Annotated in this window: 67 protein-coding genes (1 of these 67 only partly in view); 23 read left to right on the top strand and 44 right to left on the bottom strand. The window is 62.3% G+C overall.

What is annotated here, in order from left to right; all coding sequences use genetic code 11:
• The 4 genes in view from aroQ to aat are tightly spaced (at most 23 nt apart) and all read left to right on the top strand, a layout consistent with a single transcriptional unit that may run on beyond the window.
• Positions 1-311: the 3' portion of a type II 3-dehydroquinate dehydratase gene (gene aroQ, locus RBA95_RS09285; RefSeq protein ID WP_371933601.1), read on the top strand. Its footprint begins 136 nt before the window's first position; the window shows 311 of its 447 coding nt (coding positions 137-447); its start codon lies beyond the left edge, outside the window; it ends in the stop codon at positions 309-311.
• Between the two features lie 23 nt (positions 312-334).
• Positions 335-838, top strand: a complete 504-nt coding sequence (gene accB / locus RBA95_RS09280) for an acetyl-CoA carboxylase biotin carboxyl carrier protein (protein ID WP_306016563.1) — start codon at positions 335-337, stop codon at positions 836-838.
• A gap of 10 nt (positions 839-848) precedes the next feature.
• Entirely contained in the window at positions 849-2,198 is a 1,350-nt protein-coding gene (gene accC / locus RBA95_RS09275; RefSeq protein ID WP_306016562.1) for an acetyl-CoA carboxylase biotin carboxylase subunit, read from the top strand.
• Positions 2,199-2,214: 16 nt separating this feature from the next.
• Positions 2,215-2,865 carry a leucyl/phenylalanyl-tRNA--protein transferase gene (aat, locus tag RBA95_RS09270; RefSeq protein ID WP_306016561.1) on the top strand — a complete coding sequence of 217 codons (651 nt, stop codon included), beginning with the start codon at positions 2,215-2,217 and terminating at the stop codon, positions 2,863-2,865.
• Here aat and RBA95_RS09265 read toward each other — a convergent pair.
• From RBA95_RS09265 to RBA95_RS09255, 3 genes are read right to left on the bottom strand one after another with little or no spacing between them, the layout of a single operon-like run.
• Positions 2,832-3,311 carry a DUF2155 domain-containing protein gene (locus RBA95_RS09265; RefSeq protein ID WP_306016560.1) on the bottom strand — a complete coding sequence of 160 codons (480 nt, stop codon included), beginning with the start codon at positions 3,309-3,311 and terminating at the stop codon, positions 2,832-2,834. The genes aat and RBA95_RS09265 overlap by 34 nt on opposite strands.
• A 48-nt stretch (positions 3,312-3,359) precedes the next feature.
• Positions 3,360-3,833 (bottom strand): outer membrane lipid asymmetry maintenance protein MlaD, encoded by a 474-nt coding sequence (gene mlaD / locus RBA95_RS09260; RefSeq protein WP_306016559.1) that lies wholly within the window; start codon positions 3,831-3,833, stop codon positions 3,360-3,362.
• A gap of 4 nt (positions 3,834-3,837) precedes the next feature.
• Entirely contained in the window at positions 3,838-4,251 is a 414-nt protein-coding gene (locus tag RBA95_RS09255) for an NADH:ubiquinone oxidoreductase subunit NDUFA12 (RefSeq protein WP_306016558.1), read from the bottom strand.
• Positions 4,252-4,494: 243 nt separating this feature from the next.
• Between RBA95_RS09255 and RBA95_RS09250 the strand changes: the two genes are divergently transcribed.
• From RBA95_RS09250 to RBA95_RS09240, 3 genes are all read left to right on the top strand, one after another.
• Positions 4,495-7,098 carry a hypothetical protein gene (locus tag RBA95_RS09250; RefSeq protein WP_306016557.1) on the top strand — a complete coding sequence of 868 codons (2,604 nt, stop codon included), beginning with the start codon at positions 4,495-4,497 and terminating at the stop codon, positions 7,096-7,098.
• 48 nt (positions 7,099-7,146) lie between these two features.
• Positions 7,147-7,638, top strand: coding sequence for a pentapeptide repeat-containing protein (locus RBA95_RS09245; RefSeq protein ID WP_306016556.1), 492 nt, complete (start codon positions 7,147-7,149; stop codon positions 7,636-7,638).
• A gap of 66 nt (positions 7,639-7,704) precedes the next feature.
• On the top strand, positions 7,705-9,183 hold the full coding sequence (locus tag RBA95_RS09240; RefSeq protein WP_306016555.1) for a pentapeptide repeat-containing protein: 1,479 nt from the start codon (positions 7,705-7,707) through the stop codon (positions 9,181-9,183).
• A gap of 62 nt (positions 9,184-9,245) precedes the next feature.
• Here the strand turns inward: RBA95_RS09240 and aspS are convergent, their stop codons facing one another.
• Positions 9,246-11,063 (bottom strand): aspartate--tRNA ligase, encoded by a 1,818-nt coding sequence (aspS, locus tag RBA95_RS09235; RefSeq protein WP_306016554.1) that lies wholly within the window; start codon positions 11,061-11,063, stop codon positions 9,246-9,248.
• A 149-nt stretch (positions 11,064-11,212) separates the two neighbouring features.
• Here aspS and RBA95_RS09230 point away from each other — a divergent pair, with 149 nt between their 5' ends.
• From RBA95_RS09230 to rnd, 5 genes are all read left to right on the top strand, one after another.
• The gene (locus tag RBA95_RS09230; RefSeq protein ID WP_306016553.1) at positions 11,213-11,938 is read left to right on the top strand and encodes a 1-acyl-sn-glycerol-3-phosphate acyltransferase; all 726 of its coding nucleotides are present in this window, start codon (positions 11,213-11,215) and stop codon (positions 11,936-11,938) included.
• Between the two features lie 197 nt (positions 11,939-12,135).
• Positions 12,136-12,750 (top strand): TetR/AcrR family transcriptional regulator, encoded by a 615-nt coding sequence (locus RBA95_RS09225; protein ID WP_306016552.1) that lies wholly within the window; start codon positions 12,136-12,138, stop codon positions 12,748-12,750.
• 38 nt (positions 12,751-12,788) lie between these two features.
• Positions 12,789-13,502, top strand: coding sequence for a 1-acyl-sn-glycerol-3-phosphate acyltransferase (locus RBA95_RS09220; RefSeq protein WP_306016551.1), 714 nt, complete (start codon positions 12,789-12,791; stop codon positions 13,500-13,502).
• The gene (locus tag RBA95_RS09215; RefSeq protein WP_306016550.1) at positions 13,499-14,806 is read left to right on the top strand and encodes an MFS transporter; all 1,308 of its coding nucleotides are present in this window, start codon (positions 13,499-13,501) and stop codon (positions 14,804-14,806) included. The genes RBA95_RS09220 and RBA95_RS09215 overlap by 4 nt, the downstream gene beginning before the upstream one ends.
• A gap of 46 nt (positions 14,807-14,852) precedes the next feature.
• Positions 14,853-16,007 carry a ribonuclease D gene (gene rnd, locus RBA95_RS09210; protein WP_306016549.1) on the top strand — a complete coding sequence of 385 codons (1,155 nt, stop codon included), beginning with the start codon at positions 14,853-14,855 and terminating at the stop codon, positions 16,005-16,007.
• Between the two features lie 640 nt (positions 16,008-16,647).
• On the opposite strand, the gene RBA95_RS09205 is transcribed toward rnd, so the two are convergent.
• The 7 genes from RBA95_RS09205 to RBA95_RS09175 all read right to left on the bottom strand — a co-directional run bounded on the left by RBA95_RS09205 (position 16,648) and on the right by RBA95_RS09175 (position 23,252).
• A complete protein-coding gene (locus tag RBA95_RS09205; protein ID WP_306016548.1) occupies positions 16,648-17,436 on the bottom strand; it encodes a DUF4145 domain-containing protein in 789 nt (262 codons plus the stop codon).
• Positions 17,437-17,445: 9 nt separating this feature from the next.
• A complete protein-coding gene (locus tag RBA95_RS09200; RefSeq protein ID WP_306016547.1) occupies positions 17,446-18,978 on the bottom strand; it encodes an acyl-CoA carboxylase subunit beta in 1,533 nt (510 codons plus the stop codon).
• Positions 18,979-19,071: 93 nt separating this feature from the next.
• The gene (locus tag RBA95_RS09195) at positions 19,072-19,812 is read right to left on the bottom strand and encodes an ATP12 family chaperone protein (RefSeq protein WP_306016546.1); all 741 of its coding nucleotides are present in this window, start codon (positions 19,810-19,812) and stop codon (positions 19,072-19,074) included.
• Complete coding sequence (locus tag RBA95_RS09190; protein ID WP_306016545.1) at positions 19,809-20,498, bottom strand: HAD-IA family hydrolase; 690 nt, start codon at positions 20,496-20,498, stop codon at positions 19,809-19,811. Before RBA95_RS09190 ends, RBA95_RS09195 begins: the two co-directional genes overlap by 4 nt.
• Entirely contained in the window at positions 20,495-21,472 is a 978-nt protein-coding gene (locus RBA95_RS09185; RefSeq protein ID WP_306016544.1) for an RluA family pseudouridine synthase, read from the bottom strand. The genes RBA95_RS09190 and RBA95_RS09185 overlap by 4 nt, the downstream gene beginning before the upstream one ends.
• Positions 21,469-21,855, bottom strand: coding sequence for a fluoride efflux transporter CrcB (gene crcB / locus RBA95_RS09180; protein ID WP_306016543.1), 387 nt, complete (start codon positions 21,853-21,855; stop codon positions 21,469-21,471). Before crcB ends, RBA95_RS09185 begins: the two co-directional genes overlap by 4 nt.
• A gap of 80 nt (positions 21,856-21,935) precedes the next feature.
• Entirely contained in the window at positions 21,936-23,252 is a 1,317-nt protein-coding gene (locus RBA95_RS09175; RefSeq protein ID WP_306016542.1) for a replication-associated recombination protein A, read from the bottom strand.
• A 62-nt stretch (positions 23,253-23,314) separates the two neighbouring features.
• Here RBA95_RS09175 and RBA95_RS09170 point away from each other — a divergent pair, with 62 nt between their 5' ends.
• The gene (locus RBA95_RS09170; RefSeq protein ID WP_306016541.1) at positions 23,315-23,731 is read left to right on the top strand and encodes a VOC family protein; all 417 of its coding nucleotides are present in this window, start codon (positions 23,315-23,317) and stop codon (positions 23,729-23,731) included.
• On the opposite strand, the gene RBA95_RS09165 is transcribed toward RBA95_RS09170, so the two are convergent.
• On the bottom strand, positions 23,732-23,935 hold the full coding sequence (locus RBA95_RS09165; protein WP_306016540.1) for a hypothetical protein: 204 nt from the start codon (positions 23,933-23,935) through the stop codon (positions 23,732-23,734).
• A gap of 104 nt (positions 23,936-24,039) precedes the next feature.
• Here RBA95_RS09165 and RBA95_RS09160 point away from each other — a divergent pair, with 104 nt between their 5' ends.
• A complete protein-coding gene (locus RBA95_RS09160) occupies positions 24,040-24,414 on the top strand; it encodes a 6-carboxytetrahydropterin synthase (RefSeq protein WP_306016539.1) in 375 nt (124 codons plus the stop codon).
• Between the two features lie 337 nt (positions 24,415-24,751).
• Here the strand turns inward: RBA95_RS09160 and RBA95_RS09155 are convergent, their stop codons facing one another.
• Together RBA95_RS09155 and RBA95_RS09150 are read right to left on the bottom strand one after the other, a co-directional pair.
• Positions 24,752-25,513 (bottom strand): SDR family oxidoreductase, encoded by a 762-nt coding sequence (locus RBA95_RS09155; protein ID WP_306016538.1) that lies wholly within the window; start codon positions 25,511-25,513, stop codon positions 24,752-24,754.
• Between the two features lie 14 nt (positions 25,514-25,527).
• Positions 25,528-26,277, bottom strand: a complete 750-nt coding sequence (locus RBA95_RS09150; protein WP_306016537.1) for a hypothetical protein — start codon at positions 26,275-26,277, stop codon at positions 25,528-25,530.
• Positions 26,278-26,362: 85 nt separating this feature from the next.
• Here RBA95_RS09150 and RBA95_RS09145 point away from each other — a divergent pair, with 85 nt between their 5' ends.
• The 5 genes from RBA95_RS09145 to RBA95_RS09125 all read left to right on the top strand — a co-directional run bounded on the left by RBA95_RS09145 (position 26,363) and on the right by RBA95_RS09125 (position 32,205).
• Positions 26,363-26,707: a dihydroneopterin aldolase gene (locus tag RBA95_RS09145; protein WP_306016536.1), complete on the top strand. Its 345-nt coding sequence runs from the start codon at positions 26,363-26,365 to the stop codon at positions 26,705-26,707.
• Between the two features lie 39 nt (positions 26,708-26,746).
• A complete protein-coding gene (gene uvrC, locus RBA95_RS09140; protein ID WP_306016535.1) occupies positions 26,747-28,657 on the top strand; it encodes an excinuclease ABC subunit UvrC in 1,911 nt (636 codons plus the stop codon).
• Positions 28,650-29,231, top strand: a complete 582-nt coding sequence (locus RBA95_RS09135) for a CDP-alcohol phosphatidyltransferase family protein (protein WP_306016534.1) — start codon at positions 28,650-28,652, stop codon at positions 29,229-29,231. Before uvrC ends, RBA95_RS09135 begins: the two co-directional genes overlap by 8 nt.
• Before the next feature lie 103 nt (positions 29,232-29,334).
• Positions 29,335-30,693: a globin-coupled sensor protein gene (locus tag RBA95_RS09130; protein ID WP_306016533.1), complete on the top strand. Its 1,359-nt coding sequence runs from the start codon at positions 29,335-29,337 to the stop codon at positions 30,691-30,693.
• Positions 30,694-30,801: 108 nt separating this feature from the next.
• Positions 30,802-32,205: a globin-coupled sensor protein gene (locus RBA95_RS09125; RefSeq protein WP_306016532.1), complete on the top strand. Its 1,404-nt coding sequence runs from the start codon at positions 30,802-30,804 to the stop codon at positions 32,203-32,205.
• Here the strand turns inward: RBA95_RS09125 and xseA are convergent.
• Positions 32,202-33,659, bottom strand: a complete 1,458-nt coding sequence (gene xseA, locus RBA95_RS09120; RefSeq protein ID WP_306016531.1) for an exodeoxyribonuclease VII large subunit — start codon at positions 33,657-33,659, stop codon at positions 32,202-32,204. The two genes, RBA95_RS09125 and xseA, sit on opposite strands and share 4 nt — an antisense overlap.
• 130 nt (positions 33,660-33,789) lie before the next feature.
• Here xseA and purD point away from each other — a divergent pair, with 130 nt between their 5' ends.
• From purD to RBA95_RS09105, 3 genes are all read left to right on the top strand, one after another.
• On the top strand, positions 33,790-35,082 hold the full coding sequence (gene purD, locus RBA95_RS09115) for a phosphoribosylamine--glycine ligase (protein WP_306016530.1): 1,293 nt from the start codon (positions 33,790-33,792) through the stop codon (positions 35,080-35,082).
• 5 nt (positions 35,083-35,087) lie between these two features.
• The gene (locus RBA95_RS09110) at positions 35,088-35,603 is read left to right on the top strand and encodes a GNAT family N-acetyltransferase (RefSeq protein ID WP_306016529.1); all 516 of its coding nucleotides are present in this window, start codon (positions 35,088-35,090) and stop codon (positions 35,601-35,603) included.
• Positions 35,604-35,672: 69 nt separating this feature from the next.
• The gene (locus RBA95_RS09105; RefSeq protein WP_306016528.1) at positions 35,673-36,068 is read left to right on the top strand and encodes a hypothetical protein; all 396 of its coding nucleotides are present in this window, start codon (positions 35,673-35,675) and stop codon (positions 36,066-36,068) included.
• On the opposite strand, the gene RBA95_RS09100 is transcribed toward RBA95_RS09105, so the two are convergent.
• Positions 36,065-37,453: a DegQ family serine endoprotease gene (locus RBA95_RS09100; protein ID WP_306016527.1), complete on the bottom strand. Its 1,389-nt coding sequence runs from the start codon at positions 37,451-37,453 to the stop codon at positions 36,065-36,067. The two genes, RBA95_RS09105 and RBA95_RS09100, sit on opposite strands and share 4 nt — an antisense overlap.
• 161 nt (positions 37,454-37,614) lie before the next feature.
• On the opposite strand from RBA95_RS09100, the gene RBA95_RS09095 reads away from it, so the two are divergent.
• Entirely contained in the window at positions 37,615-38,145 is a 531-nt protein-coding gene (locus RBA95_RS09095; protein WP_306016526.1) for a YkvA family protein, read from the top strand.
• Between the two features lie 59 nt (positions 38,146-38,204).
• On the opposite strand, the gene rplQ is transcribed toward RBA95_RS09095, so the two are convergent.
• From rplQ to RBA95_RS08955, 28 genes are all read right to left on the bottom strand, one after another.
• The gene (gene rplQ, locus RBA95_RS09090) at positions 38,205-38,624 is read right to left on the bottom strand and encodes a 50S ribosomal protein L17 (protein ID WP_306016525.1); all 420 of its coding nucleotides are present in this window, start codon (positions 38,622-38,624) and stop codon (positions 38,205-38,207) included.
• Between the two features lie 47 nt (positions 38,625-38,671).
• The gene (locus tag RBA95_RS09085; RefSeq protein WP_348764665.1) at positions 38,672-39,691 is read right to left on the bottom strand and encodes a DNA-directed RNA polymerase subunit alpha; all 1,020 of its coding nucleotides are present in this window, start codon (positions 39,689-39,691) and stop codon (positions 38,672-38,674) included.
• A gap of 91 nt (positions 39,692-39,782) precedes the next feature.
• Entirely contained in the window at positions 39,783-40,172 is a 390-nt protein-coding gene (gene rpsK / locus RBA95_RS09080) for a 30S ribosomal protein S11 (RefSeq protein ID WP_009801114.1), read from the bottom strand.
• Between the two features lie 12 nt (positions 40,173-40,184).
• Complete coding sequence (gene rpsM, locus RBA95_RS09075; RefSeq protein WP_009801115.1) at positions 40,185-40,553, bottom strand: 30S ribosomal protein S13; 369 nt, start codon at positions 40,551-40,553, stop codon at positions 40,185-40,187.
• A 192-nt stretch (positions 40,554-40,745) separates the two neighbouring features.
• Entirely contained in the window at positions 40,746-41,309 is a 564-nt protein-coding gene (locus RBA95_RS09070) for an adenylate kinase (RefSeq protein ID WP_306016524.1), read from the bottom strand.
• On the bottom strand, positions 41,306-42,649 hold the full coding sequence (gene secY, locus RBA95_RS09065; RefSeq protein WP_371933600.1) for a preprotein translocase subunit SecY: 1,344 nt from the start codon (positions 42,647-42,649) through the stop codon (positions 41,306-41,308). The genes RBA95_RS09070 and secY overlap by 4 nt, the downstream gene beginning before the upstream one ends.
• Positions 42,650-42,731: 82 nt before the next feature.
• The gene (rplO, locus tag RBA95_RS09060) at positions 42,732-43,214 is read right to left on the bottom strand and encodes a 50S ribosomal protein L15 (RefSeq protein ID WP_306016523.1); all 483 of its coding nucleotides are present in this window, start codon (positions 43,212-43,214) and stop codon (positions 42,732-42,734) included.
• 29 nt (positions 43,215-43,243) lie between these two features.
• Positions 43,244-43,438 carry a 50S ribosomal protein L30 gene (gene rpmD, locus RBA95_RS09055; RefSeq protein WP_306016522.1) on the bottom strand — a complete coding sequence of 65 codons (195 nt, stop codon included), beginning with the start codon at positions 43,436-43,438 and terminating at the stop codon, positions 43,244-43,246.
• 9 nt (positions 43,439-43,447) lie between these two features.
• On the bottom strand, positions 43,448-44,029 hold the full coding sequence (gene rpsE / locus RBA95_RS09050) for a 30S ribosomal protein S5 (protein ID WP_009801120.1): 582 nt from the start codon (positions 44,027-44,029) through the stop codon (positions 43,448-43,450).
• An 11-nt stretch (positions 44,030-44,040) separates the two neighbouring features.
• Positions 44,041-44,394, bottom strand: a complete 354-nt coding sequence (rplR, locus tag RBA95_RS09045) for a 50S ribosomal protein L18 (RefSeq protein ID WP_306016521.1) — start codon at positions 44,392-44,394, stop codon at positions 44,041-44,043.
• Positions 44,395-44,405: 11 nt separating this feature from the next.
• Positions 44,406-44,939: a 50S ribosomal protein L6 gene (gene rplF, locus RBA95_RS09040; protein WP_306016660.1), complete on the bottom strand. Its 534-nt coding sequence runs from the start codon at positions 44,937-44,939 to the stop codon at positions 44,406-44,408.
• A 19-nt stretch (positions 44,940-44,958) separates the two neighbouring features.
• Positions 44,959-45,357 carry a 30S ribosomal protein S8 gene (gene rpsH, locus RBA95_RS09035; protein ID WP_306016520.1) on the bottom strand — a complete coding sequence of 133 codons (399 nt, stop codon included), beginning with the start codon at positions 45,355-45,357 and terminating at the stop codon, positions 44,959-44,961.
• An 11-nt stretch (positions 45,358-45,368) separates the two neighbouring features.
• Entirely contained in the window at positions 45,369-45,674 is a 306-nt protein-coding gene (gene rpsN, locus RBA95_RS09030) for a 30S ribosomal protein S14 (protein ID WP_022699730.1), read from the bottom strand.
• 51 nt (positions 45,675-45,725) lie between these two features.
• The gene (rplE, locus tag RBA95_RS09025; protein ID WP_306016519.1) at positions 45,726-46,286 is read right to left on the bottom strand and encodes a 50S ribosomal protein L5; all 561 of its coding nucleotides are present in this window, start codon (positions 46,284-46,286) and stop codon (positions 45,726-45,728) included.
• Positions 46,279-46,593: a 50S ribosomal protein L24 gene (gene rplX / locus RBA95_RS09020; RefSeq protein WP_306016518.1), complete on the bottom strand. Its 315-nt coding sequence runs from the start codon at positions 46,591-46,593 to the stop codon at positions 46,279-46,281. Before rplX ends, rplE begins: the two co-directional genes overlap by 8 nt.
• Positions 46,594-46,595: 2 nt before the next feature.
• Positions 46,596-46,964, bottom strand: a complete 369-nt coding sequence (gene rplN / locus RBA95_RS09015; RefSeq protein WP_009801127.1) for a 50S ribosomal protein L14 — start codon at positions 46,962-46,964, stop codon at positions 46,596-46,598.
• A 39-nt stretch (positions 46,965-47,003) separates the two neighbouring features.
• A complete protein-coding gene (rpsQ, locus tag RBA95_RS09010; RefSeq protein ID WP_306016517.1) occupies positions 47,004-47,240 on the bottom strand; it encodes a 30S ribosomal protein S17 in 237 nt (78 codons plus the stop codon).
• A 14-nt stretch (positions 47,241-47,254) separates the two neighbouring features.
• On the bottom strand, positions 47,255-47,449 hold the full coding sequence (gene rpmC / locus RBA95_RS09005) for a 50S ribosomal protein L29 (RefSeq protein ID WP_107712992.1): 195 nt from the start codon (positions 47,447-47,449) through the stop codon (positions 47,255-47,257).
• 12 nt (positions 47,450-47,461) lie between these two features.
• Entirely contained in the window at positions 47,462-47,875 is a 414-nt protein-coding gene (gene rplP / locus RBA95_RS09000) for a 50S ribosomal protein L16 (RefSeq protein ID WP_306016516.1), read from the bottom strand.
• A gap of 21 nt (positions 47,876-47,896) precedes the next feature.
• Positions 47,897-48,601 carry a 30S ribosomal protein S3 gene (gene rpsC, locus RBA95_RS08995; RefSeq protein WP_306016515.1) on the bottom strand — a complete coding sequence of 235 codons (705 nt, stop codon included), beginning with the start codon at positions 48,599-48,601 and terminating at the stop codon, positions 47,897-47,899.
• The gene (gene rplV, locus RBA95_RS08990; RefSeq protein ID WP_022699737.1) at positions 48,601-48,981 is read right to left on the bottom strand and encodes a 50S ribosomal protein L22; all 381 of its coding nucleotides are present in this window, start codon (positions 48,979-48,981) and stop codon (positions 48,601-48,603) included. The genes rpsC and rplV overlap by 1 nt, the downstream gene beginning before the upstream one ends.
• Positions 48,982-48,984: 3 nt before the next feature.
• On the bottom strand, positions 48,985-49,263 hold the full coding sequence (rpsS, locus tag RBA95_RS08985) for a 30S ribosomal protein S19 (RefSeq protein ID WP_306016514.1): 279 nt from the start codon (positions 49,261-49,263) through the stop codon (positions 48,985-48,987).
• A gap of 14 nt (positions 49,264-49,277) precedes the next feature.
• Complete coding sequence (gene rplB / locus RBA95_RS08980) at positions 49,278-50,114, bottom strand: 50S ribosomal protein L2 (RefSeq protein ID WP_306016513.1); 837 nt, start codon at positions 50,112-50,114, stop codon at positions 49,278-49,280.
• A 21-nt stretch (positions 50,115-50,135) separates the two neighbouring features.
• A complete protein-coding gene (locus tag RBA95_RS08975; RefSeq protein WP_009801135.1) occupies positions 50,136-50,429 on the bottom strand; it encodes a 50S ribosomal protein L23 in 294 nt (97 codons plus the stop codon).
• 1 nt (position 50,430) lies between these two features.
• Positions 50,431-51,069, bottom strand: coding sequence for a 50S ribosomal protein L4 (rplD, locus tag RBA95_RS08970; protein ID WP_306016512.1), 639 nt, complete (start codon positions 51,067-51,069; stop codon positions 50,431-50,433).
• Positions 51,069-51,809 (bottom strand): 50S ribosomal protein L3, encoded by a 741-nt coding sequence (rplC, locus tag RBA95_RS08965; protein WP_306016659.1) that lies wholly within the window; start codon positions 51,807-51,809, stop codon positions 51,069-51,071. Before rplC ends, rplD begins: the two co-directional genes overlap by 1 nt.
• Positions 51,810-51,831: 22 nt before the next feature.
• Positions 51,832-52,146, bottom strand: a complete 315-nt coding sequence (rpsJ, locus tag RBA95_RS08960) for a 30S ribosomal protein S10 (protein ID WP_009801138.1) — start codon at positions 52,144-52,146, stop codon at positions 51,832-51,834.
• Positions 52,147-52,625: 479 nt separating this feature from the next.
• On the bottom strand, positions 52,626-52,698 hold a 73-nt coding region (locus RBA95_RS08955), incomplete at its 5' end, for a hypothetical protein (protein WP_306016658.1).

Here is a 52,698-nt window from a genome sequence, read left to right as displayed (position 1 = left end):
TCGTCTTCGAGCAGACCAATCATGAGGGCGAGCTGGTCGAGCTCATCCACACCGCCGGCGCCAAGGGCTCGGCGATCGTGATCAATCCCGCCGCCTACACGCACACATCGATTGCGCTGCTTGACGCAATCAAAGGGGTAGACGTGCCTGCAATAGAGGTGCATCTGTCCCAGCCTGTTGCGCGAGAGGCCTTTCGTGCGGTCTCTTATGTGTCACTTGCCGCCGCTGGCACGATCAGCGGTTTAGGCGCGCGCGGCTATGAGCTGGGGATGAGAGCCGCTGTGCAACTGGCGCAGGCGCGTGCTAAATAATGACTAGAAAGGGTAGTAAACCTATGGCGTCCACCACGTCGAACCCGCAGGTCGATTCCAAGCTCGTGCGCGAGCTGGCCGATATTCTCAACGACACCGAACTCACCGAGATCGAGGTCGAAAAGGGCGAACTGCGTATCCGCGTTGCGCGCGAAGTCACCGCTGCGCCCGCCATTTACGCCAGCCAGCCCATGAGCGCGCCGGCTGCTGCGCCCGCACCGGCTCCGGCTCCGGCGCCCGCGTCCGCCCCTGAAACCCCGGCCTCGAGCGGCGCCGCTGACGCCAAGAGCCATCCCGGCGCCGTGACCTCGCCCATGGTCGGCACGGTGTATCTGCGCCCCTCCCCGGAGGCGGAGCAGTTCAAGAAGGTCGGCGACAGCGTGAAGGAAGGCGAGACCATCTTGCTGGTCGAGGCCATGAAGACCTTCAACCCGATCACCGCAACCAAATCGGGCACTCTGACCGAGCTGCTGGTGGATGACGCCCAGCCGGTCGAATACGGCGAAGCCCTGTTCATCATCAGCTAGGCGGTCGCTCATGTTTGATAAAGTCCTTATCGCCAATCGCGGCGAGATCGCCTTGCGGGTCCACCGGGCCTGCAAGGAAATGGGCATCAAGACCGTCGCCGTGCACTCCGAAGCCGACGCCAACGCCATGCATGTGAAGCTGGCCGATGAAAGCGTCTGCATTGGTCCGCCGCCTGCCGGTCGTTCCTATCTCAACGTGCCCGCCATCATGGCCGCCGCCGAAATCACCGGCGCCCAGGCGATCCATCCCGGCTATGGCTTTCTGTCCGAGAACGCCCGCTTCGCCGAAATCGTGGAAGCGCATGGCCTGACCTTCATCGGCCCGACCGCGGACACCATCCGCCTGATGGGCGACAAGATCACCGCCAAGCAGGCCGCCATGGACGCCGGCATTCCGGTCGTGCCCGGCTCGGACGGCGCCATTACCGACATGAACGAGGCCCGCAAGGTCGCGCTCGACATCGGCTTCCCGGTGCTGATCAAGGCCGCCTCCGGCGGCGGCGGTCGCGGCATGAAGGTGGCTGAAAGCGAAGACAAGCTCGAAAGCGCGCTGCAGACGGCCTCATCCGAAGCCCAGGCGGCGTTTGGCGACGGCGCTGTGTATATCGAGAAATATCTCGGTCAGCCGCGCCATATCGAGATCCAGGTGCTCGCTGACCAGCATGGCAATGTCGTCCATCTGGGCGAACGCGATTGCTCGCTGCAGCGTCGCCACCAGAAGGTGCTCGAGGAAGCGCCGTCGGTGGCGCTCGACAGTGAAGCCCGCGCCAAGATCGGCAAGGTCGTGACCGACGCCGTAAAAGCCATCGGCTATCGCGGCGCCGGCACGGTCGAGTTCCTGTATGAGAACGGCGAGTTCTATTTCATCGAAATGAACACCCGTCTCCAGGTGGAGCACCCGGTCACCGAAGCGATCACCCGCATCGACCTGGTGCGCGAGCAGATCCGCGTCGCCGCGGGCCACAAGCTCGACATCACCCAGGACGACATCAAGTTCGAGGGCTGGTCCATCGAATGCCGCATCAATGCGGAGAACCCGGAAACCTTCTCGCCCTCACCGGGCACGGTGACCGAGTTCCATGCGCCTGGCGGCCTGGGCGTCAGGCTCGATAGCGCGCTGTATTCGGGCTATCGCATACCGCCCTATTACGACTCCATGATCGGCAAGCTAATCGTGCATGGCCGGGACCGTGAAGAGGCCCTGCTGCGCCTCAGACGCGCCCTGTCCGAAATGGTCGTGAGCGGGGTGGAGACCACCATTCCGCTGCATCTGGCGCTCCTGGACGAGCCCGCCTTCCTGAGCGGGGACTATCATATCCGCTGGCTGGAAAGCTGGCTGGCCGAGCGTCAGGGCTCATAGTCCGCGGAGACGAGTCATGCGCGGCTTCGGTGTTGAGGAATTGCTGGCATGTTATGCCCGCGGCGTTTTCCCGATGGCGGAGTCGCGCAGTGACACCCGTGTCTATCTGCTGGAACCCGATGAGCGCGGCGTGCTTCCGCTCGACAAGTTCCACATTCCCAAATCCCTGAAGAAGACCATCCGTCGCGACGCCTTCACCTTCACGGTGAACCGGTGCTTCGAGACTGTCGTGCGCAGCTGCGCTGCGCCGGCCCCCGGTCGGGAAGACAGCTGGATCAACGATCAGATCCTGATGCTGTACCTGGACATGCATGCCGAAGGCCATGCTCATTCCATCGAAGCCTGGAAAGAGGGCAAGCTGGCAGGCGGGCTCTATGGCGTTTCGCTGGGCGCGGCCTTTTTCGGGGAAAGCATGTTCTCGCGTGAAACCGACGCCTCCAAGGCGGCGCTGGTGGCCTTGATCGCCCGTTTGAAAACCGGCGGCTATCGCCTGCTCGATACCCAGTTTAACACAGAGCATCTCAAGCGGTTCGGAACCGAGACGATCGCCCAGTCGACCTATCGCAATTATCTGGATGCGGCGCTTGCCGAGCCGTCAGACTTCTTCGCCCTGCCTGAAGGGGTGAGCGGCGATCAGCTTCTGCAATCGATCACCCAGACGTCGTAGACGGGATGCTCCAGCGCGTTGAGCGCGGGGTTGGACGCAAACATCCAGCCCGAGAACATCAACTCGCCTTCAGCCTGAACGCCAAACCCGTCAGTCCGACGATCCTCGATCTCAAGAAACGCATAGACTTCCGGCGGCTCTTCCGGCGGACGCTTGCGGCAATACGGGACGGTGATCGACAGCGCGCCAAAGCGCACCTCTTCGCCCACAGGGGCCTCGAAATCGCGTGTGCGGGCCGTCACCTTGTCCAGACCGCGCAAAACCGCGATCGAGCCCGGCTCTGACGTCAGCTCAGGCGCCTCAGGGTCTTCCACCGGCTGGGGAGACTCTTGTTCAAGCGCCGGATCGTCAGAAGACGGGTCCTGCATGCCCTGGGCGAACAGCGGCGCCGCGCCGAACACAAGAAGGGCAGAGACGGCAGAGGTGAGAAGCAGCAATCGGGTCATGGTCATCACTCTGTCAGGCGTTTGGGGCGAGACCAAGGCGTTTCGGCCTCAAGACCCTTCGCTTTCCGACGATGAAGAGCCGCGATTCATCACCGCCTGACCGATCAGGTCGAACATGTCCACAGCGCCCTGCGTGTATGAGATTTCATCGCCCTCGGACAGCACATCCATATCGCCGCCCGGTTCGATCTCGACAAAAGACCCGCCGAGCAGCCCGGCCGTGGCGATCTTGGCCGTGGAATCGGTAGGAATTTCGATCGCGCCGCTCAATTCAAGCTCGGCTTCGGCGAAATAGGTTTCCTGATCCAGGCGAACCGCCGTGACCGTACCTACGGGCACGCCGGCGACACGGACATCCGCGCCGCGCGTGAGGTCACCGACCGAGGAGAAACGGGCGGTCAGCTTGTAACCGTCGGCGCCCGAGCCATCATCCACCTGCCCCTGGGCATAGAGGAAGAAAGCGCCTGCCGCGAGCAGGACGATCAGGCCGAGAACGGTCTCAAGAATGGCGCCGCCACGCATGGGCTTAATCCCCCGGGGTCCAGGCTTCGTAGTCTGCCGCTGTCGACTGGCGCTGACGGGCCGAACCGGCGGTCAGCGAACCCGTGGGACGATAGGCGTGCAGCGTGCCGGTCATGTTGGGCTGATGCTCCTGCTCCCAGTCCTTGCGGGGCAAGGGGGTGCTGGCCGGCGCTTCATCGAAGGTGTGGTGCATCCAGCCATGCCAGTCAGACGGCACGCGAGAGCCATCGGCATAGCCGTTATAGACGACCCAGCGGCGAACTTTTCCGTCCGCACCGGTGCCGCCCTTGCGTTCCTGGTAGTATTTGTTGCCGAACTCGTCTTCGCCGACGAGCTCTCCCGAGCGCCAGATCGTCCAGACAGCGCCCGCGGATGCGCCATTCCACCAGGTGAAAGCTTTTGACAGCAGGCCAAGCATGGCGTGCTCCTTCGAACTAATACTCGTGACCGCTATATGCCCCTGCGCATGCGTCGGGTCCAGTCATGCACCCTCATTTGGGCGCCAAAACCCTGCTTTCAATCGCGCAGCGTGACCCTATGGTCGCTGTGGACCATCAGTTTTCCACGCTCAGGTTAAGACCATCCTGTTCAGACTTCGACTCCAAGCCCACGCCTCCGGTACCATGAGGGTGATTCGCGCGCCCGATTGGTAGGAGCCGTCATGAGCCACAACCGCCGCCTGTCCCGTAACGGCGTTTCACCGCTGGATGATTTCGCCTTTCTCAGCCGTCAGGCGGACAGCCCTGATCCTGACGCCGTGGCTGGCGAGGCCGAGATCGAGCTCTTGGCCCCGGAAGGCTGGGACGCCCGCAATATCGCCGCGCTTGTGGCCTTGAGCGATGCCCACCCCGGCGACCAGCTCCATGCCGGCCATGTCCTGAGCGAACTGGCTGAATCGCTGTCACAGGACAGTGACATCGAACGCGATGAGCTTCTCGCGAGTCTGCTGCATCGCGAGGCCGGCCCCGTCGCCTCGATCTGGCGTCATGAAGGGCTGACCGCCCCCGACACCCGCCCGCTCATCGGTGCGGAAGGCCTTACAGAGGCGATCAACGCGCTCAATGCCGCTGAAATGGGCCAGGCCGCCGCCAATGTGGGCGCCCGCGTGCTGGCCGAGCGGTTGGAAGCTGTGGCGCTTGCCTGTGTGAACTGCGACGGCGCGGACGATGAATGCTTTGACCCGCGTCGCAACCGGGCGCTGGCGCGCGCCGTGCGGTCGGCCCGCCGGGATGGTGCGCCGGACGCCATGATCGAACGCGCCATTGCGCGCGCCCGGCAGGGCCTGATCACACCCGAACAAGGCTTGTTCTCCACGCCATCCACGCCAGAGCTGCCCGACGTCCAACTCGACCCGGCTTTCTTTGAAGCGGTCGAGACCGATGCCCCGCTGGCCGATGGTCAGAGTGCGCGCGCCGTCATGAACCGCTTGTCCGAAGCGGTCTGGACCCATGGGCGTCCGGCGCTGCACTTCACCGAGCCTCAAGCCCGGACCGCCGTGGCGGTCGTGATCAATCTTGCGCGTTTCGTCAGCGACCGTGCGCTTGATGAAGACGGTCTGGCCCATGCCTCGCGCTTGTGGGGCGATGTGGCGTCCCGCCAGTCCGGCGCATTGGGTCTGTCGGGTCTGGGCGCCGCTCTGACCGCGCTTGCCCTGCCCTATGACAGTGAAGAGGCGCGCGAACGCGCCCAGCACATCGTGCAGATCGTGCGTAACGAATCTCCCGCTCCCGTAAGCCTGGAGCGTCCTGATCCTCTGACGGCGGGTCTGATCGGCGCAGAATCGGTTGGCGTTCATCCTCCCGCTGCGCTTGATGCACCGGGCGGGCGGAGCTTTGCGAGCTGTGTCAGCGCTGCCCTGGGCTCGCTGACCGCGGATGAAGAAGCCATCGCGCGCCGCCATGCCCTGGGCGCTGGCGCATTGGCTGGTCACTCCGCCACCTGGATCACCCAACTGGAAAATGCGGGCGTCGATCAGGCCGGTTTCGCCCGGATCGATGCGGCTCTGAGCGATGGCGTCCCGCTGCGTTTCGCGATCAACCGCTGGAGCCTGGGCCCCGAGGTGGCGCGTCGTTGCGGGCTGAGCCCGGAACACTTTGACGAAGCTGGCCCGCGCCTTCTGGAAAAGCTGGGCGTGGATCCGCTCGAAGTCATCGCCGCCGAACGCTATGTCCATGGCGCAGGCCGGCTGGATGATTGCGAAGTCCTTAGCCCGGAGCTGCGGGCCGTCTTCGCCGATCCCACGCCGGAAGCCCGTCTGGCCATGGCTGAAGCCTGCGAAGACGTTCTGGAAAGCACCGCCAGCCTGGAACTGGCGCTGCCCGGATCAAGCTCGATTGAGGAACTGGGCGCGCTGATTGCCTCCAGCGCACGGCGCGGGCTGACCGGCCTTGCGATCCGGCGTGAAGGCGATGCGCTCTATGACCTTCTCAATACCATTGAATACGAGACGGGCGACTCGGTGCGCCGATCCGTAATCGCCGAAGAACGCGTGGTCGAACGCGTGGTGGAGAAATATGTCGAGCGCGCCACAGAGCGCCGCAAGCTGCCCGACCGCCGCAAGGGCTATATCCAGAAATCCACCGTGGGCGGTCACAAGGTCTATCTGCATACCGGCGAGTTCGAAGATGGCGAGCTGGGCGAGATCTTCATCGACATGCACAAGGAAGGCGCCGCCTTCCGCTCGCTGATGAACAATTTCGCGATCTCCATTTCCATCGGCCTGCAATACGGCGTGCCGCTGGAAGAGTATGTGGACGCCTATCTGTTCACCCGGTTCGAACCGGCGGGCGATGTGGATGGCAATGACTCCATCAAGCACGCCAGTTCGATCCTCGATTACATTTTTCGCGAGCTGGCAGTGAGCTATCTCGGGCGGGAGGATCTCGCCCAGACCGATCCGCACAATTACGATCCGGGCGGATTGGGCAAAGGCGTCGAGCAAGAGAAGCTGGTGCGCGAGGCCGATCCTGCGAGCCTGATTTCAAAGGGCTTCTCGCGCGGCCAGCTGCCCGACAATGTGGTCATGCTGGGGAGCCGTCCCAAGCCGGGAAAGCCTGAGGATGCTGCAGAAGGCAGCGGATTCGAGTTTGACCCCAAACCTCAGTCGAGCGGATCGGGCAGCTCAGGCGGCGCCAATGTGGAGCGTCTGGAAGAGCATGTGGTCAATTACCACGGCGATCCCTGCCCGGAATGCGGCCATTTTACCGTGATCGAGAACGCCGGGCTTCTGGGATGTGACGCCTGCGGCTGGGCGGGCAAGGTCTAAGGCCTGAAACTTGCGCAGTGCAGACCGCTAACAGACAAGGTGTGCACCATGTTGAAACAGGTTTCGGCCCTTCTGGTCCTGGCTCTGATGCTTGGCGGTCCCGCTTTTGCCCAGAACGCCAGCGAGATCGAGCGCGTTCGAGCGGGCCAGTCTTGCCCGGGTTGCAATCTCTTCCAGGCGGATCTGAGCTATCTGGACTTGCCGGACATCGATGTTTCGGGCGCCCGGCTGCGGCAAGCGGATCTCAGCCTCGCCACCATGAACCGGGCGAATTTCACGCGCACCAACCTGTCGATCGCAAACCTGTTCGGCGCCCGCTTCACGTCCGCGAGCTTCGTCCACGCCGATCTGAGCCGCTCTACGGCTGTCGGCGCCTATTTCGGCAGCGCCGATATGACCGGCGCCCGTCTGGAAGGCGCGAATCTGTCCGGCGCCGAGATGGCCACGGCACGGGGGCTCACCCAGTCCCAACTGAATCTCGCTTGCGGCGATGAAAGTACGCAACTGCCTGCCGGGCTGACGATTCCGCGTTGCCGCTAAACGGGTTCACTGCAACTTACTACGATTTAAGTCGCTCATAGCCGACAGGCGGACTACATCTAGGGCATGCCTTATCGTACCGTCATACTGGCTCTGGCGCTGAGCGCAGGTTTGTCCGCCCCCGGACAGGCTGGAGAACCGCATCGCCGTCTGTATATCGGCGGTGATTGCCGGTCTTGCGTCTTCACCGACGGCAATCTCGCAGGCGCCCAGATCGTCGGCGGCGATCTGACAGCCTCGAATTTTTCCGACGCCCAGATGCTCGGCGCCCAATTGGTTGATCTCGACCTGACCGGGGCGAACTTTGAAAGCGCGACACTGACCGAAGCGCGCCTGTCGAATGTGACGCTGGACGGCGCGAACCTTCAGGACGCACTGCTGCAGCGCCTAAGGGCGCACCAGGTGAGCCTGCGCGGTTCAGATCTTGAAGATTCAGATCTGCAGGGCGGCGTGTTTCTGCTGTCAGACTTCACCGGCGCAAACATGCGCGACACCAATCTGCCCGATTCCGTATTCCGCCAAGCCGATTTCAGCCATGCCAATCTGCGTGGCTCCAACCTGCGGAGCGCGCATTTTTATGGCGCGAGGCTGCGCGGCGTGGATGCACGGGGCAGCCTGTTTGAAAACGTGATCTTCGAGAACACCGATCTCAGCTATGCCGACCTGCGCGACACCGAGTTCTCCAATTCCCGCTTTATTGCGGTGAATCTGTCCTCCACGGACCTGCGCGATGCAGACGGGCTGACGGCTGACAATTTCCACCATGTGTGCGGTGACGAGAACACCCGCCTGCCCTTTGACTACACCCTGACCCGGTGCTCGGAAGACGGCGCGCTGGTGTTCACCCTGCGCCGCTCGTCAGAAGCTGTGGCCGCTCTGCCCGCGCCCAGCCTTGAGACGCAACGCGAAGAACTGGAACGCGCCAGTGCTGAGCTCGAAGCAGCCTTGGCTGAAAACGGTATGGCCAGTCGTGTCCGGGAGCGTGAAATGGCCGCCGCCCTGCGCGAAGCGGTCGCCGAGCTGCGCCATGCGGCGCAGGACATCACCGTGCGGATCAATGAATCTGAAAACCAGGACGGCGTGGAGCTGGCGATCGAACAGGCCACAGCTGCAGCCGTGCGCGATTCCCTGCGCGTCGCCGCGCATGCGCTCGCCGAAGCCCATGCGGAAGCCTACGCCGAAGCCCATTCAGAGGCCGGAACCACTGTCGTGCTTGAAGACATGGACTGGGATTTCGACATTCATCCGACGGAGCTGGGCGAGCATATCCGCACAATCCTTCAACAGGCGGCTCCGGCGCCCAAACCTGTCGTAGAAACGCCGTCAGATCCCGTTCCCGCCCCTGCGTTTCCACCCAAGCAGCCTACGCCGCGCATGCAGGCGGAGCTCGAGCAGATCGAGGCCCGGCGGGCTGAACGCGAAGCCGAGCGTGAGCGTCGGCAGCAAGAGGCCGCCCAGCGCGCTGAAGAGCGGCGCCAGCGAGAACAAGAGCGCGATGACACGCGACCGCCTGCGCCGCCGCGGCCGCCTCAAAACGAAGGCTGACACGGAATACAAAAACGGCGGGTCATCGACCCGCCGTTTTCGTGTCTGGCTGAGGCTGCCCCCTAGCCGTCCTTCTTGGCGTCGGGCACTACCGTGCGCAGGTGCAGTTCACGCAGCTGGCGCATCTCGGCGGGAGCCGGCGCGTTCATCATCAAGTCGCGGGCCTGCTGGTCTTTCGGGAACATCACGACTTCGCGCAGGTTCTCCTGATCGGCCAGCATCATGACGATACGGTCCACGCCCGGCGCGATGCCGCCGTGCGGCGGAGCGCCATAGCGGAAGGCGTTCAGCATGCCGCCAAAGGCTTCTTCCACGACCTCCTCGCCATAACCGGCGAATTCGAACGCCTTCAACATCACGTCCGGACGGTGGTTCCGGATGGCGCCCGAGGACAGCTCGATACCGTTGCAGACAATGTCATACTGCCAGGCTTTCAGGCCCAGAAGCGTTTCATGGTCGTCCTTGCTCAGGGCCATGAAATCATCGGGGTCCATTTGCGGCATGGAGAACGGGTTGTGGGAGAACTCCACCTTCTTGTTCTCGTCATCCCATTCGTACATCGGGAAGTCGACGATCCAGCAGAAGCGGAAGACATTCTTCTCGAACAGGTCGAGCTCACGGCCGACCACATCCCGCGCCTTGCCCGCGAAGCTGGCGAAGGCGGACGGTTCACCGGCCGCAAAGAACACCGCGTCGCCAGCTTCGAGACCCAGCTGGGTGCGGATGGCTTCGGTCCGCTCAGGGCCGATATTCTTGGCGATCGGGCCGGCTCCGGCGAGTACGCCCTCTTCTTCACGCCAGAAAATGTAACCCAGGCCCGGCTGCCCCTGTTTCTGCGCCCAGGAGTTCATCCGGTCACAGAAGGCGCGGCTGCCACCCTTGGGAGCCGGGATCGCCCAGACTTCCACTTTCGGGTTCTTCTCGATCATGCCCGCAAAGACCTTGAAGCCGGAGCCAGCGAAGTGCTCGGTCACAGCTTCCATCTCGATCGGGTTGCGCAGGTCAGGCTTGTCCGAGCCGTATTTGCGCATGGCTTCGGCATACGGAATGCGCGGGAAAGCGCCTTCAGGCACTTCACGGCCTTCGGCGAATTCGTTGAACACGCCCGCCAGAACCGGCTCGATCACGCCGAAGACTTCATCCTGGCTGACAAAGCTCATTTCCATATCGAGCTGATAGAACTCGCCCGGCGCGCGGTCGGCGCGCGCATCTTCGTCACGGAAGCACGGCGCGATCTGGAAGTAGCGGTCAAAGCCCGAGACCATGATCAGCTGCTTGAACTGCTGCGGCGCCTGGGGCAGCGCATAGAACTGGCCCGGATGCAGACGGGACGGCACCAGGAAGTCCCGCGCGCCTTCCGGCGAGGACGCCGTCAGGATCGGGGTCTGGTATTCGGTGAAGCCTTCATCGACCATGCGGCGACGCAGGGAGTCGATGATTTTCGAGCGCAGCACGATGCGCTTGTGCAGGCTCTCGCGGCGCAGGTCGATATAGCGGTGCTTCAGACGCACCTCTTCAGACCAGTCCGGCTCGCCGAACACGGGCAGCGGCAATTCCTCGGCGGCGGACTGGACCACGAGATCCTCGACCAGCAGCTCGACCTCACCCGTGGGCAGGTTCTCGTTGATGGTGTCCGCGCTGCGCGCCACGACCTTGCCGGTCACGGTGACGACGCTTTCCGCACGCATGCGCTCAAGCGTCTCGAAATTGGGATTGTCAGGTTCCAGCACGCATTGGGTGAGACCGTAATGGTCGCGCAGGTCCACGAACAGCAGACCGCCATGGTCGCGTTTACGGTGGATCCAGCCGGAAAGACGCGCGGTTTCGCCCACCTGGGCTTTACGCAGCTGTCCGCAGGTATGGGTACGATAGGCGTGCATGGAAAATCGTCCGTTTCAATTGGGCGGTCGAGAAGCGGTTGGAAAAGGAACGTTTGCAGGCTTTCTGTCAAGCCATGCAACAGAGTTAAGCCCGTAATGCTGCACACAGCCTGCTTGTGAGGCGGGCCGAACACAGCAATTTTGCTCGGATGCGCGCCAAGATTTTCCATACCGGCTTCTGGGCGCTGGCGGGAACGCTGGCGATTCTATGCTCCCCGCTCCTGTTATGGCCCGGTCCGGGACCGGCGACGATGTCCATCGGCGCGTTTGCGAAACTCTTTCGTCGCTGGCTGCGCATTTGCGGCGTCCACGTCGAATATCGCGGCCTCGAGCATCTCCCCGCTGATCAGCCCGTCATCCTCGCCGCCAAGCATCAATCCTATGGCGACGGCCTGTGCCATATCGCGCGCGACCCCGCCCTCGCCTATGTCATCGGCGATCATATGCTGCGGTTTCCGCTCGTCGGGCTATATCTCAAACGCGCCCAGGCGGTGGTCGTGGACAATGACGCCGGCCGGCGCGCCAATGGCGCACTGGATGAAGGCGTGGCGCGTCTGGCGCGAGACAGCCGGTCGGCCCTGATCTTTCCCGAGGGTGGTCTGACGCCCGTCGGCGGCGGGCGCCGGTTCCGAAAGGGCGTGCATCGTCTGGCGCAGGTGCTTGATCGCCCCGTCATCCCGGTCGCCACCAATCTGGGCTGTTTCTGGCCTGAGCAGGAGCCTGTTCTCTATCCTGGCAAGGCAGTGGTCGAGTTCCTGCCGCCCATGAGCGCAGACACGGACAGCCGCAGCTTCATGACAGCCCTACAGGTGCGTGTGGAGGGCCGCACGCGGGAGCTGGAGGCGGAAGCCCTGACCTTGCGCAGCACCGACTAAGCGCTTCCAGCCTGACGCTACAAACGCCTCAATCTCCCAACGCCTGAAATGATCCGGCGCCCACATTGTGAGTGAACACTCACTCATCGTTGACACGGTCACATTTGAGAGGCATAGTGGCGGCACAGTGAGTGAACGCTCACTCCTTCGATAGCCGCCGCTCGCAGTTCTGCGGGCTTTGCCTTGGAGAGACCCAAATGGCCCATGACGCACTTCCCGGCGCCCCCGACCCCCGCGGCGTGACGGCCGTTGACGGCACCGCAAAAGCGCGGATCGAACGCGCAGCGCTGGTGCTGTTTTCGCAAAACGGCGTCGACGCCGTGTCGACCCGCGAAATCGCGGGCGCCGCTCAAGTGGCTGAGGGCTCGATCTACCGCCATTTCAAGAGCAAGGAAGTGCTGGCCGAAGCCCTGTTCGAGGCCATCCATTCGCGCCTGTTCGATCTGGTGGAGACCGCACTCGAAGACGCAGACAACTTTGAAGACGCCGTAACGCGCGTCGTGGGCGTCTATTGCGAGGCGGCGGATGAAGACCCGGCGCTGTTTGAATACCACCTCATCCACATGTTCCGCTTTGGCCGCACGGACCGAGAAGGCCGTCCCGACCCGGTCAGCCTGATCGCCCAGGCCATCGCACGCGCCATGGAGAGCGGCGATTGCCCCCAGGGCGATCCCGAGCTGAAGGCGGCCACGGCTCTGGGTGTCGTGCTGCAGCCTGCAGCGCACCGCATGGCGGGGCGCATCCAGGGGCAAATGACGGCCCGGACATCTGAGCTGGCGCGCGCCGCGCTCGCTGCGCTCTTGACGGCCTGAGCCATTCCCTTCTTCTCGACGGCAAAAGGAGGAGTCCCATGATCCGCTCCGCCGCCTATTTCATCGCCTATTGGCTGATCACTGCGGTTTTCGCGCTGGTCTGTTCACTGCTGGCCCTGGCGCCAGGTCGCAAACCCCTCGCCTATGGCATCCAGCTTTATGGCTCGGCCCAGCGGGTGGCGCTGTACTTCATCGCCGGCGTCAGCATCGACGTGCGCGGACGCGACCGTCTGCCACCCCAGCCCAGCGTGATCGCCGCCAAGCACCAAAGCTGGGGCGACGGCTTCGTGATGATCTCCGAACTGGCCAATCTATCCTTCGTGGCGGGCGATCACCTTTATCGCTTCCCGCTGGTGGGCCGCATCCTCAAGAAACTCGGCGTGATCGTGTTGTCCAATGGCGGCGGGGACGAAGCGCGCGCCCGGATGAATGAGAGCCTCGACATGCTGCGCCATGAAGGCCGTGACGTGCTGATCTATCCGGAAGGCCATCTGGCCGCGCCGGGCGAAAAACACCCCTATCGCAAGGGCGTGTGGCACCTCTACGCTGATCTCAACCGCCCCTGCGTCCCGGTCGCCACCAATCTGGGCCTCGCCTGGAACCAGCAAGAGTTCAGGAAGACGCCGGGCCGCGCCATCGTCGAGTTTCTCGACCCGATCGAGCCCGGTCTCGACAAGGACGCGTTCATGGAACGGCTGGAGGCCGTGATCGAAGCGCGCACCGACGCACTGGTGAAAGAGGGGCTGACATGAGCCTGAAGATCGTCTCTGCGCTGATGACCCAGCGCCGCTTCCTGCCGCTCTGGGTCGCCCAGACCCTGGGGGCCTTCAACGACAATCTGTTCCGCTATGCCCTGGTGGCGCTCGCCACCTATCAGGGCTGGACGGTGTTTGGCCTGGACAACCAGATCATGGTGCCGCTGGCGGCCACCGCCTTCACCGTGCCGATCTTCGCCTTCTCCGCCATCGCGGGTCAGGTGGCGGACCGCTACGACCGCACAAAGATCATGCGCATCGCCAAGTTCGCCGAGATCATCCTGATGATCACCGCCGCGATCGGCTTTCTGTTCAAGCTGCCGCTGGCGCTTCTGGTCACCCTGTTCGCCATGGGCATGCAGTCCACCTTCTTCCTGCCCGCGCGCAATTCCGCCCTGCCTTCGCTGATGCAGCCTGCCGAGCTGGTGCCCGCCAACGCCGCACTGTCCGGCGCGATCAATGTGGCCATTCTCATAGGCGCCATTGGCGGCACCTTGCTGATCGGACCCGACTGGGGCGTCACGCTGATCAGCATCCTGCTTGTCCTGATGGCGGTTCTGGGCTGGATCGCCATGCGCCAGCAAACGCCGGCGCCGGGCGGCAACCCGTCCCTGAAGGTTCGCTGGGGCATTCTGGGCATTGTCTGGGAGACCCCGCGCATGCTGGGCTTCGCGATCCGGGCGCCGGACGTGTTGCGCCCGTTGCTGGGCGTGGCCTGGTTCTGGATGCTGGCCGCGGCGGTCATCACCGTATTGCCGCTGTTCACTCGCGACGTTCTGGGCGCAGATGAAGGCGTCGTGGCTGTCTTCCAGCTGATCTTCACCATCGGCGCGGCTCTGGGCGCCGTGATCTGCGGCGCCTTGTCCAAATCGGGCGACGCCCTGCGCTTTTCCCTGATCGGGGCGATCATGCTGGCGATCTTCCCCGCCGACATCGCGCTTTATACGCTGAACCGGGCGCCGGGCGCAGAGCTGGTCACCGCCGGCGCCTTCCTGTCAGACAGCGCCAACTGGCGCATCCTGATCGATCTCGCCCTGTCTGCAGTGGGCGGCGGGCTGTTCCTGGTGCCGCTCCAAGCCATGGCGCAGCGCCGGGCCAAGGAAGAATTGCGCGGGCGCCTTCTGGCCGCCTCCGGCGTTCTGAACGGCCTGGGCGGCACTTTGGGGCCTCTGGTGCTGCTGGTGATCGGAGCCAGCGCTTTGCCCCTGCAGGCGGCCTATGGCTTTGTCGCACTAGGCTCTGTGGGCGCGGCGCTATTCATTGCATCGCGCATGCTGGCGCGACGAAAAAGCGCTCAGTGAGCAGAACGCTCGCCAAAGGGCGAAGTTCGGTATATTCGAGCGGGCCATGGAATGGATCGCCGATACTGAGTCCCTCGCCCAGGCGTGCGCCAAGCTGCGCCAGGCTGAATTCGTCGCCGTAGACACCGAGTTTATGCGCGAAAGCACCTTCTGGCCGCAGCTGTGCCTGATACAGGCCGCAGGCGATGACACAGAGGTGCTGATCGACCCGCTGGCCGAAGGGATTGATCTTCAACCCTTCTACGACCTTCTGACCGATCAGAGCGTCATCAAGGTGTTTCACGCCTGCCGCCAGGATCTGGAGATTTTCTTCCACGAGGGCGGCGGGATCATCCCCAAACCCCTGTTTGACAGCCAGATCGCGGCCATGGCCGTGGGGCTGGGCGACTCCATCTCCTATGACAATTTGGTGCGCGCGCTGGTGAAGGTGAATCTGGACAAGGGCTCGCGCTTCACCGACTGGTCGCGCCGCCCCTTGTCGGACAAGCAGAAAGTCTACGCCCTCGCCGATGTGACCCATCTGCGCGACCTCTTCCCGATCCTGCGCGAGAAACTCGCCAAGGTCGGGCGTGAAGCCTGGCTGGCCGAGGAGATGAAGACCCTCACCGATCCGGCCACCTATGAAATGCATCCCGAGGACGCCTGGAAGCGCCTGAAGCTGCGCAAGACCACCGCGAAATGGCTGGCGGGTCTCAAGGCCGCCGCCTTCTGGCGCGAGACCGAAGCGCAGACCCGCGACATTCCCCGCTCGCGCATCATAAAGGATGATGGCCTGTACGAGCTGGCGCACGCTTCGCCCACCTCGCTGGAGGATCTCAAGGGCCTGCGCGCGGTGCCCAAGGGCTTTGAACGCTCCAAGCCGGCCGAGCGCCTGATCGCATTGATGACCGAAGCGCTCGAAGACCCCAAGGCCTATGCGCCCAAGGTGGAGAAGCCCGAACCGAGCCCGCCCAATCTCGGCCCCATCATCGAAATGCTGAAAGTCTTCCTCAAGGTCGTCTCCGACCAGGAAGGCGTCGCCAGCCGCCTGATCGCCACCATGCCCGATCTTGAGAAACTCGCCGCCGACGACGAGGCCGACATCCCCGCCCTCAAGGGCTGGCGTCGGGACGTCTTCGGCGCCGAAGCCCTGCGCCTCAAGCGCGGCGAACTGGCTTTGGTGCTGGAAAACGGCAAGGTCGAAGCCGTCGAGCTGGAATAGCGGTTTCCGCCCCGTCATCCCAGGGCCTGATCTTGGGATCAGATGGCAAGGACAAGCCTTGCCATGTCGAGGGCCTATAGTTTTCGCTGCTCCCGCCCCTTCATCGTCATCCCGGACCTGATCCGGGATCTGGTGACAGCGTCTCTGTAATCAGAACAAAGCGATTCCAGTAGATCCCGGCTCGCTTCGCGTCCGGGATGACATTGCGCAAACGCAAAGCCCCTCTCCCCCTTGATCAAGGGGGAGAGGTTGGGTGAGGGGGTCCGCCTCAATCCGCTCAACCCGTGAAAACTGAAACGCAGTACACCCCTCACCTGTCCTCTCCCCTCAAAGATGGGAGAGGGACGCGCACCCGCATTAGCGCCATACATCTAAAGTCACGGCATCCACACACGCCAAAACGCCTCACGCCTAAAGGGCTGAGGGGGCGAACGCGGGAAAACCGGCTCGGAGTGTGTGTTAAAAGCAAAGGGTAAGCGCGAACCGGCCTTCCCGACGCTGGCGAAGCCCTGTCACACTCAAGGCGTCACCGACGGCCTGCACCGCCGCTCCCCGTCCAACACCAGCGGTCGCGATCCGCCCTCTCACCGGGGAGAGCTGCAGGATAGCCGTGGTTTGGGTGGGGGAGGATAAGTCGGATTCACTCTCGGTTGTCACGCCTCGCGATAGCCTCTTTCTGACCATCACCTAAACCCTCGAAGAGGCTATCGATCTCAACTGGCTCATTAATGAGCTTTTCAACAATTATATTAACCAACTTAAAGAGCCTGATCGCAGTATCTAAACTATCTTCAGAACTCATAGTACCAGGATGAATGGCATTATTTCCTGTTACTCGAACTACATCTAATGCTTTTTGAATTTTAGAATCTAAGCCAGCTTTTACGAGCTGACCGATACCCTCAAAAACACTCTGGTTTTTGCCATTTATTTCGTTGCATAGGCACTCAATCGCAGAGCGTAGTAATGCACATGCCGCTCGCGGAGAATCTTTATAAATTAGCCTAGCTTCACTATAATTATCTAATACCGTTGTCGGCATGTTAGAGGCGGGAGGTATTTCATATTCAGGGTGTGGCCAATATTGTTTTGCGTTGACCCAAACGACAAACTTATCGCAGCTAAAGCACTGTGAAATATTTAGGTTTTTTACCTCACGGGCGTATAAATTGGCTCCACGATTCCACAATACCACATCACCTTGAGCAGCAAGCTTGGCAAGGCCAAAGCTAGCAAGATCAGCTTCACTCATTTCCCCTTCTTTAATCTCAGAAATGGCCTTCTCCACCTTTTCTAAGTCATAGAAAACAGGAAGCCCCTCTTCTCCTTTAGGACGACTTGCAGCGAAGCAATCAAACCAAGTTTGATGAGCTAGTGCTCCGCAATGGGGGCAAGTAAATGACTGTTTATCAGCGGACGGAACGCTCATTTCATCCCCCTAAAGCGGAATATTGTCGTGCTTCTTCCAGGGATTGGTGAGTTCCTTGTTGCGCAGGGTGCGCAGGGCCTTGATCAGGCGATGGCGGGTGTTGTGGGGCTGGATCACATCATCGAGGAAGCCGCGTGAGGCCGCCACGAACGGGTTCGCAAAGCGGTCTTCATAGGCCTTGGTGTGTTCGGCCATCTTGGCCTCATCGCCCAGATCCTTGCGGTGGATGATTTCCGCGGCGCCCTTGGCGCCCATCACCGCGATCTCCGCGCTCGGCCAGGCATAATTGATATCGCCGCGCAAATGCTTGGACGCCATCACGTCATAGGCGCCGCCATAGGCCTTGCGGGTGATGACGGTGAGCTTGGGCACAGTGGCTTCGGCATAGGCGAACAGCAGTTTCGCGCCATGCTTGATCAGCCCGCCATATTCCTGCTTGGTGCCCGGAAGGAAGCCCGGCACGTCCACAAAGGTGATCAGCGGAATTTCAAAGGCGTCGCAGAAGCGCACGAAACGCGCGGCCTTCTTCGACGCGTCAATGTCGAGCACGCCCGCCAGCGAGAGCGGCTGGTTGGCGACGAAGCCCACGGTCTGGCCTTCCAGCCGGCCAAAGCCCACCACGATATTGGTCGCGTAATCGGGTGCGATTTCATAGAAATCGCCCTCATCGGCCACCTTCTCGATCAATTCCTTGATATCATAGGGCTTGTTCGGGTTCGGCGGGACCAGCGTATCAAGGCTCGGCTCGGCGCGGTCCGGCGCATCGAAGACTTCACGGAGCGGCGGCTTCTCACGGTTGGAGGCTGGCAGGAAGTCGATCAGGCGACGCACCTGGACCAGCGCCTCGATATCGTTCTCGAACGCGCCCTCGGCGACGCCGGACTTCTTGGCGTGGACGGATGCCCCGCCCAGCTCTTCATGGGTGACGACCTCGTTGGTGACGGTTTTCACCACGTCCGGCCCCGTCACATACATGTAGGAGGTGTCCTTCACCATGAAGATGAAGTCGGTGATGGCGGGCGAGTAGACGTCGCCGCCCGCGCACGGGCCCATGATGACGGAGATCTGCGGGATCACGCCCGAAGCCAGCGTGTTGCGCTGGAAGATCTCGGCATAGCCGCCCAGCGCATCCACGCCTTCCTGGATGCGGGCGCCACCGGCGTCAAACAGGCCGATGATCGGCGCGCCGTTCTTCAGGGCCGCATCCTGCACCTTGCAGATCTTGCGGGCATGGGCGGCGGACAGCGATCCGCCGAACACGGTGAAATCCTTGGCGAAGACGTAGACGAGGCGACCATTGATCGTGCCCGAACCGGTCACCACCCCGTCGCCGGGAATCTTCTTGTCGGCCATGCCGAACTCGGTGCAGTCGTGCTCGACGAACATGTCGATTTCTTCAAAGCTGCCCGCGTCCAGCAGCACGTCCAGACGCTCGCGCGCGCTCAGCTTGCCCTTTTCATGCTGGGCCTTGATGCGGGCTTCACCCCCGCCCATGCGGGCCGCTTCACGTTTCGCGTCGAGCTGTTCCAGGACGGCTTTCATCAGCCTTCACTCCCAAGATTTTTGTTCGTTATGAGCTTGCTAGCACCGGTTTGGTGATGGGGGCAAATTGTGGATGAGGCCAGAGCATCCAGCTTACACCCCGGCATCATCCAGCGCCCGCATCACGGTTTCACACGCCTTGAGGTCGCGTTTGCGATTGGCGGCGGCTTCCGCCGCTTCCGCATCCTCACCCCAGCGCTCGGTCTGATAGTCGTCATCCACCCGCGCAGCTTTCCAGACAGCGTCTGCATCCGCCTCGCCTTCAAGCAGCGCAAACGCCAGGATCGCCGAGCCCAGAATGGGCGTCACGCTGACCAGCGCCGTCAGGCGCAGATCATCCTGGGCCAGCGCGCGGGCTTTCAATGCGTCAATAGAGCTTTCAGGCTGTTCCAGCGCCAGCACGGTCGCGGCGGCGTTGAGCGGCGCATCAAGCGCGGTCTTCGCCCAGTCCAGATACGGGTCCCACAGCTCGGCCTGGCGGGCGGCCAGCTGGCTGTCATCCGCGCGATGGCTCAAAAGGTCCGTGCGACCGAAATTCGCCACTTCCTCGGCGGCGCCTTCACGCACCGCTTCCATCCGGTCGAGCGCCACATGCAGAATGCGGGTGATCGGCATGGTGAACGGATCAATCACCGTCTCCTGCGCCGCCCATTCAGCGGCCAGCGCGGTCGCCAGGGTTTCAGACGGCACCTGCAGGGCCCGCTTGGCCGGGGTCTTCACCGGTCGGCCATCGAGCAGCACGGACCAGCCGCCCTCGCCTGGCTGCAGGCTCACCTCTTTGTAGAAGCGTTTGGGCAGTTCACGGTTTTCGGCTTTCGCCTTGGACATGCTCATGCGGCGCTCACTCCGTTTTCGCCAAAGGCGTCGAGCGCCGTATTCAGGCAGTCAAATTCATCGTGGATGGAATGGGCCCCGCCCTCGGCGATTTCCTCAGGCGTATGGAAGCCCCAGCTCACCCCCAGCGCATGGGTGTTGGCCGCCCGCGCCATCAGCATGTCCCAGCTGGTGTCGCCGATCATGACGGTGCGATGGGCGTCCACGCCGGTCTCCTTCATGGCGTCGAGCACCATGCGCGGATCGGGCTTGCCCGCCCCGCCATCCACGGTCTGGAAGGTCTGGAAGTATTTGTGCAGATCATGATGCTCGAACACGATGTCGAGCCCGCGCCGCGCCTTGCCGGTCGCCACGCCCAGAAGCCAGCCTTCATCGGCCAGCCGCTCCACGGTTTCGCGCGCGCCATCATAAAGCGGCTCGGAGAACCCGTCCTGGGCGCGCATCTCCACAAAGGCCTGCTTGTAGAAATTGGCCAGCTCGGGGATCCGCTCGGCCGGATAGTCCGGCGGCGCCAGACGCAGAACGGCCTCGGTCAGCTCCAGCCCGACAATCATGCGCACCTTGTCATAGGCGATCTCGCCCAGACCGGCGCGATCAAAGGCGCGGGTCATGGCGCGGTGGATCACCTCGCGGCTATCGACCAGCGTGCCGTCCACATCAAAGACGGCGAGCTTGAGTTCGCTCATTCCAGCGCCTCCTCGACCAGCATCAGATTGTCGGAGGGGTTGAATCCCAGCGCGTCAAAACTGTCGGCCATGTGCTTGGGCAGGTCCGCCTCGATCACCAGGGGCTTCTGGCCCTCGCGCGGGATCTCGATCTTGCGCGCATGCAGGTGCAGCTTGCGCGACAGGCCCTCGGGGTCGGGATAGTCGCAGGTGTATTTGCCGTCGCCATAGATGGAATGCCCCATGGCCTGCATGTGCACGCGCAGCTGGTGGGTACGTCCGGTCTCGGGCCGCAGCACGACCCAGCTCGCCCGCGCGCCGGCATTGTCGGCCACGGCATAGCGGGTCAGCGCGTGCTGGGCGCCGTCCTCGCCATGGCGGGCGCCGACCATCAGCTCGCGATCGCCTTCCATGGCCTTTTTCATGAAGCCCTTGATCTCGCCCGCCCGCGGCGCCGGCAGACCCAGGCAGATCGCCCAATAGGTCTTCTTCACATCGCGGGTCTGGAACAGGCGTGACAACTTCTTCGCACTCTGCGCCGTCTTGGCCACCACCAGAACACCGGAGGTGTCCTTGTCGAGCCGGTGCACCAGCTTGGGTTTCTGATCGCCCTTGCCGAACGCCTGCAGCAAATGATCAAGGTGCATCGTCACCTTCGAGCCGCCCTGCACCGCCAGTCCCGGCGGCTTGTTCAGCGCGATCATCTGCTTGTCTTCATAGATCACCAGCGAGCGCACGAACTGCGCATCCTGACGCGAGATCGAGCCCTCATCGGGCTTGTCGCTGGCGTCAGGCATGGGCGGCACGCGCACGGCCTGGCCTGCGCTCAGGCGCTGATTGCCCTTGGCCCGGCCGCCATCCACGCGGATCTGGCCCTTGCGCAGCAATTTCTCGATCATGCCATGGCTGACATGGGGGAAATGCTTCTTGAACCAGCGATCGACGCGCATCTCGTCTTCATCGCGGGTGACTTCCTTGGTCTGAACTCCGCTCATGCGGCAAACACCTTTCGCGCCAGGATCAGACCGGCCAGCACGGCGGCCATGGAGGCCATCAGCGTGCCGCCGGCATAGATCGCGGCCATCACATAAGTCTTGCGCTCCACCATCACCATGACGTCGAGGGAAAAGGCGCTCATGGTCGTGAACGCGCCCAGAAACCCGACGCCCAGCGCATAGCGCAGCTCGGTAGCATCAGGCCGGCCCGCACTGGCCAGCCAGCCCACCAGAAGCCCCATCATCAGACAGCCCAGCACATTCACCGTGAACGTGCCGTACGGCCATTCGGGCCCGATGAGCCTGAGGCCCGCCTGATTGACGAAATGCCGGGACACCGCGCCCAGCGCGCCGCCCAGCGCTATGAGAAGCACATGTTGCATCGGCTGCAGGGTTAGGCGCGCAAGCGCGAAGGCGCAAGAGGATCAGGCGGTGGGGATGGCTTGCGAGGGTGAGAAAAGCGTCAATCCCCGCGCTTGGCCCGATCCGCCCTCACCGCGCGAAATCGTTCCAGCCGTTCCAAGAGCGCCGCTTCGCGGCCCTGGGTTTTGGGCTCGTAGAAAGTCGGCGGCTTGCCCATCTCGGTAGGGAAATAGTTCTGGCCCGAGACACCGCCTTCCACATCGTGGTCATACTCATATCCCTTGCCATAGCCCACCTCTTTCATGAGCTTGGTGGGGGCGTTGAGGATATGGGCGGGCGGCATCAAGGAGCCTGTGCCCTTGGCGGTGCGCAGGGCGGCTTTCCAGGCGGTGTAGACCGCGTTGGATTTGGGTGCGCAAGCGATGTGGACCACGGCCTGGGCCAGCGCCAGATCGCCTTCCGGACTGCCCAGAAACTCATAGACATCCTTGGCCGCCAGCGCGGCATGCACGGCGCCGGGATCAGCCAGGCCGATCTCCTCATTCGCCATGCGCACGATGCGGCGCGCCAGATAGAGCGGGTCCTCGCCCGCGCTCAGCATGCGCGCCAGCCAGTAAAGCGCCGCATCCGGATCCGAACCGCGCACCGATTTATGCAATGCGGAGATGAGGTTGTAATGCTCCTCGCGGTCCTTGTCGTAGACCGGGGCGCGCTTTTGCAACACCGAGGAGAGGTCCTTGAGGTCGAGCGGCGTCTCGGGCTTCAGCGCAATCAGCTCTTCAGCCAGATTGAGCATATAGCGGCCATCGCCATCGGCCATGGCGATCAGGCCTTCGCGCGCCTCTTCGGTGAGCGGCAGTGACGCGCCCTCCTCGGCCTCGGCGCGCTTGAGGAGTTTCTCCAACGCCTCGGCGTCGAGCCGTTTGAGCACCATCACCTGACAGCGCGACAGCAAAGCGGCGTTCAGCTCGAAACTGGGGTTTTCCGTGGTGGCGCCCACAAGGGTGATGATCCCCTCCTCCGCGACCGGCAAAAAGCCATCCTGCTGGGCGCGGTTGAAGCGGTGGATCTCGTCCACGAACAACAGCGTGCCTCGTCCCGCCTGACGCCGGGCGCGGGCGCGATCAAACGCCTTCTTGAGATCGGCGACGCCGGAGAACACCGCCGAGATGGCGTCAAACTCGAGCCCCGCCTTTTCAGCCAGGAGGCGCGCAATGGTGGTCTTGCCCACCCCCGGCGGCCCCCACAGGATCAGGGACGACAGACGCCCCTGCGCGAGCATGCGCCCCAGCGGTCCCTCCGGGCCCAGCACATGGTCCTGGCCCACCACCTCTTCGAGGGCTTGCGGACGCAAACGGTCGGCCAGCGGGCGCGGCGCTTCGGTCTCAAGACCGGCGGAAGAAAACAGATCGCTCATGGCCGGGACTATGGGCTAAGCTGGCCGGTGTTCGCAAATGTTCACCCCAGCGGAGCGCAGACATGAGTGAGACGCCCAAACCCAGCCCGGTCGTGCCCTATCTGAGCGTGCGCAACGGCATCGAGGCCATCACCTTTTACGAACAGGCTTTCGGCGCGGAAGAGGCTGAACGCTATGAGTTCGAGGGCAAGCTGGGCCATGCGGCTCTGCGCATCAATGGCGGGGTGATCTTCATGGCGGACGAGTTTCCTGAACACGAAGCCATGACCGGCAATGTGGCGCCGCCCACGCTGGGCGATCGCACGACCTTCACGATCAGCCTGCAGGTGGACGACGCGGACGCCTGGCATGCCCGCGCGGTCGAGGCCGGCTGCACCTCGATCCGTGATGTCACCGAAGAGTTCTTCGGCCGGCACGGCAAGGTGCGCGACCCCTATGGCCATGTCTGGTCGCTGGTGACGATGAAGGCCCAGGCCTGATCAGGCGTCCGGCCCGACATTGTAATGATTGCCTATGAGCATGACGGTCATAAGACCGCCTGCAATAATGCTGGCATAGCCGAACCAGGGCTCCCAATGGAGCGCAAGGCTGAGGATCAGCACAAGCACGCCCGCAAGCACTGGCAAGGCCCAGAGCAGAAGGGTGAGTTTGGTGAGCGGCGGGCGAGCGGCGGGTTCGGTCATCGGGCTTCTCTCTGGTCCGGACTGCGACAAACAGCCGGGAACGGTTCTCTTTTGGACGCTTTGCCTGTATATGGCGCGCCTTGCCTGAGCATGAAACCCTGACCATGACCGATCTGCACCTGGAAATCTCGAAGGACTTCACCTTCGACGCGGCTCACCATTTCGAGCACAAGGACGCCAATCATCCGTTCTCGCGGATGCACGGGCACTCCTTTGCCGGCACGGTGACGCTGACCGGTCCGCGTGCGGCCGAGAGCGGCATGGTCAAGGATTTCTGGGAAATCGAGGCCGAGATCAACAAGATCCGCGAGCAACTCGATCACCGCCTTCTCAATGATGTGGAAGGGCTGGAACACCCCTCGCTCGAAGCCATCGCCTATTGGGTGTTTGAACGGCTCGAGAAGACATTGCCTGGCCTGACCGCGGTGGAAATCCGCCGCCCGAGCTGTGGCGAGAAGGCCGTGGTGCGTCGGGGCTAGCCCGTTCACCTCCTCACATATCTCGTCCTCCCTGACTTGATCCGGGCCCAATAGGAGCCCCGTCATCCCCTGGTCCTGACTTTCGTCAGGATGACGGTCACTTAGCTTTCTCGCTGTCATCGGACGGCTTGTCCGGCCGATCCATGCCGGTTGCTCCGATGTCAGGTCACGGTATGGGTTCGCCGGATAAACCGGCGAATGACATGTGTTCCTTACCTAAAAGCCCAGCCCAGGGCCAAGCTCTCCCGAGAATTCATGTTGGAGAGACCGAACCCACAGGGTTCGCAAGGCCAAAGGCCGCCCGCAGCTTTAAAACCCTGAACGGGCGTGACCTAAGTTAAAGCGCCTCGAACACGTCCTGGCTGAGCCGGGGGTCGAAATGTTGGCCGCCATCCACGCACACGATCTGACCTGAAACCGAAGGCGTGTTCACGAAGAAGCGCAGCGCCGCCACGAGGTCTTCCGGGTTCGCGCCGCGCTTGAGCGGATTGTCGTCATGGATCCGCTCGAACTCTGCTTCAGAGTGATGCGCGCTGGGCAAGGTCAGGCCGGGGGCGATGGCGTTGACCCGCACGTTCGGCGCGAGTGACTTCGCCAGCATCTCCGTCATCGTTTTCAAAGCGGCTTTGCTGAGCGTGTAGGAGAAATAATCGGCATTGAGATTGAAGAGCTTGTAGTCGAGCACATTGACCACGCAGGCGCGCTCCAGCCCCTGCCCGGCCAGCGCCTTGGTCAGAAGCGCCGGCGCGAGGGTGTTCGCCGTCATGTGACGATGAAAACTATCCTCGCCCACACTCTCAAGCTGGTCCTGTTCAAACACCGAGGCGGAATTGACCAGCACCCCCACCGACCCCAGCGCTTGGTTGGCGCGCTTGATCAAGCCCGCGGCTTCTTCGGGCTTGCTGAGATCAGCGCCCAGCGCGATGGCGCGCACGCCTTTGAGCTCTTTCGCCAGCGCCTCGGCTTCATTGGAAGAGCGATTGTAATGGATGATCACATCGCGCCCGTCTGCGGCCAGCGCCTCGATAAAGGCGCGACCCAGTCGCTTGGCGCCGCCGGTGACCAGCGCTGCGCCTTGGGGGGAAGTGTGATCGGTCATGGCAGCTTCCAGACTTATAACGGGCGCGGATCAAACGGCAGGGACAGATCAATGACGTCCGACCGACGCAAGGCTGTACGCAGAAAGGATTGCGTCATCATGGCGACATCCTGCGCCCAGAACAGCTTGCGCTTGGGATCGACGATCATGTCGTCATCGGCGCTGACGGTGGTCCAGATAGACACGAAGCGTTCGCCCTCAACCTCGCTCTGCTCGTAATAGATGTCATAGCCCAGAGATTCAGCGCCGCCGAAGGTGAACCGGAACACATCCTTGATCGCCTCGATATCGGCGGGGTCATCGCCGCGGGACTTTACGAAATAGATGGCGAAGATGCGGCTGACATTCAGGCCGACCCAGATCTTCAGGCTGACATCGTCATTGAAGTCCAAGGTGACCACGCGCCCGAACAGATCCCGGTCGGCCTCCTTGTCGCGTACCACGCATTGGGCCTTCTCGCCGGTCTCAAGGGAAATGCGTTCGAGAAAGCGCGGAACGTATTCGCGCACGAACTGGTCCGCCTTCTTGTCGAGCGTGTCGAGCGAGGCGTCCTTCTCCGAAAACAATACGACGAAGAGCACCACCAGGGCCGTTAGGGACACCTGGGAGACCGACATGGCCATCAGGATCCAGTCCGCGCGATCAGGCTCACCGACAAATCGAAGTGCGACGAAAAGCGAGACCGCCAGCCCGGCCATCAAGGTGCCCAGCGCCAGAAATCTGGCCCATGGCGGCAAATAGACCAATCGCTCGGAATCAATCATTTGACAGACTCACCTTTCTGCTTGGAAGCCTGAAGGGCCTCCTGTAAGCGATGTGGATTATTGATGAACTTGGATGGGGCGCAGCGTGCCTAAAATAGAGATCGAGCTTGCCGGTGTCCATCAGATGGTCTCGTTGGGGATCTATGACGAGGAACGTGCCCGCAAGCAACAAGTGCGCATGGACATCACCATCGCCTTGCGCAGCTTGCCCCAGGATGACGACATCAGCGCGACAGCGAATTATGACGAAGTCGCCGCAGCCGCCCGCGAGGTGGCGACCTCCAAGCATTTCGATCTGATCGAACGCATGGCGATCGAGGTAGCCGAACGCCTCAAGACCCTGACGCATGTGAACACCGTCAAGGTGCGCATCCGCAAGATCCCCTCCGTGCTGGAGTGCGATGAACTCTATGCATCTGTAGAGATGTAGGCGGCTGACGACTCGTCTGATCAGACCTATCTTGGGCTCATGGTCAAAGCCAATCGCCCCGACGCGCCCCCGCTCGACAAAGCTTCAGACGCTGGTCCCAAGCCGGCGCCCAAGGAGTATCGCACCGGGCCGGAGATCATCGCCGATTATGTGAAGAACCTGTCCCAGGGGCCGGGCGTCTACCGCATGTATGGCGAAGATGGCGAAGTCCTGTATGTGGGCAAGGCCAAGAAGCTCAAGAACCGGGTGTCGAACTACGCCAAATCCGGCGGGCACACCAACCGCATCGCCCTGATGATCTCGTTGACGCGGTCGATGGAGTTTGTGCTCACCCGCACCGAGACCGAAGCGCTGCTGCTGGAAGCCAATCTCATCAAGCGCCTGAAGCCCCGCTTCAACATCCTGCTGCGTGATGACAAGAGCTTTCCCTACATCCTGATCCGGCGCGATCATGAGAGCGCGCAGCTGACCAAGCATCGCGGCGCCCGCAAGGCCAAGGGTGATTATTTCGGTCCCTTCGCCAGCCCCAGCGCGGTCAACAACACCCTGAACACGCTGCAAAAGGCGTTCGGCATAAGAACCTGCACCGACAGCGTGTATGAAGGCCGGACCCGTCCGTGCATGCTCTATCAGATCAAGCGCTGCGCCGGCCCGTGCGTCGATCTCGTCAGCCCGTCCGACTATGACGAGCTGGTGCGCGAGGCGAAGGATTTCCTGTCGGGGCGTTCGAACAGCCTGCGTCAGCGGCTTCAGGACGAGATGGCCGCGGCATCGGAGGAGCTCGACTTCGAGACCGCCGCCAAGCTGCGCGATCGCATCCGGGCCATCGCCGCCGTCACGAGCCAACAGGACGTCAATCCCGATGGCGTGGAGGACGCGGACGTCATCGCCCTGCACCAGGAAGGGGGGAAGACCTGCGTGCAGATCTTCTTCTTCCGCGCCGGTCAGAACTGGGGCAATCGCGCGCTTTATCCCAAGCATGAGCAGGACGCGGCGCCGGATGAAATTCTCTCCGCCTTCATCGCCCAGTTCTATGATGACAAGCCCGCGCCGCGCCTGATCCTCACAAGCTCCGATCCCGAACAGGCCGACCTGCTGGCGGAAGCGCTGAGCTTGCGCGCGGGCCACCCGGTCGAGATCAAGACTCCCAAGCGCGGCTCCAAGAAAGCGCTGGTCGAAGCCGCCGAACGCAATGCCAAGGAAGCTTTGGGCCGGACGCTTGCGGAAAGCCGTTCACAGGCGCAACTGCTGGATGGCGTCGCGCGGGTGTTTGACCTTGAGGAGCGCCCCTCCCGCATCGAGGTCTATGACAACTCGCACATCCAGGGCACGAACGCGCTGGGCGCCATGATCGTCGCGGGGCCGGAGGGCTTTGAGAAGCAGAGTTATCGCCGTTTCAACATGAAGGGCGATGACGCCGCCACCAATGACGATTTCGCCATGATGCAGGCCATGCTGCGCCGCCGGTTCACCCGGCTGCAAAAAGAGCGCGAGGATGGCGCGCCGGTTCCGGACCTCATCCTGATTGACGGCGGCAAGGGCCAGCTTTCCTCGGTGATGGAGGTCATGGAGGAATTGGGCGTGGATGACGTGGCGGTCGCCGCGGTTGCCAAGGGCCCTGACCGGGATGCGGGCCGAGAAGTCTTCTACATGCCCGGCAAGCCGCCTATCCGGATGCCCATGAACGACCCCGTGCTGTATTACCTGCAACGTATCCGGGACGAAGCGCACCGCTTCGCCATTACCGGCCACCGGGCCAAGCGCGCCAAACAGATGCGGGACAACCCACTCGATGAGATTGCTGGTGTCGGCGCCTCGCGCAAGAGCGCCCTGTTGAAGCATTTCGGTTCGGCCAAGGCGGTGTCACGCGCCAATCTTGCCGACCTTGAAGCGGTTGAGGGCGTCTCCAAGGCGCTGGCCCGCAAGATCTATGAGCATTTTCATGAATAGCCTTTTGCGCCAGTTGCCCAACGCCTTGACCGTCGGCCGTGCGCTGGCCGGCCCCATTGGCGGCTGGCTCCTGGTCCAGAGCTCGCTCGCGCTGGTGGAATCGGACGCGGTCCGGTTGGGACTGATCTCGGGGCTGGTTTTCGTGGTCGCCGCTCTGACCGACTGGCTGGATGGCTGGGCGGCGCGCACGATGGGCGCGGAAAGCGCACTGGGCGCCCTTCTCGACCCCATCGCCGACAAGTTCCTGGTTGGCGGTTATCTGGTGGCGTACTGCTTCATCAGCGGCTTTGACATCTATCTCGTTCTGCCGGTTCTGGTCATCCTGGGCCGGGATATCGCCATCACAGCCTTGCGTTTCATCCGGCCGTCCAAGGGCGCACTGACGGTCACGCCAGCGGCCAAGATGAAAACGGCGCTGCAAATGATCATCACCGCCGCGCCCTTCGTGCTCGTCATTATCGGTCTGACCGACCCTGCGCTCTGGTATCACTACTGGATCGGGGCGGTCTGGTTCCTGGCTCTGCTGACGATCTGGTCCGCCGGGCCTTATGTGCAAGCCGCATTCAGGCGTTGAGGCCGGGATCGCCGCATAAGAGAAATGTGCTGTTAACCAGCCCGGATCGAGTGTGTGGGCGCACGCAACTTCGCTGCGATTCACTCTCATCTCGCAGGTTACCATGACGTTCTCGATTGATTACCAAACGCGCATCGCTTTCATGAAAATCAAGGAGCAGGAACGCGAACTGCTTCGAGAACTCAAACCCGTGATCGCCCGGGAATTTCCGGCAACGCTGGATGATTTTTACGAGCATCTGAAGGGCTGGCCGGACATTTACGGCATGTTCGGTGGCGATGCCGGCGTCAAGCACGCGCGCGACCGTCAGCTCGAGCACTGGATGAAGATCGCTGACGCCAAGTTTGACGATGATTATACCCGGTCCGTCACCGCCATTGGCGATGCGCACGCCCGGCTGAAACTCCAGCCGCAATGGTATTTCGGCGCCTATAACTTCCTGATGATGGGCCTGATCGAAGCCGTGCTGAACGATCAGCGCAAGAAAGGCTCTCCGATCAACTGGAAGCGGCATTCGGAATCCGCGCGCAAACGCGTCTCGGTGCTTGTCAAAGCCGTCATGCTCGACATGGAACTGGTGCTCACGGTGATCTACGAACGCCAGAACCAGGAGCGCCTAGCTATCTTTGATGAGCTGGCCACTGAAATGGAAGGCCAGATCGGCGCCATCTCAGACACCCTCGCCAAGACCTCGACGACCCTTGCGGAAAGCGCCCGCACCATGGCGCGCGACGCTGAAATGTCATCCCAGCAAGCCTCCACCGTCGCCGCCGCAGCCGAGGAAGCCACGGCGACGGCGCAGAGTGTGGCCGGCGCCTCCTCTGAGCTGACCAAGGCCATTCAGGAAATCTCCGCCAGCGCCGGGGAAGCCGCGTCCGGGTCCTCCCAGGCGGCGCAACAGGCCGAACGCACCCGCGAAACCATGAATGTGCTGGATGAAGCGGCCCAGAAGATCGGTGAAATCATCACCCTGATCGAAGGGGTGGCCGAACAGACCAATCTGTTGGCGCTCAACGCCACCATCGAGGCCGCCCGCGCCGGCGATGCCGGCAAGGGCTTTGCGGTCGTGGCCAGCGAAGTGAAATCCCTGGCCGGTCAAACCGCCAAGGCGACCGATGAAATTTCACAGCAGATCAATAACATACAGACGGTTGTGAAAAGCGCGGTGGAAGCGATCGAAGACGTGGCCCGCTCGGTCGAGCGCGTCAATGGCGTCTCCACCTCCATCTCCGCCGCTGTCGAAGAACAGAACGCCGCCACCGCCGAGATCAGCCGGAACACCGAACAGACCGCCCAAAGCTCAGGCTCGGTGTCCCAGACCATTTCCGGCGTCCTGAACAGCGTTCAAAGCACGGCGAATTCGGCCAAGGGACTTGTCCAGTCTTCTGATGAACTCGGCCAGCAAGCGTCGAAACTGCGCAAGGATGTGGCGGAGTTCCTAGAGCGTTTAAGAGCCGCTTAAGCCCGCCCGCGTATGAAGAACGCCAATGAGAAACCATTGCTATATTGTTGTTTTTTATAACAATATTTCTGGTTTTTCGCGGCGCAACTGGTATCGGGTACTTCATATATGAATACGGCGGCAGACTCCTTTTCAGCAGATATCATCACAGCATCCGACCGCATCCGCTCGGAGTTGGCCTCCCGGCTGGACTTTCTGGACCTGACCCAGGCTGACAGGGACGCGCTACAGCGGCTGAAGCCCTTCATCGAAACAGTTCTGCCCGGCGTTCTGGACCAGTTCTACACCGATGTCCTGAAAACGCCCGCCACAGCCGCCTTCTTCCCCACCGACGCCATCCGCCAGCACGCCCAGGCCAAGCAGTTCGAGCACTGGATGCAGATTTGCAGCGCCCAGTTCGGGGATGACTACATCACCTCTGTCGCCCGTATCGGCATGACCCATGCCCGTCTGGAGCTTGAGCAACGTTGGTACTTCGCCGCGTATCAGAAGGTGATCAGCGGCGTGATCTGCGCTCTCAACCGTCTGCGCCTGAAGGAAGCGGGCCTGATGAAGCGCAAGCTCATCACCCAGCTTGACCAGGACATCGAGGCACTGACCAAGGCGGCGTTTCTGGACATGGATCTGTGCCTGAGCACGATTGAAGCGGATATGCGCCACCGCCGGACCATCGAACGCCGCCGTCTGGCGGAGGATTTCGAGCGTTCAGTCTCCACCATCGTGCAAACCGTGTCGGCTGCAGCATCAGAGCTTTCACAAACCGCACGCTCCATGTCCCAGACGGCGCACTCGGCTTCCTCCCGTTCCGAAACCGTCGCAGCTGCCGCCGAAGAAGCGAACGTCACCGCCCAGATGGTCGCCCAGTCGGCCGCCGAGCTGGATGGCGCCATCCGGATGATCGCCCAGAATGTGGCCCTGTCCTCTGAAACCGCCAGCGGCGCCCATGTCGAAGCGGAGCAGACCAGCGAGACCATGTCCCAGCTGAGCGCCGCCGCCGACACCATCGGCGAGATCATCTCCCTGATCGAAACGGTGGCGGACCAGACCAATCTGCTGGCGCTCAACGCCACCATCGAAGCCGCTCGCGCAGGTGAAGCCGGCAAGGGCTTTGCGGTCGTGGCCAGCGAGGTCAAGGCGCTCGCCAGTCAGACCGCCAAGGCGACTGAGCAGATCTCGCAGCAGATCTCACATATTCAAAGCGTCGTGGCGAAAGCGGTCACCGCCATCCAGTCGGTGACCCGATCCATTCACCAGGTCAACACGGTCAGCGTCACCATCTCGAGCGCTGTGGAAGAGCAAAGCGCCGCCACCGCAGAGATCAGCCGCACCACAGGCCAGACCGCCAAAAGCGCCGGCTCGGTGTCCGAGGAAATCCTGCTGGTCCAGTCCGGTGCGGAGGAAACCAGCACCGCGGCCCACACGGTGGTGCAGGCGTCGGATTCTCTGGGCCAGCTGGCGCATCAGCTCCAGGCTGACATGACGCAATTTCTAGACAAGCTGAACGCGGCCTAGAACAGGCTGCCCTGATCCGGATTAGAAGGACGCTTCTTCGCCTTCGGGGCCGACTTGGGCCGCGCGACGGGCTGAGCAGGCGCAGGTGGCGGCGTCCCCGCGTCTACGCCATCGATCACGGCCTGGCGCGTTGCATCATCAAAGACCAGGCTGACCGACTGTCCTGCCTGCAAGGCTGCGCCCTGACGCACCAGGGCGCCCGTGTCATCCTTCACCAGGGCAAAGCCCCGCTTGAGGACGGATTTGTGCGAGAGCGCTTCCAGGCGCGCGCCCAGCGAGGTCAGGGCCCGAGACTGGTCATTGAGCTCGCGCCGGAACGCCTGGTCCAGACGATTGCGCGATTGCTCGAAGCGATCGGTCTTGATCGCCAGATCCCGCCTGAGCGCTGTCGGCCGCATCTGAAGCGCAGCAGCCTGCAAACGGGTCTGCTTGCGTTCAAGCCCGGCCTGGGCGGCGCCATTGAGGCGACTGGCGATGAAATCGAGCTTCTGACCGTTCTCATTGAGCATGGCCCGGGGCGTCGGCAATCCGCGGGACGCGGATTTGAGATCCGCCGCCTTGCGATCGAGCCCGCGCACCAGCGCGCTCATCAAACGAGCCGACGTTGTGGAAATGCGCTCCACCAGCTCGCGGCGGACGGGCACCGCGATTTCCGCGGCGCCGGTCGGCGTGGGCGCGCGGCGGTCCGAAGCGTAATCGATCAGCGTCGTGTCGGTTTCATGCCCGACGGCCGAAATGAGCGGGATACGCGAAGCGGCGGCGGCGCGGACAACGCGCTCCTCATTGAAGCACCATAAATCCTCGATGGACCCGCCGCCGCGCGCCACGATCAACACATCGGGAACAGGCACGGCGCCGCCGGGCTCGAGAGCGTTGAAGCCTTCAATCGCATGCGCGACCTGGTCAGCCGCCTTGTCGCCCTGCACCAGCACCGGCCAAAGCAGCACATGGGTCGGGAAGCGGTCATCCAGCCGATGCAGAATATCCCGGATCACCGCGCCGGTCGGAGACGTCACCACCCCGATCACGCGGGGCAGGAACGGCAAGGCGCGCTTGCGATCGGGGGAGAACAGGCCTTCGGCGGCGAGCGCTTTCTTGCGTGCTTCCAGAAGCGCCATTAGGGCGCCCTCGCCAGCCGGCTCCATCCGCTCGATGATCATCTGATATTTCGACCGCCCGGGGAATGTCGACAGACGCCCCTCCGCGATCACCTCAAGCCCCTCTTCGGGCCGGAAATTGAGATGCGCCGCGACGCCCTTCCACATCACCCCGTCGATGACGGCCTTGTCGTCCTTCATGTCGAGATAGACATGGCCGGACTTGGCCACGGTCACCCGCCCCAGCTCGCCGCGGACGCGGACATGGTCATAGGCCTGCTCGACCGTGCGCTTGAGCGCATTGGAGAGCTCGGAAACCGTATATTCGGGGGTGTTGGAGGCGGTCGCATCAGTCATGATCTCACCCTAACCGCGGATTCGGATCGCGTGTACCGCTCTGGCGCCGTTGACCTGCGCGCCGGTCGGGGCCATTCACCTGCTGAAGACCACCAACACCCCACTCACCAGCAAGACGGCAAGGGCGGACATGAACATTCTCATCATCGGATCGGGCGGCCGCGAGCATGCCCTCGCCTGGAAGATCGCCCAGAGCCCGCTCGTGGACACCATCTGGTCCGCCCCCGGCAGCCCGGCGCTGGACCAGCTGGGTCCGTGTTTTGACGTTCTACCCGATGACATCGAGAAGATGGAGCAGCTGGTGCTTCAGATCGAGCCGGACCTGATCGTCATCGGTCCGGAAGTCCCGCTGGCGCTTGGCGCGGCGGACCGTCTGCGCGCGCGCGGGTTTGACGTGTTCGGCCCCAACAAGGAACCGGCCCAGCTTGAGGCCTCCAAGGGGTTCTCCAAGGATCTGATGGCCAAGCTCGGCGTGCCCACGGCCCGGTATGGACGCTTCACCGAAGCGGAGAGCGCCAAGGCGTTTCTGGATACCCTGCAGGCGCCCTTCGTGCTCAAGGCGGATGGCCTGGCGGCTGGCAAGGGGGTTGTCATCGCGCCCACGCTCGATGACGCCAAGGCGGAAGCTGAAGAAATGCTGTCGGGCAAGTTCGGCGACGCTTCGGCCGAGCTTGTCATTGAAGAGTTCATGCATGGCGAGGAAGCCAGCGTCTTCGTGCTCAGTGATGGTGTGAACCGGATCACCCTGCCCGCCTGTCAGGATCACAAGCGGCTGCTGGACAATGACGAAGGCCCCAATACGGGCGGCATGGGCGCCTATTGCCCGGCTCCGGTGATGACGCCCGAGTTGATGGCCGAAGTGGATGAGAAGATCGCCGCGCCCATGATCGACGGGCTGAACGAGGCCGGCCATCCTTACCAGGGCGTCCTGTATATCGGCCTGATGATCACCGCCGAGGGGCCCAAGGTCGTTGAATTCAATGTCCGGTTCGGCGATCCCGAATGCCAGGTGCTGATGGCGTCCATGCTGGACGACATCGTGCCGGCGCTGCTGGCCTGCGCCACGGGCGGCATGCCTGAACGGGACTTCCAGCAATTGCTGCCCACGATCGACCAGGCGCGCCCGGCGGCGACGGTCGTTCTGGCCACCGAAGGCTATCCCGGCGCCTACAAGAAGGGCTCGGTCATCAAGAATGTGAAGGCCGCCGGTGAGATCGACGGCGTCACCATCTTCCACGCCGGCACCGGAACGAATGAGGCCGGCGACCTGGTCGCCAATGGCGGCCGGGTGCTGAATGTGACGGCGGTGGGCGATGACCTCAAACAGGCCGTCGAGCGCTGCTACAAGGCCGTGGACGCGATTGACTGGCCTGAGGGCGTCCATCGTCGCGACATCGGCTGGCGCGCCCTCTCGCGCGATTAGAGCGCATGGCGGATCTTCAGATCACGGCCAGCCTGCCTGATGAGCACGAAGCGCTGGTCGCTCTGTATCCGGAGGCCTTTCCCGAAGAGGACCTCACCGCCCTCGTCCGCGCGCTTTTGGCCCATGGGGATGTCATGTCCCTGACGGCGCGCCTGGCCGGTCAGGTGGTCGGTCATGCGCTGTTGAGCCTGTGCGGGGTGTCCGGATCGGATCATCCCGTGGCTTTGCTCGGCCCGCTGTGCGTGGCGCCCCAGGCCCAGCATCAGGGTGTCGGGCGCCAACTGATAGAGACGGGCGCCGACCGGCTGGCTGAAGCGGAGATCCGCGCCATTCTGGTTCTGGGCGATCCTGAGTATTATGGCCGAATGGGTTTTGACGCCGTCAGCCCAGTCGAAGCGCCTTACCCGCTCAAACCTGAATGGGCCGAGGCCTGGCGAATGCGCACATTGCAGGTGCAGGGTCCGGCCGCAGGCGTGCTTGAGCCGCCCGCCCCCTGGCGACAGGCCGAGCTCTGGCGCTAGCGGAGCGCCCTTGCCCCGAGCGCCGGACGGTCTAACTTTAAGTTATACGCATATAACTTACGGATGATCATGCGTATAACCGAGTATGGCCATGGCAGAGTCCGGCTGGATCTGGACGAGGCGTTCACATCCCAGGATGCGCGCGCTTTCCTGAGGTTCCTGCACGCTTGCCCCTGTACTGATGATATTCGCTTGCTCGTTATCCCGGGAGCCTCCACATCCCGGCTCAGCGAGGCCGAGGCCATTGAATACGGTCGCACCCTGTCCGCCATCCTCAGCGGAGGCAGCGGCCGCATCGCTGTGGTCTATGATCCCGGTTCAGAGCGTCAGGAACTGGAATACACCCTGATCGACACTACGATCAGCCTGCACCATCGCCTGATCGCTCAATTCAGAGATGAGGACGAGGCCCGGTCCTGGCTGGACTGGGACCTCGTCATCGCAAATCGCTCTGGGTCGGACTAGAGCGACAGGTTGCGGGAGAACCGCTCGCCGCGACGCTCGATCTCCACAGGCCAGTCATTCGCCCCATCCTTCTCGCGCAGGATCCGGTTCAGATCGACCAGATTGTCCACGCGCTCATCCTGGACCGAGAGGATGCGATCGCCCGGCTGAAAGCCGAAATAGGCGGCGGCGGACCGTCGGGCGACCGACGACACCAGGACCCCGTCCATGAAGGGATCGATCCCGTTTTCTTCATTGAAGGCCGGACTCAGCTGGACCAGTTCCGCACCGTGCAGCGGATTTTCACCCGTGATCTCCATCCGCGCGCCCTCGATCGCGCCCGGCGCTGGCTCGGCATCCACACGCAACACCTGCTCTCGGCCATCTCGCAGCACGGTCAGCTCGGCGCTGTCGCCGATCATGCGTGTCGCGAACCGGAAGCGCGCGCCCACCTCGTCATTGACCTCGACGCCATCCACTGCGATCACGACATCGCCTTGCTCAAGCCCGGCGCGGTCTGCGGCGCCGCCTTCCCAGATATCGGCAACGATGGCGCCGCGCGGGCGCTCCAGCCCCAATGAGCTCGCCAGATCCTGAGTGACCGGCTGCAAGCGCGCGCCCAGCCAGGGTCGGATGATTTCACCATCCTCCAGAGCCGCATCCACGACCGTGCGCACCATTTCAGACGGAATCGCGAAGCCGATGCCGTTCGACCCGCCAGAGCGCGAGAAGATCGCCGTATTCACCCCGATCAGCTGGCCCTCCATATCCACGAGGGCGCCGCCGGAATTGCCGGGGTTCACTGCCGCATCGGTCTGAATGAAGAAGGCATAGTCGGAAATGCCGACATCCGTGCGCGCCAGCGCCGAGACGATCCCGCTGGTCACCGTCTGGCCCACGCCGAACGGATTGCCGATCGCGAGAACCAGATCGCCCACTTCGCTGTCGCCGATCTCATCAAATGGCAGAACCGGCAGCGGCTCCTCGGTATTGATCTTCAGAACCGCCAGATCGGTGCGCTCATCCGCCAGCAGCAATTCCGCCTCATATTCCCGGCGGTCAGACAGGACGACCCGCAAATCCTGAGCGCCCTGGACCACATGGTTGTTGGTGACGATCACACCGGTGGGATCCACGATGACGCCAGACCCCAGCGAGTTCACCTCACGCTCACGCACTTGCGGTCCGAAAAAGCGTTCAAAGAAGGGATCGCCTGCGAACGGCGTGCGTTGCGCAATGACACGGCGGGAATACACGTTCACCACGGCCGGCGCCGCCTGGCGCACCACCGGAGCGAAAGAGAGCTGAACCTGAGCCTGCGTATCGGGAACCACGCGCTCCTGAGCCGCTGCGGGGGCGACAAGGGCTGCACTGGTCAGCAGCGCGAGCGACAGGGATCGAAACATGGAGCCATCTCCTCAGGGTAAGCCTGCAAGTCTGTAAGCAATTGATAGGCCGATTTAGGATCACACAAGCGGCCTGAACAGAGGCTGAGCAATTACGGTTTCGCAAGATCGTCGCAGCGCTTGGTTTCAAACAGGGTATACTGCCCCAAGGGGGATGCATCATGCGCAACCGGATCGAGACTTTCATCTTCAGACGCGGCAAGGGTGACAAGGCCCTTGAGAATATCCAGTCGCGCGCCGAAAAGGCGTATGCGCCGCTCTACAAGGAGGGCCGCACCAAGGCGCTTGACCGGGCGGAAGAGCTGGCCAGGCAGCGGGTCGAGGAAGCGTCCACACGGACAGAGGCCGAATTCGAGCGCGATGAAGCCAAGGTGGAAGCCAATTTCTGGCCCAAAGTCCAGCGCGTCGCGCGTCAGATCCCCTTTCTGGAAGACCTCGTCGCCGCCTATTACGCCATGCGTGACCCGAACGCGCCTCTGAAGGTCCGGGCCGCCCTCGCCCTGGGATTGCTGTACTTCCTGTGGATCTTCGACATCATTCCCGACTTCCTCGGGCTGATCGGCTATGCCGATGACGGCACGGTGCTCACCACGATCATCCTGCAAGTTGGGGGCGCGATCACCGATGACCATCGGAGCAAGGCGCGCCAGGCGCTGGGACTGCCGCCCCTGCCCCCAGAGCAGCCGGACTGAGATACAAAAAAGCCCCGCTCAGATGAGCGGGGCTTTTCATGTTCGATGAGGTGAAGACCTTAGTCTTCAGCGCCCTCGACAGCCTCTTCACGCGCACGGTCGGCGGCGCCTTTGGCTTCGGGATCGCGGTCAACCAGCTCGATCACAGCCATCGGGGCGTTGTCGCCATGACGGAAGCCGGCTTTGAGAACGCGGGTGTAGCCACCCTGGCGGTCTTCATAGCGCGGGCCGAGGGTTTCAAACAGCTTGGCCACCTGATCCTTGTTGCGGATCTTGGAGATCGCCTGACGGCGAGCATGCAGATCACCGCGTTTGGCCAGGGTGATGAGCTTGTCCATGATCGGCTTGAGCTCTTTGGCCTTCGGCAGGGTGGTGACGATTTGTTCGTGCTCGATCAGCGATGCGGCCATGTTGGCGAACATGGCGCGACGGTGAGTCGAGGTGCGGTTAAGCTTGCGGTGGGCGACGCCATGACGCATCGGTTTTCTCCTTCAATCCCGGTTAGGGACGCCTCGCGGCGCGCCTCCTAGATTTGATCCTCATATTTCTTGGCGAGATCTTCGATGTTCTCCGGCGGCCAGTTCGGCGCGTCCATGCCCAGATGCAGACCCATCTGTGCGAGAACTTCCTTGATCTCGTTGAGCGATTTGCGACCGAAGTTCGGGGTGCGGAGCATTTCCGCCTCGGACTTCTGAATGAGGTCGCCGATATAGACGATGTTGTCGTTCTTCAGGCAGTTCGCCGAACGCACAGACAGTTCCAGCTCGTCGACTTTTTTGAGCAGGGCCGGGTTGAAGTCCAGCTCCGGCTTGTCGTCCTCGGCCGCACGGGCTTCGGAGGGCTCTTCGAAGTTCACGAAGATCTGGAACTGGTCCTGCAGGATGCGAGCCGCATAGGCCACTGCGTCCTCTGGGGTCACAGCACCGTTGGTTTCGACTTCCAGGATCAGCTTGTCATAGTCCAGCACCTGGCCTTCACGGGTGTTTTCCACGCGATAGGCGACGCGCTTGACCGGGCTGTAGAGCGCGTCCACGCCGATGAGGCCGATCGGGGCGTCTTCTGGGCGGTTGCGGTCAGCCGGGACATAGCCCTTGCCGGTGTTCACGGTCAGGACCATGCGCACATCCGCATCCTCGTCGAGGGTGCAGATGACGTGATCCTTGTTGATGATCTCGACGTCAGCGGTCTCTTCGATGTCGCCGGCGGTCACTTCGCCCGGGCCCTGCTTTTTCAAGGTCAGGCGCTTGGGACCTTCGCCGTGCATGCGCAGAGCGACCTGCTTGAGGTTCAGGATGATGTCGGTGACATCTTCCCGCACGCCCTTGATGGACGAAAACTCGTGCAGAACGGAATCAATCTGCACCGCCGTGATCGACGCGCCCTGCAGAGAGGACAGCAGAATGCGGCGCAGCGCATTGCCCAGCGTCATGCCGAAGCCGCGCTCGAGCGGCTCAGCAATGATCTTGGCTTGGCGCACCGGATCAAAGCCAGGTTGGATTTCCGGCTTCATCGGGCGGATCAGTTCCTGCCAGTTCTTTTCAATCACGGACATCACCCCTTCAGGCGTGCGGCGCGACAGCCAGAAGGCTGCGCGCCGGACCAAAGTCGTCAATCAGCGCCTCAAACGCTGAAAGAATTTAGACGCGGCGGCGCTTCGGCGGGCGGCAGCCATTGTGCGGAATCGAGGTCACGTCGTGGATCGTCGTGATGGTGAAACCGACAGACTGCAGCGCACGAAGTGCGGACTCACGCCCCGAACCCGGGCCGGAGACCTTGACTTCAAGCGTCTTGACGCCGTGCTCTTGCGCCTTGCGGCCTGCATCTTCAGCAGCCACCTGCGCAGCATACGGCGTGGATTTACGCGAGCCCTTGAACCCCATGGCGCCAGCCGACGACCAGGAAATCGCGTTCCCCTGGGCATCGGTGATGGTGATCATGGTGTTGTTGAAGCTGGCGTTCACGTGCGCGACGCCAGCCGTGATATTCTTGCGCTCGCGGCGGCGGACGCGGGACGGTTCTTTTGCCATTACCCTCGTTCCTTACTTCTTCTTGCCGGCGATCGGCTTGGCCGGGCCTTTACGGGTGCGCGCATTGGTGTGCGTGCGCTGACCGCGGACCGGAAGGCCGCGACGGTGACGCAGACCACGATAGCAGCCCAGATCCATCAGACGCTTCACGTTCACCGCGACTTCACGGCGAAGATCGCCTTCCACGGTGTAACCCGCGTCGATAGCTTCACGGATCTGCAGAATTTCAGCGTCGGTGAGCTGGCTCACACGCTTCTCGGCGGGAATACCCACCTTTTCACAAATTTCCGCCGCCATAGCCGGGCCGATGCCGTGGATATAGCGCAGCGCGATCGTGACGCGCTTGTTAGTCGGAATGTTGACGCCGGCGATACGTGCCACGACGCTCTCCTTGTCTCATCAGCCTTCGCAGCAGAAGACGCTGAAAGAGCGCAACCGATTTGGCGGCGCTTATCTCAACGTCTGCCCCTGCGAGCGAAGGGCGCTTATTATAGGCGCTCACCTGTCGCGTCAACCGCGATGGGAAGCCACCCGTCCTGTTTTTCCAGACCAGACTGATCTGGAAGCTGCTCTTTATTGGTCGAGTGCAGCTGCAATGCGTGCAGCAACCTCGTCCATCTCACCCATGCCGTCCACGTCAAACAGTTTGCCCTGCCCCTCGTAATAGGGAATCAGCGGCGCGGTCTGGGCGTTGTAATTCTCGAGCCGAACCTTGAACGCCTCGACGGTGTCATCGGCGCGGCCTTCCTGGGCGGCGCGCTTTTCCATACGCGTCACCAGCTCGTCCTGGTCAACCACGAGCCGCACGACCTTGTCGATCTGCGAGCCGCGTGAGGCCAGAAGTTCGTCCAGCGCTTGGGCCTGGGCCACGGTGCGCGGGAAACCGTCGAATATGGCGCCGCCGGCGATTTCAGCCTCCGGCAGGCGTTCCTCGATCAGGGCGATGACGATCTCGTCGGAAACCAGATCGCCACGGTCCATGATGTCCTTGACCTTGCGGCCGAGTTCATTGCCGGCCGCAATCGCGGCGCGGAGCATGTCGCCAGTGGACAGCTGAAGCCATCCATAGTCCGCAACAAGACGCTTGGCTTGGGTGCCCTTCCCCGCCCCCGGCGGGCCGAACATGACCAGGTTCATCGCTTGCGCCCCTTCAGTTTGGTCTTCTTGATCAGGCCTTCATACTGGTGGGCCAGCAGATGGGACTGGATCTGACCAACCGTATCGAGCGTCACCGACACCACGATCAGCAGCGAGGTGCCGCCAATGTAGAACGGGATGCCCGAAACTTGCGCCTTCAGGAACTCGGGGAGAACACAGACCAAAGTCAGATACGCAGCGCCGATAACGGTCAGTCGCGTGAGCACATAGTCCAGGTACTCGGCCGTACGCTTGCCAGGACGGATGCCCGGCAGGAAACCGCCATACTTCTTCAGATTGTCCGCGGTTTCTTCCGGATTGAAGACAAGGGACGTGTAGAAGAAGGTGAAGAAGATGATCATGGCCGCGTAGAAGGCCAGAAACAGCGGCTGCCCCGGGCCAAGCATGGCCACGATATTGCCCAGCCACTCGGGCCCTGCCTGAGAGAAGCCCTGAATGGTGGCCGGCAGCAGCAGCAGTGACGAGGCGAAGATCGCCGGGATCACGCCCGCCGTGTTCAGCTTGAGCGGTAGGAAGCTTGATTCACCGCCCATCATGCGGTTGCCCACCTGACGCTTGGGATACTGGATCAGCAGACGACGCTGGCTGCGTTCCATGAAGACCACGAAGGCCAGCACGACGATGATCCCGACCAGCATGGCGATGATCACGGGACCGGCAATGCTGCCCGAGGCGCCCGCCTGCAGCGCATTGACGAGCGCGCGCGGAAGCTCGGCCACAATGCCGGCAAAGATGATCAGGGATACGCCATTGCCCACGCCGCGGGCGGTGATCTGCTCACCCAGCCACAGCAGAAACATGGTGCCGCCCACAAGCGTGGTGACAGTCGTGATCAGGAAGAACGGTCCCGGATTGATGGCGATGGATGCCCCGTCAGTAACCGTCTGCATGCCGATGGCGATGGCGAACGCCTGGGCGCCGGCCAGAACCACGGTCAGATACCGGGTGTACTGGTTGATCTGTTTGCGACCTTGCTCGCCGCCATCTTTCTTCAGGCGCTCAAGAGACGGGATCGTCGCCGCCATGAGCTGCATGATGATGGAAGCCGAGATGTAGGGCATCACATTCAGCGCGAAGATCGCCATACGCTCAACGGCGCCGCCGGACATCATATTGAACATGCCCAGCACGCCCTGGCTTTGCTGCTCGAAGGCAAGCGCAAATTGCGAAGGGTCGATGCCCGGCACAGGCACGAAGGTGCCAATACGATAAATGACCAGGACCAGGAGCGTGAACAGAATGCGCTTCTGCAGCTCCTTCGCTTGGGCGAACGCCCCGAAATTCATGTTCTGGGCGAGCTGTTCAGCGGCTGACGCCATATCGGTCGGATGCTCCCTGAGAAAGCCCTCAAAGCGCGGAGGGACCGCTTCCAGTTAGGAAGCGGTCCATCTCAACGCTAGCTTATTCGGACTGATCGTTGGTGGATTTGGCGAGGACGGTGACTTTACCGCCTGCTTTTTCCACTGCTTCGATCGCCGGCTTGGAGCCGCCGGCCACCGTCAGCTCAAGTTTCGCTTTCAGCTCACCGCCGCCAATCACGCGCACGCCGTCCTTGGCGCGGCGTATGACGCCAGCCTTGATGAGGGCGTCAGCATCGACCGGCGCTTTCGCGTCGAGCTTGCCAGCGTCCACAGCGGCTTGCAGTCGGGCCAGGGTCACTTCAGCGAAAGCCAGGCGGTTCGGCTTGTTAAAGCCGCGCTTGGGCAGACGTTGATAGAGCGGCATTTGACCGCCCTCAAAGCCCTTGATGGCGACACCCGAGCGAGACTTCTGGCCTTTAACGCCGCGTCCGCCGGTTTTGCCCTTGCCAGAGCCGATGCCACGGCCGACACGCATACGCGACTTCGTCGCGCCGTCGTTATCGCGCAGTTCATTCAAGCGCATCGTTTGTCTCCTTGGTGAGAGGACGCGGATTAACCGCGCTCCTCCACGATCTCAACCATGTGGGCGACCTTGCGGATCATGCCCCGCACGGACGGGGTGTCCTCAAGCTCGCGCTCGCGGCCGATACGGCCGAGGCCCAGACCCTTCAGGGTTGCGCCTTGGTCCTTCGGACGACGGATGGGGCTACCGGTTTGGCGCACCACCAGGGTTTTCATGTCAGCCATGCGTCCCTCCTAGGATTCGATGGCTTCCGGCGAGCTGGCGCCATCTTGGCGACGCTCGACCAGATCCGCGACCTTGATGCCACGCTTGGCGGCCACGGTGCGCGGGCTGTTCTGGGCCTTCAGAGCCTCGAACGTGGCGCGAACCATGTTGTACGGGTTGGACGAACCGGTCGATTTCGCGACCACGTCCTGAACGCCGAGCGATTCCAGCACCGCACGCATCGGACCGCCGGCGATAACACCGGTGCCCGGAGGTGCGGAACGCAGGATCACCTTGCCGGCGCCCCAACGGCCTTTTGCATCATGGTGCAGGGTGCGGCCTTCACGCAGCGGCACGCGCACCATCATCTTCTTGGCTTCTTCGGTCGCCTTGCGGATGGCTTCCGGCACTTCACGCGCCTTGCCCTGTCCGAAGCCGACACGGCCCTTCTGATCGCCGACCACCGCGAGTGCGGCGAACTGGAAGTTCCGGCCGCCTTTCACGGTTTTGGCGACACGGTTGATCTGGACCAGCTTGTCGACCAGTTCCGGTTCGGCGTTGTCGTCGTCCCGGCGGCGGCGATCGCGGCCGCGATTGTCTTCTCGTGCCATGCGTTCGCTCCTTAGAAGTTCAGACCGCCCTCGCGAGCGGCGTCAGCGAGCGCTTTCACACGCCCGTGGAAGATGTAACCGCCGCGGTCGAACACCACTTCGGTCAAACCTTTTTCCTTCGCCCGTTCGGCGACGCGCTTGCCAACCTCGGCAGCGGCCTCGACGCCGCTGGTCGTGATCTTGTTGTCTTTCTCCATGGTGGAGGCCGACACCAGGGTCACGCCGTTCGCATCGTCGATGATCTGGGCGTAGATGTTCTTGGACGAACGGAAGACCGACAGTCGCGGACGGCCGTTGCCCATTTTGCGGAGCCGGGTGCGCGTGCGCTGAGCGCGGCGCCGCATGGTTTCTGCAGCATTTTTCATCGCCTGGCCCCTTACTTCTTCTTGCCTTCCTTACGGCGGACATATTCGTTCGAATACTTCACGCCTTTGCCTTTGTAAGGCTCCGGCGGACGGAATTCACGAATTTCCGCCGCGGTCTGACCCACGGTCTGAGCATCGGGACCTTCAATGGAGATCTCGGTCGGCTTCGGCGTTGCGATCTTCACGCCCGCACGCGGGGTGTAGACAACGTCATGGGAGAAACCGAGCGACAGCTTGAGGTCCGTGCCCTGCATTTGTGCGCGATAACCGACACCGATCAGCTCGAGGTCTTTCTTGAAGCCCTCGGTCACGCCGTGCACCATGTTTTTGATGCGGGCGCGTGCGGTGCCATACATGGCTTTCGCAAATTTGGAATTTTCAGCCATTTCGACCGAGATGGCGTTGTCCTCTTGCTTGAGGCGCACGCATGCGGGCGCTTCGAAGCTGAGTTCGCCTTTCGGACCTTTGACCGACACCTGTGTCCCGGTGACGTTGGCCGTCACACCGTTGGGGATTTCGACAGGCAGTTTGCCTAGACGCGACATAGTTCTGGCCTCCCTGTCTCTAGCTGACGTGGCAAAGGATTTCGCCGCCGACATTGTTGGAGCGCGCGGCTGCGTCGCTCATAACGCCTTGCGGGGTCGAAATGATGGCGATGCCCAGGCCGTTCATGACGAGCGGCAGATCGCGCACCTTGCGGTATTCGCGACGGCCCGGCTTGGACACGCGTTTGATGTCGGAGATCACCGGCTGGCCTTCATGGTACTTCAGTTCGATCTCGAACTGCTTGAAGCCCTTGGCGTCGGTGGTCTCGGTGTAACCGCGGATGAAGCCCTCTTCCAGAAGCACTTCGAGCACGCGGCCGCGAAGCTTGGAGGACGGGGTCACCACGTTGTTCCGCTTGCGCATCAGCGCGTTGCGGATACGGGTCAGCATATCGCCGAGAGGATCGTTCACGGACATCTAAATCCCTCCTACCAGCTCGACTTGACCATGCCCGGGATCAACCCGTGGCTGGCCAGCTGACGCAGCGCAATACGCGACATCTTCAGCTTGCGGTAATACGCGCGCGGGCGACCGGTCACCTGGCATCGGTTACGGATGCGGGTCGGCGCCGAGTTGCGCGGCAGCGAGGCCAGTTTCAGTTGCGCAGCAAAGCGCTCTTCAACCGGCTTGTCCGTGTCGCGTGCGATCGCTTTCAATGCTTCACGCTTGGCGGCGAAACGCTGAGCCAGGCGTTGGCGCTTGAGATTGCGTTCGACTGCACTCTTCTTAGCCATTCAGTTTTCTCCTCGCGTGCGAGACCCTCACGGTCCCGCTCTCCTGCTGCGTTAGTTCGAGAACGGAAAGTCGAACTCGGCCAGCAGGGCCTTCGCTTCTTCGTTGGTGCGGGCCGTGGTGCAGACGACGATGTCCATACCGCGGATCTTCTCAACCTTGTCGTAGTCGATCTCGGGGAACACGATGTGCTCTTTAAGGCCCATCGCATAGTTGCCCCGGCCATCGAAGCTCTTGCCGTTCAGACCGCGGAAGTCGCGGACGCGCGGCAGAGCAATGGTCACCAGGCGATCAAGGAATTCGAACATACGATCCTTGCGCAGGGTCACCTTGGCGCCGATCACCTGTTCCTCGCGCAGCTTGAAGCCGGCGATGGATTTCTTGGCGACAGTGCCAACCGGCTTCTGGCCGGAGATGGCTTCCAGATCAGCAAGCGCGCCGCGGATTTTCTTGGAATCCTGAGCCGCTTCGCCAACGCCCATGTTGATCACGACCTTGTCCAGGCGCGGGATCATCATCTCGTTCGCATAACCGAACTTTTCCTTCAGACGCGCGCGGATTTCCTCGCGGTATTTCGTCTTCAGGCGCGGTTCGTATTCAGCAACGTCAGCCATCGATCACCTCACCGGATTTCTTGGCCACGCGCACTTTCTTGCCGTCTTCGACCTTGAAGCCCACACGGGTGGCTTCGCCGGTTTTCGGATCGGCCAGAGCCACGTTGGAGACGTGGATGGACGCGTTTTTCTCAACAATACCGCCCGGGGTCGTCTGGGACGGACGCTGGTGGCGCTTGACCACGTTCACGCCCGAAACCACCACGCGATCTTCCTTGGGAAGAACCTGGGTGACCTCGCCGGTCTTACCTTTGTCGCGACCGGTCAGAACGATGACCTTGTCGCCCTTTTTGATCTTCGCAGCCATGGTTACAGGACCTCCGGCGCGAGCGAGACGATCTTCATGTGGTTCTTGGCGCGCAGTTCACGGGGAACCGGGCCAAAGATCCGGGTGCCGACCGGCTCGTTGTTGTTGTTCAGGATAACAGCCGCGTTGCCGTCGAAACGGATGACGCTGCCGTCGCGACGCTTGATGTCGCGAGCGGTGCGCACGACGACGGCCTTACGAACGTCGCCCTTCTTAACGCGGCCTTTGGGCGTGGCTTCCTTGACCGAGACGACAATGATGTCGCCGACGCCGGCGTAGCGGCGCTTGGCGCCGCCCAGCACTTTGATGCACTGCACGCGGCGGGCCCCGGAATTGTCGGCCACGTCCAGATTGGTTTGCATCTGGATCATCGCGATCCTCCGTTATCAGTGGATCATCCACGAACCGGCTTACGCCTGCTCGGAGACGACCTCCCACCGCTTCAGCTTCGATTTCGGAGAGCATTCCTGGATTTGGACACGCTCGCCAACTTTGATCGCGCCCGACTCGTCGTGGGCGTGATATTTCTTCGTACGGCGCACAGTTTTGCGCAGCAGGGGGTGCAGGAAGGTGCGCTCAACACGCACGATCACGGTTTTAGCCTGCTTGTCGCTCACCACGACGCCTTGAAGGATGCGCTTCGGCATGGACCCAAGCCCCCTTAATTTTCAAGCGCGCGGCGGCGCTGATCCGTTTTGACCCGGGCGATGTCCCGGCGGATCTGCTTAAAGCGCGCAGTGTTTTCCAGCTGGCCGGTGGCCTGTTGGAAACGCAGGTTGAACTGTTCTTTTTTCAGCTTGAGGAGTTCGTCCTGAAGCTGATCGTCGCTGAATGCGCGGACGTCTTCGGCTTTCATTCTTCCCTCCTCTTACTCACCCGGACGGGTGACGACCTTGGTTTTGATCGGCAGCTTGGCGGCGCCCAGGCGCAGCGCTTCGCGTGCCACATCATCCGGAACACCGTCGATCTCGAAGATGATCCGGCCCGGCTTGACTTTGGCCACCCAGTATTCCGGCGAGCCCTTACCTTTACCCATCCGGACTTCGGTCGGCTTCTTGGACACCGGCAGATCCGGGAACACCCGGATCCACACGCGACCGGCCCGTTTCATGTGACGGGTAATCGCACGACGGGTCGCCTCGATCTGGCGGGCGGTGATCCGCTCAGGCTCGACCGCTTTCAGGCCATAGGAGCCAAAGTTCAGCGTAAAGCCGCCTTTGGCCTGACCGTGGATGCGGCCTTTGTGCGCCTTGCGGAATTTGGTGCGCTTCGGCTGAAGCATGATGCTACTCCCTCGTTCCGCTTACGCTGCCTGACGGCCAGAGCGGGTGCGCTGCTCGCCAGAGTCGAGCATGCGACGCTCTTGCGCCATCGGGTCATGTTCCAGGATCTCGCCTTTGTAGATCCAGACCTTGATGCCAATGATGCCCATCGCGGTCTTGGCTTCAGCGAAACCATAGTCGATGTCCGCACGCAGGGTGTGCAGCGGAACCGAACCTTCCGAATACTTCTCGACGCGTGCGATCTCTGCGCCGCCCAGACGGCCGCCGCACATGATCTTGCAGCCCAGGGCGCCCATGCGCATGGCGGTCTGCAGCGAGCGCTTCATGGCGCGGCGGAACGCCACGCGACGCTCGAGCTGCTGAGCCACGCTCTCGGCGACCAGGGTCGCGTCGACTTCCGGCTTGCGCACTTCGACGAGGTTCAGGAACACTTCGCCCTCAACCATCTTCGAGACCTTGCGGCGCAGCTTTTCGATGTCCGCACCCTTCTTGCCGATCACGACACCCGGACGCGCCGTGTGAATGGTGATGCGGCATTTCTTGTGCGGGCGCTCGATGATGATGCGCGACACGGACGCGTTCTTGAGTTCCTTTTTCAGGTACTCGCGAATGCGCAGGTCTTCGTGCAGCAGGTCGGCGTACTCTTCGCCCTTGGCGAACCAACGCGATTCCCAGGTGCGGTTGATGCCGACGCGCAGGCCGATCGGATTAACCTTCTGACCCATTAGGCGGCCTCCTCAACTTCACGCACGACGATCGTCAGCTCAGAAAACGGCTTCAGGATCTTGGCGCCGCGACCACGCGCACGGGCGCGGAAGCGTTTCATGACCAGGTTTTTGCCCACATAGGCCTCGGAAACGACCAGGGAGTCGATGTCCAGACCGTGGTTGTTTTCCGCGTTGGCGATGGCGCTCTCGAGCACCTTCTTGACGTCGGCGGAATGGCGCTTGCGCGAGAATTCCAGGTCAGCCAGAGCACGCTCGACCTTTTTGCCCCGGATAAGCTGGGCAATGAGGTTGAGCTTCTGCGGGCTGATACGGAGCATCCGCAGCTTTGCGCGCGCTTCGTTATCCGCGACGCGGCGGGGATTTGCAGCCTTGCCCATCGCTTACTTCCTCTTGGCTTTCTTGTCCGCCGCGTGGCCGTAATAGGTCCGGGTCGGAGCGAATTCGCCCAACTTGTGACCGACCATCTCTTCGGAGACGAGAACCGGAATGAACTTGTTGCCGTTGTGGACCTGGAAGGTCAGACCCACAAACTGCGGCATGATCGTCGAGCGGCGCGACCAGGTTTTGATCGCATGCTTGCGGCCGCCGTCATGAGCAGCTTCGGCTTTCTTCAGGAGGTATCCGTCGACAAACGGACCTTTCCAGACAGAACGAGGCATGGCGCAGCCGTCCCTTAGCGTTTCTTGCGCTCGTGGCGCGAGCGAATGATGAATTTGTCAGTGGCTTTGTTCGACCGGGTCTTGCGGCCCTTGGTCGGCTTGCCCCACGGGGTGACCGGGTGACGACCGCCCGAGGTGCGGCCTTCACCACCACCATGCGGGTGATCCACCGGGTTCATGGCCACGCCGCGAACCGCCGGGCGCTTGCCCATGTGACGCTTGCGACCAGCTTTACCCAGGTTCGTGTTCAGGTGGTCTGCGTTGGAAACCGCGCCAACGGTCGCCATGCAGTCCTGGTGCACCATACGCAGCTCGCCAGACATCAGGCGAACCTGAGCGTAACCGGCGTCGCGGCCCACCAGCTGAGCGTAAGCGCCGGCGGAACGGGCGATCTGCCCACCCTTGAGCGGCTTGAGCTCAACATTATGGATGATGGTGCCGACCGGCATCGCCTTGAGCGGCATGGCGTTGCCCGGCTTAACGTCCACGCGCTCACCTGCGACGACGGTGTCGCCAGCAGACAGACGCTGCGGAGCCAGGATATAGGCCAGCTCGCCGTCTTCGTACTTAACAAGTGCGATGAAAGCGGTGCGGTTCGGGTCGTATTCCAGACGCTCAACAGTCGCCGGCACGTCAAACTTGCGACGTTTGAAGTCGATGACGCGGTACAGCTTCTTGGCGCCGCCGCCGCGACGACGAGACGTCACGCGGCCGGTATTGTTGCGACCGCCGGATTTGGTCAGACCTTCAACGAGGGTCTTTTCCGGACGACCGGAGTGCAGCTCGGACTTGTCCACCAGCACGAGAGCGCGGCGGCCAGGCGAGGTCGGCTTGAAAGTCTTCAGAGCCATGGGTCTCTCTCCTCTGCGCGCTTACAGGCCGGTGCTGACGTCGATGGAGTGGCCCTCTTCCAGGGTCACAACCGCCTTTTTGACGTCATCACGTTTGCCCGCAATGCCGCGGAAACGTTTGGTTTTGCCTTTTTGAACGATGGTGTTCACGGCCTTCACTTTGACCTTGAACAGCTCTTCGATCGCTTCGGCGATGTCTTTCTTGTTCGCAGACAGCGGCACGCGGAAGACGACCTTGTTCTCTTCAGAGAGAATGGTCGCCTTCTCGGTGATCACCGGCGACAGAATGGTGTCGTAATGGCGAGCAGCGGGCATGTTACGCAGCCTCCTGCGGCGCAAGCCGCTCGTTGATCTTCTCGACAGCCGCCTTGGTCAGGACCAGCACGTCACGACGCAGCACGTCGTAAACGTTCAGGCCTTGCGCCGGCAGAACGTCGATCAGCGGGATGTTGCGGGCGGCGCGGGCGAAGTTCTCGTCCAGCGTATCGCCATCAATGATCAGCGCGTTCGACCAGCCCAGCTTGGAGAACTTCTCGGTCAGGGCCTTGGTCTTGGCTTCATCAAGACGCGCCTCGTCCAGGATCACCAGCTGCTTGGCGCCGGCTTTGGTGGACAGGGCGTGCTTGAGCGCCAGGGCGCGCACTTTCTTCGGCAGCTCGGTCGCGTGGGAGCGAACGCGCGGGCCATGGGCCACGCCGCCGCCCACGAAGATCGGGGCGTTGCGCGAACCGTGACGGGCGCCACCGCCGCCTTTCTGGCGACCAAACTTTTTCTTGGTGCGGGCAATCTCACCGCGCTCTTTCGTCCGGTGGGTGCCGGCCTGACGGCGCGACAGCTGCCACTTGACGGCGCGCTGGAGGATGTCCGCGCGGACCTCTTCAATGCCGAACACGGCATCGGAGAGATCAATCGAGCCGGCCTTGCCGGCGTCGAGCGTCACAACATCGAGTTTCATCAGTTAGCCCCTTCGTCCTGGGCTTCTTGAGCCTCAGCCGGAGCCTCGGCCGGAGCCGGTTCGGCTTTTTCGATCAGCTTGGCCGGGTACGGCAGGTCCGAAGCGCCAACGCCCTTGACGGCGTCGCGGATCTCGACCCAGCCCTCATTGGAGCCCGGCACGGCGCCCTTTACGAGCACAAGGCCGCGCTCGGCGTCGACGCGCACGATCTCAAGGCTCTGAACGGTGACCCGCTCGGCGCCCAGATGACCGGCCATCTTCTTGCCCTTGAAGACCTTGCCCGGGTCCTGACACTGACCGGTCGAACCGTGGGAACGGTGAGAGATCGACACGCCGTGCGAGGCGCGCAGACCACCAAAGTTCCAACGCTTCATGCCGCCAGCAAAACCCTTACCGATCGAGGTGCCGGACACGTCCACTTTCTGACCGACCACAAAGTGCTCGGCGGAAAGCTCAGCGCCCGCTTCGATCAGTGCGTCTTCCGGCACGCGGAATTCAACCAGCTTGCGCTTGGGCTCCACAGAAGCCTTTGCGAAGTGGCCGCGCAGCGCCTTGGAGGTGCGCTTGGCCTTGGCCTTGCCCGCGCCCAGCTGGACCGCGGTGTAGCCATCGGTTTCGGAGGTGCGCTGTGCGACCACCTGGAGCCCGTCCAGGGACAGCACGGTCACCGGCACATGATCGCCATCTTCGGTGAAGATGCGGGTCATGCCCAGCTTCTTGGCCAGAAGGCCCGTGCGCATGGATGCAGCCTGCTTCATGGCCTTACGCTCCCAGCTTGATCTCGACGTCCACGCCAGCAGACAGGTCGAGCTTCATGAGCGCGTCCACGGTCTGAGGAGTGGGGTCTACGATGTCCAGCATCCGCTTGTGCGTGCGGATTTCGAACTGCTCGCGCGACTTTTTGTCGACGTGCGGACCGCGCAGAACAGTGAATTTCTCCAGCCGCGTCGGCAGCGGAATCGGTCCACGCACGTTCGCGCCGGTGCGCTTTGCGGTAGAAACGATCTCACGCGCCGAAGTGTCGAGCACGCGGTGGTCGAACGCCTTCAGGCGGATTCTGATGTTTTGTTGCGCCATCGGTCCGGTCCCAACATGCACAAGAGCCGCGCAAAGGGAACGATCGCCCCGGCAGCTCTTGCAATCCAAATTTTTTCGCTTCGAAGAACTGCGTTTGCCTGTCGGCACTGCCAGCTCATCAGAGGGACCGTGCAATACGCGCTCCGCCCCTCCCCGTCAACACCCTGCCACAAGATTCACCACCACTTCGGCAGTTTAAACTCTTCGCCAGGTGCGCATCGCGCATAGACGGGGAATTGATCGCCCTGTCGGGCTGTCAAAGAGCTTAAACGACGCCTCGGCGTCTGGCGCGACGAGTGACTCGGCGCTGACAAGGTCTGTGTACCTGTTCGCCCGCGGTTAAACAACAGATCTCAGCAGATCAATCTGCGTCTCGGGGAACGCTCACCCGCAAGCCAACAGAATCACCGCGCACGAAAAAGCCCCGGAGCGAGGCTCCGGGGCTAATTCTGGCGATTGCCGTCGAGTGAAGCGAACGCTTACTCGGTGATCTTGGACACAACGCCCGCGCCGACGGTCCGGCCGCCTTCACGGATGGCGAAGCGCAGCTTC

The organism is Oceanicaulis sp. MMSF_3324, from assembly GCF_030733545.1.
Taxonomy (GTDB): Bacteria; Pseudomonadota; Alphaproteobacteria; order Caulobacterales; family Maricaulaceae; genus Oceanicaulis.
This window is presented reverse-complemented; position numbering and strand designations above follow the sequence as displayed.

What these genes read in the sequence shown, in the direction of transcription:
- RBA95_RS09240 (WP_306016555.1), top strand. Translation starts at nt 7,705, where the DNA reads ATGCCTTATCGTACCGTCATACTGGCTCTGGCGCTGAGCGCAGGTTTG.
- rplB (WP_306016513.1), bottom strand. Translation starts at nt 50,114, where the DNA reads ATGGCTCTGAAGACTTTCAAGCCGACCTCGCCTGGCCGCCGCGCTCTC.
- rpsE (WP_009801120.1), bottom strand. Translation starts at nt 44,029, where the DNA reads ATGGCACGAGAAGACAATCGCGGCCGCGATCGCCGCCGCCGGGACGAC.
- rplQ (WP_306016525.1), bottom strand. Translation starts at nt 38,624, where the DNA reads ATGCGTCATGGCGTCGCCCACCGCAAGCTTAACCGCACCTCGACTCAC.
- RBA95_RS09155 (WP_306016538.1), bottom strand. Translation starts at nt 25,513, where the DNA reads ATGACCGATCACACTTCCCCCCAAGGCGCAGCGCTGGTCACCGGCGGC.
- rplX (WP_306016518.1), bottom strand. Translation starts at nt 46,593, where the DNA reads ATGGCTGCGAAGATCAAAAAGGGCGACAAGGTCATCGTTCTGACCGGT.
- RBA95_RS09125 (WP_306016532.1), top strand. Translation starts at nt 30,802, where the DNA reads ATGAATACGGCGGCAGACTCCTTTTCAGCAGATATCATCACAGCATCC.
- rpsK (WP_009801114.1), bottom strand. Translation starts at nt 40,172, where the DNA reads ATGGCAAAAGAACCGTCCCGCGTCCGCCGCCGCGAGCGCAAGAATATC.
- rplV (WP_022699737.1), bottom strand. Translation starts at nt 48,981, where the DNA reads ATGGGCAAGGCTGCAAATCCCCGCCGCGTCGCGGATAACGAAGCGCGC.
- rpsH (WP_306016520.1), bottom strand. Translation starts at nt 45,357, where the DNA reads ATGTCCGTGAACGATCCTCTCGGCGATATGCTGACCCGTATCCGCAAC.
- RBA95_RS09105 (WP_306016528.1), top strand. Translation starts at nt 35,673, where the DNA reads ATGCGTATAACCGAGTATGGCCATGGCAGAGTCCGGCTGGATCTGGAC.
- RBA95_RS09225 (WP_306016552.1), top strand. Translation starts at nt 12,136, where the DNA reads ATGGCCCATGACGCACTTCCCGGCGCCCCCGACCCCCGCGGCGTGACG.
- RBA95_RS09220 (WP_306016551.1), top strand. Translation starts at nt 12,789, where the DNA reads ATGATCCGCTCCGCCGCCTATTTCATCGCCTATTGGCTGATCACTGCG.
- rplE (WP_306016519.1), bottom strand. Translation starts at nt 46,286, where the DNA reads ATGGCTGACGTTGCTGAATACGAACCGCGCCTGAAGACGAAATACCGC.
- rplO (WP_306016523.1), bottom strand. Translation starts at nt 43,214, where the DNA reads ATGCGCTTGAATGAACTGCGCGATAACGACGGCGCGACGAAGTCGCGT.
- rplN (WP_009801127.1), bottom strand. Translation starts at nt 46,964, where the DNA reads ATGATCCAGATGCAAACCAATCTGGACGTGGCCGACAATTCCGGGGCC.
- RBA95_RS09255 (WP_306016558.1), bottom strand. Translation starts at nt 4,251, where the DNA reads ATGCTTGGCCTGCTGTCAAAAGCTTTCACCTGGTGGAATGGCGCATCC.
- RBA95_RS09230 (WP_306016553.1), top strand. Translation starts at nt 11,213, where the DNA reads ATGCGCGCCAAGATTTTCCATACCGGCTTCTGGGCGCTGGCGGGAACG.
- RBA95_RS09160 (WP_306016539.1), top strand. Translation starts at nt 24,040, where the DNA reads ATGACCGATCTGCACCTGGAAATCTCGAAGGACTTCACCTTCGACGCG.
- RBA95_RS09135 (WP_306016534.1), top strand. Translation starts at nt 28,650, where the DNA reads ATGAATAGCCTTTTGCGCCAGTTGCCCAACGCCTTGACCGTCGGCCGT.
- crcB (WP_306016543.1), bottom strand. Translation starts at nt 21,855, where the DNA reads ATGCAACATGTGCTTCTCATAGCGCTGGGCGGCGCGCTGGGCGCGGTG.
- rplP (WP_306016516.1), bottom strand. Translation starts at nt 47,875, where the DNA reads ATGCTTCAGCCGAAGCGCACCAAATTCCGCAAGGCGCACAAAGGCCGC.
- RBA95_RS08975 (WP_009801135.1), bottom strand. Translation starts at nt 50,429, where the DNA reads ATGCCCGCTGCTCGCCATTACGACACCATTCTGTCGCCGGTGATCACC.
- RBA95_RS09165 (WP_306016540.1), bottom strand. Translation starts at nt 23,935, where the DNA reads ATGACCGAACCCGCCGCTCGCCCGCCGCTCACCAAACTCACCCTTCTG.
- RBA95_RS09200 (WP_306016547.1), bottom strand. Translation starts at nt 18,978, where the DNA reads ATGAAAGCCGTCCTGGAACAGCTCGACGCGAAACGTGAAGCGGCCCGC.
- secY (WP_371933600.1), bottom strand. Translation starts at nt 42,649, where the DNA reads ATGGCGTCAGCCGCTGAACAGCTCGCCCAGAACATGAATTTCGGGGCG.
- rplR (WP_306016521.1), bottom strand. Translation starts at nt 44,394, where the DNA reads ATGAAAAATGCTGCAGAAACCATGCGGCGCCGCGCTCAGCGCACGCGC.
- rplD (WP_306016512.1), bottom strand. Translation starts at nt 51,069, where the DNA reads ATGAAACTCGATGTTGTGACGCTCGACGCCGGCAAGGCCGGCTCGATT.
- accB (WP_306016563.1), top strand. Translation starts at nt 335, where the DNA reads ATGGCGTCCACCACGTCGAACCCGCAGGTCGATTCCAAGCTCGTGCGC.
- RBA95_RS09175 (WP_306016542.1), bottom strand. Translation starts at nt 23,252, where the DNA reads ATGAGCGATCTGTTTTCTTCCGCCGGTCTTGAGACCGAAGCGCCGCGC.
- mlaD (WP_306016559.1), bottom strand. Translation starts at nt 3,833, where the DNA reads ATGCGTGGCGGCGCCATTCTTGAGACCGTTCTCGGCCTGATCGTCCTG.
- rpsC (WP_306016515.1), bottom strand. Translation starts at nt 48,601, where the DNA reads ATGGGTCAGAAGGTTAATCCGATCGGCCTGCGCGTCGGCATCAACCGC.
- uvrC (WP_306016535.1), top strand. Translation starts at nt 26,747, where the DNA reads ATGGTCAAAGCCAATCGCCCCGACGCGCCCCCGCTCGACAAAGCTTCA.
- rpmD (WP_306016522.1), bottom strand. Translation starts at nt 43,438, where the DNA reads ATGGCTGACATGAAAACCCTGGTGGTGCGCCAAACCGGTAGCCCCATC.
- rpmC (WP_107712992.1), bottom strand. Translation starts at nt 47,449, where the DNA reads ATGAAAGCCGAAGACGTCCGCGCATTCAGCGACGATCAGCTTCAGGAC.
- RBA95_RS09245 (WP_306016556.1), top strand. Translation starts at nt 7,147, where the DNA reads ATGTTGAAACAGGTTTCGGCCCTTCTGGTCCTGGCTCTGATGCTTGGC.
- rpsS (WP_306016514.1), bottom strand. Translation starts at nt 49,263, where the DNA reads ATGCCTCGTTCTGTCTGGAAAGGTCCGTTTGTCGACGGATACCTCCTG.
- RBA95_RS09250 (WP_306016557.1), top strand. Translation starts at nt 4,495, where the DNA reads ATGAGCCACAACCGCCGCCTGTCCCGTAACGGCGTTTCACCGCTGGAT.
- RBA95_RS09195 (WP_306016546.1), bottom strand. Translation starts at nt 19,812, where the DNA reads ATGAGCATGTCCAAGGCGAAAGCCGAAAACCGTGAACTGCCCAAACGC.
- rplC (WP_306016659.1), bottom strand. Translation starts at nt 51,809, where the DNA reads ATGCGCACGGGCCTTCTGGCCAAGAAGCTGGGCATGACCCGCATCTTC.
- accC (WP_306016562.1), top strand. Translation starts at nt 849, where the DNA reads ATGTTTGATAAAGTCCTTATCGCCAATCGCGGCGAGATCGCCTTGCGG.
- rplF (WP_306016660.1), bottom strand. Translation starts at nt 44,939, where the DNA reads ATGTCGCGTCTAGGCAAACTGCCTGTCGAAATCCCCAACGGTGTGACG.
- xseA (WP_306016531.1), bottom strand. Translation starts at nt 33,659, where the DNA reads ATGACTGATGCGACCGCCTCCAACACCCCCGAATATACGGTTTCCGAG.
- RBA95_RS09170 (WP_306016541.1), top strand. Translation starts at nt 23,315, where the DNA reads ATGAGTGAGACGCCCAAACCCAGCCCGGTCGTGCCCTATCTGAGCGTG.
- rpsQ (WP_306016517.1), bottom strand. Translation starts at nt 47,240, where the DNA reads ATGCCGAAGCGCATCCTTCAAGGCGTCGTGGTGAGCGACAAGCAGGCT.
- RBA95_RS09110 (WP_306016529.1), top strand. Translation starts at nt 35,088, where the DNA reads ATGGCGGATCTTCAGATCACGGCCAGCCTGCCTGATGAGCACGAAGCG.
- aat (WP_306016561.1), top strand. Translation starts at nt 2,215, where the DNA reads ATGCGCGGCTTCGGTGTTGAGGAATTGCTGGCATGTTATGCCCGCGGC.
- RBA95_RS09095 (WP_306016526.1), top strand. Translation starts at nt 37,615, where the DNA reads ATGCGCAACCGGATCGAGACTTTCATCTTCAGACGCGGCAAGGGTGAC.
- RBA95_RS09130 (WP_306016533.1), top strand. Translation starts at nt 29,335, where the DNA reads ATGACGTTCTCGATTGATTACCAAACGCGCATCGCTTTCATGAAAATC.
- RBA95_RS09185 (WP_306016544.1), bottom strand. Translation starts at nt 21,472, where the DNA reads ATGAGCGGAGTTCAGACCAAGGAAGTCACCCGCGATGAAGACGAGATG.
- RBA95_RS09265 (WP_306016560.1), bottom strand. Translation starts at nt 3,311, where the DNA reads ATGACCCGATTGCTGCTTCTCACCTCTGCCGTCTCTGCCCTTCTTGTG.
- RBA95_RS09150 (WP_306016537.1), bottom strand. Translation starts at nt 26,277, where the DNA reads ATGATTGATTCCGAGCGATTGGTCTATTTGCCGCCATGGGCCAGATTT.
- rpsJ (WP_009801138.1), bottom strand. Translation starts at nt 52,146, where the DNA reads ATGGCGCAACAAAACATCAGAATCCGCCTGAAGGCGTTCGACCACCGC.
- RBA95_RS09215 (WP_306016550.1), top strand. Translation starts at nt 13,499, where the DNA reads ATGAGCCTGAAGATCGTCTCTGCGCTGATGACCCAGCGCCGCTTCCTG.
- RBA95_RS09190 (WP_306016545.1), bottom strand. Translation starts at nt 20,498, where the DNA reads ATGAGCGAACTCAAGCTCGCCGTCTTTGATGTGGACGGCACGCTGGTC.
- rpsN (WP_022699730.1), bottom strand. Translation starts at nt 45,674, where the DNA reads ATGGCTAAGAAGAGTGCAGTCGAACGCAATCTCAAGCGCCAACGCCTG.
- purD (WP_306016530.1), top strand. Translation starts at nt 33,790, where the DNA reads ATGAACATTCTCATCATCGGATCGGGCGGCCGCGAGCATGCCCTCGCC.
- aspS (WP_306016554.1), bottom strand. Translation starts at nt 11,063, where the DNA reads ATGCACGCCTATCGTACCCATACCTGCGGACAGCTGCGTAAAGCCCAG.
- RBA95_RS09205 (WP_306016548.1), bottom strand. Translation starts at nt 17,436, where the DNA reads ATGAGCGTTCCGTCCGCTGATAAACAGTCATTTACTTGCCCCCATTGC.
- RBA95_RS09100 (WP_306016527.1), bottom strand. Translation starts at nt 37,453, where the DNA reads ATGTTTCGATCCCTGTCGCTCGCGCTGCTGACCAGTGCAGCCCTTGTC.
- RBA95_RS09070 (WP_306016524.1), bottom strand. Translation starts at nt 41,309, where the DNA reads ATGAACCTGGTCATGTTCGGCCCGCCGGGGGCGGGGAAGGGCACCCAA.
- rnd (WP_306016549.1), top strand. Translation starts at nt 14,853, where the DNA reads ATGGAATGGATCGCCGATACTGAGTCCCTCGCCCAGGCGTGCGCCAAG.